This is a genomic window from Cyanobium sp. BA5m-21 (genome assembly GCF_024346235.1).
Taxonomy (GTDB): domain Bacteria; phylum Cyanobacteriota; class Cyanobacteriia; order PCC-6307; family Cyanobiaceae; genus Cyanobium_A; species Cyanobium_A usitatum.
Genome location: NZ_JAGQCO010000019.1, coordinates 1 through 47,537 on the forward strand (window position 1 = coordinate 1; position 47,537 = coordinate 47,537).

Below are 47,537 nucleotides of genomic sequence, written 5' to 3' on the forward strand. Positions count from 1 at the left end.
TGCCATGCAGGTGCTCTACCAGCTGAGCTATGGCCCCTATAGGACGCCATGACAACGGAATGCTGGTCATTCCGCTTGGCTTGTGACCTTGCCTGGCTCTTTGTGAGCTTACAACGCCATCCGTTTAGACCTGGCGCCAGACGGCCACTAGCTTGCCCTGCACCGTTACCTGGTCGGCGGGGAGCACGATTGGGGCATAGGCGGGGTTGGCTGCTTCCAGGGTCACCGTGGCGCCGCTGCGGTGGAAGTGCTTCAAGGTGGTGCCACTGCCTGGCACCAGGGCGCTGACAATCGTGCCTGCTTTGAGCCGGCTCGGGTCGCTGACAGGTTCAAGCAGCACCACGTCCCCGTTGGCGATGTGGGCGTCCACCATTGAATCGCCATTCACGGTGAGGGCAAAAAGGCCGCGGGTATCGAGCACGGGGGCCAGGTCGAGGCGCTCCTGGATGTCGTCGAAGGTTTCAACCAAGCCGCCGGCGGCCACGGCGCCGAGCACCGGGATGCCGCTGGCCATGCCGCCCAGGAGCTGCAGGGTGCGGGCTTGGCCCTCTTGCCAGGTGATCCAGCCCTTCTGCTGCAGGTGGCGCAGGCGGCTCTGGATCGGCGCCGGAGAGCGCAGCCCCATAGCTTCCATCATTTGGCGGATCGAGGGGCTGTGGCGGTTGCTGCCGATGTAGTCGCTAAGCCAGTCGTATAGCTCTTGCTGGGCAGAGGAGAGCTCTTGCTGGACTTGGTTGTTGCTGGGATGGGGCACGGACGCCACGTCGCTGATACAGATGTACCGCCTCGCGGCCTGTTTGTCCAGCTCAGGTGCCGCCGAGTAGGGCTGCCAGTAGGGCTTGTTGGGCGTGGAGGCGGTTTTCGGCCTGGTCAAATACGCGGCTGGAGCTGCCCTCCATGGCGCCGGCGCTGATTTCCAGGCCGCGATAGGCCGGCAGGCAGTGCAGCACGATTGCGCTTGGATCTGCTTCTGCCACCAGCTCTTCGTTGAGACACCAGCCGGCGAAGGCCCTTTGCCGCTCTGCCTTTTCCTCCTCCTGCCCCATTGAGGCCCACACATCTGTGTAGAGGGCGTGGGCGCCGCGCACGGCAGCCACCGGCTCGTGCAGCACCACCACCTCGGATCCGCGAGCCGCCGCTAGGTGGCGTGACTGCTCAAGCACGGCTGCATCGGGTTCAAATCCCACCGGGCAGCCGATGCGCACATTCACCCCGAGCAGGGCGCCGCAGAGCATCAACGAGTGGGCCACGTTGTTGCCGTCGCCCACGTAGCTGAGGGTCAGGCCCTCCACTGCTCCGAAGACCTCCTGCAGCGTCAGGTAGTCGGCGAGGGCCTGGCAGGGGTGCTCCAGGTCGGTGAGGGCATTGATCACCGGGATCGTGGCCCAGTGGGCGTACTCCTCGAGTTCGCCCTGGGCGAAGGTGCGGATCGCCAGGGCATCCACATAGCGGCTCAGCACCCGCGCCGTGTCTGCCACCGGCTCACCGCGGCCTACCTGGCTCACCTGGGGATTGAGATCGATCGTTTGGCCACCAAGCCTGGCCATGGCCACCGAGAAACTCACCCGAGTGCGGGTGGAGGCCTTACTGAAGATCAGTCCGAGGGTTTTGCCCCCTAAATCGATACTGCTGGGGCCGGCCTTTAGGTCGGCCGCCAGCTGCAGCAGGGCCTGGGTTTGCTCGCCGTTGAGGTCGGCCGAGGAGAGCAGGTCTCGCCCGCGCAGCTCTTCTAGGGGTGGATAGGCACTGATGGCGGCCATGGCTCAACTCCTAGGGCATGACGCTGCTGGCCAGCAGCTCCTTGAGATCGTCGCCTTCGATCACCTCCTTCTCGAGGATCTTTTCGGAGATCGATTCAAGCAGCGCCCGGTTGTGGTTAAGGATCGCCAGCGCCTTGTTGTGGGCGTTGTCGACAAGGGAGCGAACCTCCTTATCGATCGCTTGGGCCGTGGCGTCACTCACCACCCGGCGGGGGTTGTTGTTGCCGCCGAGGAAGCGGCTGCCGCCCTGCTTGTCGTAGGCCAGGGGGCCGAGGGTTTCGCTCATGCCGAAGGTGCCCACCATCTGCTCGGCGATGTCGGTGGCGCGTTGCAGGTCGTTGGCGGCGCCGGTGGTGACCTCACCAAACACCACCTCTTCAGCGCTGCGACCGCCCAGCAAGGTGGCAATTTGACCCTCGAGGTCTTCCTTGGAATTGAGGAAGCGCTCTTCGGTAGGCAGCTGCAGGGTGTATCCCAGGGCGCTCATACCGCGGGGCACGATCGAGATCTTGGCCACCTTGCTGCCGCCTGGCATTAGGTGTCCAACGATTGCGTGGCCGACTTCGTGATAAGCCACCACTTTCTTCTCATCGGGTTGCAACACCCGGCTCTTCTTCTCCAGGCCAGCCACCACGCGCTCAATCGCCTCGTTGAGGTCGCCTTGCTCCACCTCGGTGCGATAGGAGCGGGCGGCGAGCAGGGCTGCTTCGTTAACGAGGTTGGCCAGGTCGGCGCCGGCAAAGCCGCTGGTGGCTTGGGCAATCTTGTCGAGATCGACGGTGCTGGAGAGCTTCACCTTCTTGGCGTAGATCTCCAGAATCAGCTTGCGCCCTGACAGGTCGGGGCGATCCACCAGCACCTGGCGGTCAAAACGACCAGGACGCAGCAGGGCGGCATCAAGGGTTTCGGGCTGGTTGGTGGCTGCCAGCACGATCACCGGCTTGTCCTGGCCGGCAAAGCCATCCATCTCCGTGAGCAGCTGGTTGAGGGTCTGCTCGCGTTCGTCGTTGCCGCCGACCACACCCATCGAGCCCGAACGGCTCTTACCAATGGCATCGAGCTCGTCGATAAAGATGATGCAAGGCGCTTTTTTCTTGGCTTCTTCGAATAGATCGCGCACTCGTGCAGCGCCAGCACCAACGAATAGCTCCACGAATTCGGAGCCGGAAATGATGAAGAAGGCCACGCCTGCTTCACCTGCAACGGCCTTGGATAGAAGGGTTTTGCCCGTGCCGGGAGGGCCCACCAGCAGCACACCTTTGGGAATGCGGGCGCCGATAGCGGCGTAGCGCTCGGGTTTTTTGAGGAAGTCAACGATCTCGGCGAGCTCGGCCTTGGCCTCATCCACGCCAGCAACGTCGGCAAAGGTGACCCGTGATTCCTCATCGGGCACATAAACCTTGGCCTTGCTCTTGGTGAAGCTCAAAGCTCCCTGGGCGCCACCGCCCATCTGGCGGCGGGCGAAGAATTGCAGCACCAGGATGAAGATCAGAGGCGGCACCACCCAGCTCAGGGCGGTGGTGAGGAAGCTGGGCTTCTGGGGGGGAGCGGCGGCGAACTCAACCCCGTGCGACTCGAGTCGCTGGGGCAGATCCATGTCGAAGATCGGCGTGGTGGAGAGCACCGTGGGAGCGCCCTCCTCTTCGGGCTCCTTGAGCTCGTAGCGGATCTGGTCTGAGGTGATGTAGGCCCGTTTGACGTTGCTGCTATTCACCTGGTCGATGAACAGGGAGTAGGGCACCCGCGGCACCTGGGCAGCTGGATTGGGCAGGAAGTTGCTGAACAGCAGCAGCACACCAAAACCGATCAACACCAGGTTGATGATTCCGAAGCGGCGGTTAGGGCGGTTGTCGTCCTGGCGGATCGCCATGGTGCGGCAGCCAAAGGTGCACCCAAACTAGGGCTGTGGTCCCCTGGTCGTTTCGGCGGCGGGTTGGGAGAACCGAACGAGGACCCAATTCAGCTATGTGTGGTCGCTACTCCCTCTGCGCCGACTTCGATCGCCTGCAGCCCCGCTTGCAGGGCCCCCTGCCGCCCGGTCTGGCGGCCCACTACGCGCCGCGCTCGCAAGTGCTTCCCGGCGAACCCCTGCTGATCCAGCGCCAGGAAAATGGCCAGCTGCAGGTGGGGCTAGCCCTTTGGGGGCTGCTGCCCGACTGGGTCAAGGATCCCGCCACCGCCCACCGCTGCCTGCATGCCCGCGCTGAGACGGTGGCCTTCAAGCCCAGCTTTCGCGCCGCCTGGCGCCATCGCCGCTGCCTTATTCCTGCTGATGCTTTTTGGGAGCAGGGCCAGTGGCTGCGCCGCCGCGATGGCGATCTGTTTTGGCTTGCCGGCATCTGGGAGCGCTGGATAGGCCCCGATGGCAGCGAGCTCGACAGCTGCTGCGTGCTCACCACCGCCCCCAATGCCCTAGTGGCGCCAATCCACCGGCGCATGCCGGTGGTGATTCCCAACGGCCTGGAGCAGGCCTGGCTCGAGCCCACAGATGGCCATGGCCTGCGGGCCCTCGAATTGCTGCTGCTGCCCTGGGATGGGGGCGACTGGCAGGCCGATGGGGCAGCGATGGCGCTAGACCAACCGCAGTTGGAACTGGACCTGTGAGCCTCGAGCGCCTCGATGCCTTTTTGGCGCATGCCCGCCAATCGCCCCAGCTGGCGACCCAGCTGGCGGAGCCCTTGGAGCTGCAGGACTTCCTGGAGTTGGCCCGCGGCGCTGGCTATGCCCTTGAGGAGGCTGATGTGATCGCCGCGCAGCAGCGGCAGGAGTCCAGCCTCAGCGATGCGGAGCTGCAGGAGCGGGCTGGCGCTGAAGGCCGGCGGTTGCGCAATTTCATTTATTCCTGATGGCAGCCCCTGAGCAGGTAGGCGCCTACCCCCGCCCACCGGCCCTGGTTGAGAGCAGCCAGCTGGTGCGGGTTGAGGCCCTTGGCCAGCTTCTGGCCGAGAGCCGCCGCAGTTTGCGGGTGCTGGAAACCTTTCACCCACCCACCTACTACCTGCCGCCCGAGGCGGTGCGCCAGGAGCTGCTATCGCCCAGCAGCGGAGCCAGTTTTTGCGAGTGGAAGGGGGTGGCCCGCTACTTCGATGTGGTGGTTGATGGGGGTGGCCCGGCCGAGCGCCGGGTGCGGCGGGCGGTGTGGACCTACCCCGAACCCAGCCAGGCCTTTGCTGCTTTGTCCGGTTGGTTTGCGGTGTACCCGGCCTTGATGGACGGGTGCTGGCTGGATGGTGAACCCGTGCAGCCCCAGCCTGGCGGCTTCTACGGTGGCTGGATCACATCCCAGGTGCAGGGGCCGTTCAAGGGTGATCCCTTGCATCCGGAGCTCGTATGAGCAGCCTGGTGGGGAAGGGCATCGATCCACCGGCCTGCTCCACCACCTCGCCGATCAACAGCAGGGCTTGCTGCCGCAGGGCCCAGGCAGCGTGGATGTCGCTGCTGGCGGCGTAGCAGAGCAGGCGCAGCTGGAGGCTGGACTCGCCGTAGCCAACGAAGTGGGCTAGCTGATCCTTGGCCGGGTCTAGGCCGGGCAAGCTTGAGAGGCGCTGCTCCAGGTTTTGGGTGATCGTGGCGACGCGCTCCCGGTCGGCGTAGCTGAGGCCGAATTCGATCCAGATGCGGCGGTTGTCGATCTGGGCCAGGTTCTGGATTGCTTGGCTGGTGAACACCCCATTCGGCACATAAATTCGCTGGCGTTCCGGATCGCGCAGCTCGGTATAAAACCAGCCCACCTGCTCCACCGTGCCAAGCAAATTCAGGCCGGGCAGGTTGATGGTGTCGCCGAGCACGAAAGGGCGGTTGATGTAGAGGCTCAAGCCACTGAGGCCGTTTTCCACAATGGTGCGGGCGCCGAAGCCCAGGGCCGCTGCTCCAAAGCCCCCTGCCGTGATCAGCACTCCCGCCGATACACCCAGCAGATCTAGGGCCATTACCAGCACCACCAGCAGGGCTGCTGTGGTCAGCAGCTTGTCGAGCACATCGAATAGGAACAGCTGATCCTTGCTGGAGAGATGCGGCAGCAACTGGGCGGCGTAGTGCTCGGCGCGCTGTTTGAGTTCGCCGCGCCAGCGCAGCAGGGTCCAAATCACGCCGATGGTGAGCAGCAGATTGCGCACCTCCAGGCCCGCCAGCCACCAGCCAGCACTGCTGAGCAACACCGTGCCCGCCAGGCTGACTCGCCCGCTGAGCAGCAGGGCTTGGCCTAGGGAGCCGGTGCGGCAACGCCTGCCGAGCCGGTCCAGCAGCAGCCAGGTGCCTAGGGCAAGCAACACCCCCGCCAGGGGAAGCTGCAGATTGAAGGGCAGGTTTGTGGCGATCATGGCTCCAGCTCTGCAGGTGAGCTGAGTTGCCAGAGCAGATCGCTGCCCAGGTGCCGGGGCGCTTGAGCCTGCCAGCTCCGCACCTGGGCCATAGCTGTGAAACCCAGCTCACCAAGGGGGGTGCGGGCCGGCTGGCCGCCCATCAGCTTCGGGGCGATCACGGCGACCAGCTCCTGCACGCAGCCTTCGGCTATGGCGGCGGCTGCCAGTTCCGGGCCGCACTCCCAGAACACCTGGTTGCAGCCCCGCAGCGCCAAGGCCTCCAGCAGCAGTCGGGGGCTGCAGCCCTCTAGCTCCAGTCGGGGCACGCCGCGTTTATCCAGGGAGGCTGCGGCCGCGGCTGGAGCCTCTGGCCCATGCACCACCAAGGTGGCGGCGGCGCTTTGATCCCAGAGCTGGGCACTGGCAGGGAGCTCCAGGCGGCGGCTGAGCACCACCCGCAGCGGCTCGGGCTGGCGTTGGCCGCGGCTGGTGAGCAGGGGGTCGTCGGCGCGCACGGTGCCGCCGCCAACGATCACCGCATCGCAGCCGGCCCGCAGCCGGTGCACCCAAGCGCGGGCCTCGGGGCCACTGATCCACTGGCTGGCGCCATTGCTCAGGGCGGTGCGGCCATCGATGCCCATGGCCCACTTGAGGATGCCCAAGGGGCGGCCGCTGCTGATGCGGTGAATGAAGGCCCGGTTGAGCGTGCGGGCCTCGGCCTCGGCTACGCCGGTGATCACCTCGATGCCCGCGGCCCGCAGCTGGGCGAGGCCGCCCCCAGCCACCTGGGGGTTGGGATCGGCCATGGCCACCACCACCCGGGCGATGCCGGCGGCGATCACCGCCTGGCTGCAGGGGGGGGTGCGGCCGTGGTGGCAGCAGGGCTCCAGGGTCACCACCAGGGTGCCGCCGCGGGCTCGCTCGCCCGCCTGGGCCAGGGCGCCCACCTCGGCGTGGGGCTCTCCGGCCCGGGCGTGGTAGCCCTCCCCCACCAGCGAGCCGCCGGCATCGAGCACCACTGCTCCCACCAGGGGGTTGGGGCTGGTGCGTCCGGCGCCCAGCTCAGCTAGCTGCAGGGCCCGTTGCATCCAGGGAAGCCAGGGCGCCGTGGAGGGCATCACTGGCTCATCCAGCAGCGCTGGGCAGGCTGCGCCATTCCGCCACCACAAATGGCGGCACCGGCAGCTCCACAAACACCCCCGGCAGCACCAGGCGCAGGGGCCGGTCTTGGTGCAGGTCGGCCAGCAGGGGGGCCAGATCAAACTCGGCGGCGGCGGCGCGGCCATCACCCGCCAGCTGGGGATTGGCCAGAGTCACATCGGCCAGCTCCCAGCGGAAGTGGCCGCTGCGCACCTGCAGAGATGTGGGGTGGTCTAGCCGCACCTTGCCGGGATAGCCCACGATGCGCAGCCTCAGGGGGCCGCCAGGAGCGCCTTCGCGATAAGCCACCACCTGCCAGCTCTGGTAGTCGAGGTCGCGCAGGCTCTCGAGGCTGCGCACCACCGGGGTGCCATTCTCGTCGTTGTGGGCGTGGACTAGGGCCTGGGCCGGTGTGGCCAGGCTCAGCCAGAGCCCTAGCGCCAGCAAGGGGGCCAGCAGCAGCGAAAGCAGGCTTTTCATGGTTGGCGCTCGGCGCCTGGAATCGCTTGCCAGTTGGTGTGGGTAGCCCACAGGGCCCAGATCGCCATGGCGCGCAGGTAGTGGCAGGCCCGGAAGGTGTTCACGCCAGTGATCGCCTCGGGGGTGCGGAACTGCAGGCCGCCGCTGTACACCTGCTCCACCACGGCGCCGGTGATGGCAAAGGCCGTGCTGGTTTCTCCCATTAGGCGGTAGTAGGCCGCCAGGCCGAAGTTGATGCCGGTCCACACCTCAAGGGGATGGGTGCCGTTGGGATCGAGCGGGGTGCCATCGCGGCGCAGGCCATTGGCCACGCCGAGCCGGCCCCCCTGGAAACCCTCAAAGCACGACTCCTTAATCGCTTTGAGCGCACTGCTGGCGCGCTCATCAGCCACCACGGCGGGCAGTCCCAGCAGGCGGGCGTAGAAGTCGCCGCAGAGCTGGTCTGCCATCACCACCGGCGTGCCGCTCTCGGCATCGATTTTGTAAAACTCACCGTTCCAGAGCAGCAGGTCGAAGTTGGCGCGCGACTGCTCCAGCCAGCCGCCCAGTTGGCGCTGCTCGCCGCTTGTGTCTAGCCCTAGCTCCAGTTGCAGCTGCTGGGCGATCGCTAGCCCCGCCTCCAGGGCGGCGATCCAGAGGGCGCCGCAGTAGGCACTGACGCCCTTGAGCGGCCAGTCGTCGAAGGTTTGGTCGGGGGCGCCGCCGTTGTCGGGCAGGCCGTCGTTGTTGACGTCGAAAGTTTTGAGGTAGGTGAGGGCCTGGATAGCCGCCGGCCAGCACTCGGCCAGGAAGCCGAGGTCTGGGCCGTTGGGAGCGAGCTTGAAGGTGCGCCACACCTGCAGCACATAGTCGCTGGCCAGGTCTTTCCAGAGATTGCAGTCTTGATAGGCGGTGTAATTGGTGGCCTCAAACGGCCGCTCGTTGGGGGCACCCAGATCGTGGGGGGTGGCACCGGCCAGTTTGCGGGCGGCCTCCATCCGGCCCTTGCCCTGGGTGAAATACCAGCCGATCGGCCGCAGTGTGGCGTCGGCAGCGGGGATGGCGCGGGCGAAGCTGCGCAGCACGGCCTTGTCGAGCTCGGGCCAGAGCTGCAGCAGGGCAAAGGAGCCGTAAAGCCGCACGTCCAGGCTTTCGTACCAGGCGTAGTCGAGGCACTCCAGCACGCCAAACTGACCCACCGGATCGCCTGCAGCAGCGGCGGTCCAGAGGCTGCCGCCACTGGCTAGATCGTATAGCTCGTTGAACAGCGCCATCCGCAGTGGTTCGGGCAGATCGCTGCGCTCCAGCACCGGCTTTTGCCAGGCCTCGATCTGGGCGCGCCAGTCGCGCCAGTCGCTAAGAGCCTCGGCGGCGATGGCGGCGGAGCTGGTGCCGCTATCGCCGCCGGCCTCTTCGCCAAAAAAATCGCTGTAGCGGCGCAGGGCGCGGCTGCCGGTGGCGAAGGCCGTGACCGGGAGGTCCCAGCTGATCACCAGGGGAATCTCGATGCTGGCCCCCGGCTCCAGGCAGCACTTCACCGCCAGGGCGGCGCTGGCAGGGTCGCTATCGCCACTGCGGCGGTCGTTGTTGCTATCAGGAATCGAGCCGTCGCGGGCGAAGGGTTCCCACAGCTCAGCGCCACTGCCGCTGGGATCCCAACGGCTGCAGCGCTGCACTTCGAGGTGGTCGGCGGTGGCGATGCACCACTGTCCCTGGCCCTCGGCGAGGGGGGTGGCGCGCTCACCATCAAGCAGCACCCCCTTGAGCCCCGGGTGCTCCACCCAGGTATTGCGGTGGCCCTTGCTGCGGCCGATCGCGGGCACGTAGTTGTGCTCCGGGCTGCCGTCATCTCGAAACGTGACTGCTGCTGTGGGATCTGTGTTGGTGAACCAGCCCGTGGTGTTGCGCCAGCTCAGCAGCAGGGAGAGGTCGAGGGGCCGGTTGGTGGGGTTGGTGAGGGTCCAGACGAACACCGCCACCGGGTAGCTGGTGCGCTGGTAGTCGCCCGGCAGGATCGGACTGAAGGCTTCGCAGCTCACCTCGGCTTGGAACACACCCGTGTACTGGGTGCTGCTGATCGGGTAGCGGGCGGCATAGGTGCCGGTGCGCTGCTTGTCGCTACTGGCGGGATACCAGCTCCAGGCGCTCAGGGGTTCGCCGGCTGCGGGCCTGGAGGCATCGACCTCTGGCTTCACCGCTAGGGCATGGGCGCGACTCTGGTCGCCGTCGCTTTCAAACAGGGCGAACTGGCAGTCGGGCAAGTTGCCAAACCAGTGCTCGCCGCCATCGAGGTGCCAAAGGTTGAAGGAGCCATCGGGGGCGCGGCCGATGCAGCCGGCGCCGAAGCCCCCCAGGGGCATGCCGTGGTTGGGACCGTCGTCGAGGTTGCTGGCGTAACGCACCGTGTAGGGCTGCTCCCAACCCAGGCCAAAGGCCCGGCTCCAGCTACTGCTGCCAGCGGTGGGAGCCCCGTTGCCCTTCAGCAGCGATGTGAGGGCTGAAAGGCCGAAGCGCGCCATGGGGCCAGAAAAGGTGCGTCCAGCTTGTCAGAGGTTGTTGGCGGCTGGGACTGGGCTTCCTGCAGGGGCTCTAACAGAAGTGGTGTGTTCAGAAGATGGCAGGAAGAAGCGATGGCTAGATGAACGTAAAGGCTTCGAATGGGTCAGGCAGGGCGTTCAAGGCGCTGCAGGCGCAGCTCACTCACCGAGGCGATGGCTTCGAAATCGGCATCGAAACTCACCAGCACCGCGTTGTGGTGCAGAGCCACGGCGGCCACCAGGAGGTCGAGGCTGAGAACCGTCTGACCGATCTGGCGGCAGGCCTGGCCCAGGTCGATCGCCCGCTGCCACAGATCTGCAGGGGTGGAGAGCGTGGGCAGGGTGTCGAACTGGGCTTTCAGTTGGCGGGTTTCGTCTGGACGGGCTGAACGCAGCATCTCAAAACGCACCGGTTCCGCCAGGTGGGCCTCAGGGTCGAGGACGAAGGGCGCGATGAACTGTTTGAGGGGGGCCGGGCTCCGGGTACGGGTGAAGTCGATCCACAGGCTGGTGTCGAGCAGCAGGGTCATGCAGCGAACTCCTGGTTCCGTTGGCGCTCGCGCTCCTGGTCGGCCTCGTAGCTCTCCAGCTCGACGCCCCACTCGCCGCTGAGGAATCGCTGAGCGATCTGGGCGCGACGGTGCTGCTGCAGGGCCTCCTCCATCAGGCGGCGGATGGCGGGCCCCTTCTTGCGCTCGCCGGTGAGCTCCAGGATTTCGGTCATCTCAGTATCCGAAAGTTCAACGGTCACTTTCATGGTTTCAGCTACCTCGAGTCCGACCCTGAGAGCAGTTTAAGCGGATTTTGGTGTTGGACTGGTGATCGGGATTGAGCAGAGCCGATCAGTAGGCCTGGTTCGCTGGCGCCTGGAAACCGCCGTTCACCTCCTGATCCACCAGGGCGTCGAGGGTCACGGCCGAGCGCACCAGGGCCTGATAGCGCTGCACCACGCGGCGGTTGCGTTCGATCCAATTGCCGGGATCGCCGCTGGGCAGGCCCGTGCCGTCGCCGGCCAGCAGCTCCAGGTCGTTTTGCTGGGCTAGCAGGGCCAGCACCAGGTCGTGGATGCGCTGGCGGCGGTCGCTCATGGCTGGGTCCGGTGGCACAGGCCGGCCATCATGGCTGCAGTGACCGTGGGGCGCCCTGGCTCAGCAGGCCGTGTTGGAGGTGGTCGGCACCGATGCCGGAGGGCTGGCTGCGCTGCCGGCCCCCAGCCTCGCCTTGGTGCGGGCAGCCCAGCTGCTGCTTGCCCCCCAGCGCTTGCTGGCGGAGCTTGGCCCCTGGTGGCAGGAGGAACAGGGGGCCGGCCGCATCCCGGCGGGGAACCCCTGCCCCCAGCTCCTGGCCAGCGATCGGACCGAGCAGATTTTCGGCCCGCTGGAGCAGGCCCTGGCGACGGGCCGGCCGGCGGTGCTGCTCGCAAGTGGCGACCCGCTTTGGTTTGGCATCGGTCGCCTGCTGCTGCAGCGCTTTCCGGCCGCCCAGCTGCGCTTTCATCCCGCCCCCTGCTCCCTCCAGCTGGCCTTTGCCCGCCTCGGCCGCCCCTGGCAGGACGCCAGCTGGATCAGCCTGCACGGCCGCGACCCCGAAGCCCTGGCCCCCGCCCTGCAGAAGCGACCACCTGCCCTGGCGGTGCTCACCGACCCCAGCCGCGGCGGCGCCGAAGAGGTGCGGCGAATCCTGGCGGCCTCTGGCCTGGAGGCGGCCTATGCCTTCTGGCTGTGCGAGCGGCTGGGCCATCCGGCGGAGCGGATGCAGCGGCTGCTCCCCGGGGCACCCCTGCCGCCCGACTTCGATCCGCTGCATCTGGTGCTGCTGATCGCTGAGCCGCCGGCGCCCCCGGCTGATCCCGCAGCCCTCCCCCTGTTTGGCCTTGAAGACGGCCTGTTCCTCCAGCACGACGACCGCCCCGGCTTGATGACCAAGCGGGAGGTGCGCATTCAGCTGCTGGCTGATCTGGAGCTGCCCGAGTGCGGCGTGCTCTGGGATATCGGCGCCGGCGTGGGTTCGGTGGGGCTCGAGGCGCTGCGGCTGCGGCCTGGCCTGGCGCTCTGGGCCCTGGAGGCCCGCGGCGGCTCTGCAGCTCTGATCGCAGCCAATGCCGAGCGGTTGGGGGTGAGACCGACCGGCGTGCTGGAGGGCCGGGCCCCCGAAGCCCTGGCGGAGCTGCCCGATCCGGATCGGGTGCTGCTCGGCGGCGGTGGCCGCGAGCGCGCGGCGGTGCTGGCGGCGGTGCTGCAGCGCCTGCGGCCCGGCGGGATGGCGGTGATCCCGCTCGCCACCGTGGAAGCCCTGGCGGAGCTGCGGCCGCTGCTTGAACAGGCCGGCTGCCGGGTGGCGGTGTCTCAGCATCAGGCCTGGCGGGGGGCCCCGTTGGCCGATGGCACCCGCCTGGCGCCGCTTAATCCCGTGCTGGTGTTGAAGGGGCGGCTGCCAGCCGCTGCAGGTTGAGCAAGCGCTGCCACAGCGCGGCCCGTGGGGCCTCGATCGCCAGCACCTGACGGCAGCGCTCCAGCCAGCCTTCACGCTGCTGCAGCCGCTCTAGGGCCTTGCCCAGATCGGTGCGGATTGCATCGCCATAAGCCTCTTCCGCCTTGGCCAGCGCCCGCTGCCAGATGGTTTGGGTCAGGGGTATGTGGGCCAGATCGATCAGATCACGGTTGAAGACTCCGTCGTCGTTCCAGCGGTCGGAATTGGCCAGCAGCTTGCTGCAGATGAGGTCGTTCAGCGTGAGGGAGGCAATGCCGCAGATCGCGTCTTCCTCGCTGGGCATCTCCAGGCTGATCCGGCCCTCCAGCACGATTTCCAGCTTGATGGCCACCCCCGCCACCACCACGCCTGCCCGGATGCCGTATTGGTCGGTGAGCGGTTCGCGGCTCTCCTCGAGGGGGGTTTGGGGATCCTTCCAAAGTGCCCTCAGGCTGTTGTCCCGCCGGATCAGCTGCCGCAATTCTCGGTAGCCCTGCCGGTCTGAGACGAGCAGATCCACATCCACCGACTGGCGGAACTCCCCGTAGCGCAGGGCAATGGCCGTGCCGCCGCCGAACAGGCAGTGGTGCTGCTGCAGGAGCTCCGCATTGAGCTGGTCCAGCAGGCTGGCGATCCGGCGGTGGTGCTCAAGCCGGAACATCAGCTTCCGGGATGGTGAGATTCAGCGCGGTGATCAGCTGGCGCTCGTTTGGCTGCAGCGGCTCCAGATCCAGTCGCCTGCGCTGGCGTGCATAGAGAGAGGCCGCTTCCGATGCGTTCAGGCTGCCGCTGCCCTGGACATGCCAGGCCAGTTGCTGCAGCAGGGGATAGGCAGCTAGCTCGATCGTCTCCGCTCTGGTTGCGGTTGGTGCTCCAGCTTCGGCATCCTCCGGACCCTCCAACTGGCCCAGGGACAGATCGAGGGCATCCAGCACATTCATCAGGGCCCCCAGCGTCACCGAGGTTGCGCCCGTCTCGATGCGGTGCAGCGTCACCCTGGAGATCCCGCCCGCTGCCGCGGTGGCCATCGCACTGATACCAAGCGCCTTCCGTCTCCGCCGGATGCGTTCGCCGATGGCCCGCAGGCGCTCTGGGCAACGGCCCTGGGGCTGTGGTGCGGTGGCGGGCATGGGATCCCCGGCTTGAATGTTTCCCATTCTGGTCATCAGGATGGCTACCGGCTGTAGCTCAGGGTGCCGCCTGGCCTCCTAGCGCCTCTATCCGCGCCAGGCTGCCCACCTGGATGCCCTGGGCTGCGGCCTGGCCGGCGGCAAGCTCCAGCACGCCGTCCACCTCCTGATCAGGGCCGTAGCTGCGGCAGGGCAGGTGCAGGCAGGGTTTGGTGTGGGCTTCGATCGCCACCACCCGGCCGCCCTGCACAAACAACATGTCGAGGGGTTCGGGGGTGCGGTGCATCCAGAAGCGCGCCAGAGACGGCGGGTTGTAGGGGAACCACATGCCCCGCAATGGCGCAAGCGCCGGCCGCAGCTGCAGTCCCCTGCCTTGCTTTTCGGGGGTGTCGGCCACCTCCAGGGCGATACAGCGATCAGGCGCCAGGCACCAGCGGGCCGTGATCGGCAGCCATTGGGGCGGCGGCGTGAAGCCGCACAGCAGGGCAGCCACCCCAGGCAGGGCTAGCCCCCAGCCGCATCTGGCGTTCATTCGCGGGCCTCCAGCTGGGGCAGCCGCTCGCTCAGGCAATAGCCCTGACCGCGGATCGTGTGGATCAGCCGTCGTTCGCCGCCCTCCTCCAGCTTCTGGCGCAGGTAGCGCACATACACCTCAATCACGTTGCTGCTGCTGTTGCTGTTGCTGCTGTTGCTGTCCTGCCCGTCGTTCCATACCTGGCGCAGGATCAACTCCCTGCTCACCACAGTGCCCTTGCGCTCCAGCAGCAGCAGCAGCAGCTGGTATTCCCTGGCCGTCAGGCCCACGGGCCGCGCTCCCCGTTTCACTTGGCGGGTGCTGGGATTCAGCACCAGGTCGCCCACCTGCAGTAGCTGGGCCGGCACATTGGCGCGGCTTGTGAGATCTAGATGCAATCGCAGCCGCATCAGCAGGTCGCTGGGGCCGAGGCTCGAAAGCCAGAAGTCGTCTGCTCCTGAGCTGAGGCAGTGGACCCGCGCCTCCACCGTGTCGTCGCCCACATCCAGCAGCACGGGGATGGGGCCCCACTGTTCTCGCAGGGAGGCGATGCGGCCCGAATCGCCGCTGGAAAGCAGCACCGCATCTGGGGTTGCCCCAGCCGGCACAGGCTCCCTGCAGCACGAGTAGCCGGAAGCCTCCAGCCGTGGCGCCAGGGCCTCGGCCTCCGGGCCCAGCAGCAGGATGTGGGAATCGTTCATGGCGCCGTGCCGTTGCCGGGCTTAGCCACGTGGGGCAGGCCCCAACCCAATTTGTTGCGCAGCACCTGGAAAAACTCGTGGTCGGCCAGCCGCACGAAGCGTACGGGCTGCTCGCTGCGGCGCACCAGGATTCGATCCTCCGGCCAGATGTAACAACCAGCGCTGCCATCCACCACCATCATCAGCCTCTCAGGCGTGGCGGGAAACACCGTCACCGGCTCGCGGTCGCTGAACACCAGGGCGCGCGAAGCCAGCGAATGGGGTGCGATCGGCGTGAGTTGCAGCACCGGGCAGTCGGGGGTGATCACTGGTCCGCCGGCGCTGAGGGCGTAGGCGGTGGAGCCGGTGGGGGTGGCAAGGATCACCCCGTCGGCGGCGATATCGACCGGCGCATGGCGACCGATGGCGATTTCGAAGTGGCACATCGAGGTGAGCGGCTCGCGGTGCAAGGCCATTTCGTTGAGGCAGAGCACTTCCCAGCGCCGCTGCTCGCCGCGCATCACGCTGACGATCAGCATCGTGCGCTCCTCCACCGTCCACTCGCCGGAGAGCACCTGCTCCAGGGCCCCCTCCAGCTGGTGCAGGTAGGCCTCCGCCAGAAAGCCCAGATGGCCCGTATTGATGGTGAGGATCGGGACGCCAACCGGAGCCGTTTGACGGGCCGCTGAAAGCACGGTGCCGTCGCCGCCCAGCACCACCGCCAGACTTAGGTCCCGGTCGAAGCCGGCCGGCACGCAGGCCGCATAGCCCCGGGTGCGCAGGTGCTGGTCGGGGTTGGCAAAACCCACCATGCCGCCGGAGCTGCTAACCCGCACCACGCCATAGCCCGCCGCCGTAAAGCGCGCCTCGATGGCATCGGCGGTGGACAGGGCGAGGTCCTTGCCGTCATTCACGATCAGTCCGACGCGGGGCACCGATCGGGAAGCGAGGGGCTGCCCGAGTTTATGGGGCTCCAATCAAACCGCCCAACTAAAACTGCTCCAGGAAGCGCAGGTCGCTGGTGTAGAGGCGGCGAATGTCGTCGATGCCGTGGCGCACCATGCAGAAGCGCTCGACGCCCAGGCCAGCGGCAAAGCCGCTCCAGCGCTCTGGATCGAGGCCCATACCGGTGAGCACGGCGGGGTCGACCATGCCGCAGCCCATCACCTCCAGCCAGCGGCCACGCCACTGCACATCCACCTCGGCGCTGGGTTCGGTGAAGGGGAAGTAGCTGGCCCGAAAGCGCACCGGTAGGTCGCCGAAGAACTGTTGCAGAAAGGCCGTGACGGTGCCGCGCAGGTGGCTGAAGTCCAACCCCTCATCAATCGCCAGCACCTCCACCTGGTGGAACACGGGCGAGTGGGTGGCATCCACGGCGTCGCGGCGATACACCCGCCCTGGGGCGATCACCCGCACTGGCGGTGGGTTGTTCTCCAGGTAGCGGATCTGCACAGGCGAGGTGTGGGTGCGCAGCAGTTGGCTATCGCCCAGATAAAAGGTGTCCTGCATGTCCCGGGCGGGGTGATGCTCGGGAATGTTGAGGGCCGTGAAGTTGTAGTAATCGCTCTCGATCTCAGGCCCCTCCGATACCCGATATCCCAGGCCGGCAAAGATGTCGACGATCTCTTCGATCGTGCTTATTAAGGGGTGGCGGTGGCCCGGCGGCGTGAAGCTGCAGGCCGCAGTGACGTCAATGGTTTCGCCGGCGAGACGCTCGGCCATGGCTGCGCTTTTCACTGCCGAAAGCCGCTCGCCAAGGAGCGCCTGCACCTGCTCTTTGAGCACGTTGGCCCTTTGGCCGATCAGGGGCCGCTCATCGCCAGGCAGCTTGCCCATGGCGCCGAGCACGCCAGAAAGGCGCCCCTTCTTGCCGAGCAGTCCCACTCGAAGTTCTTCCAGTTCAGCAGCGGTGCTGGCGGTGGAGATCTCTGCTGCAGCCTGGCTTTCCAGCGCCTGGAGCTGGTCGGTGAGCTGCTGCAGGGAAACGGTGGCGCTCACGGCAGGGGCGGAGGGATTGCTGACTGTAAGGAGCCGCCCCAGTTACCTTGCGGCTAAATGGCGTTAGGCCCGATGGCACCGCTCAAGATCCTGATCAGCAACGACGACGGGGTCTTCGCTGAAGGCATTCGAACTCTGGCCAATGCGGCCCTGGCCCGCGGCCACCAGGTGAGTGTGGTGTGTCCTGACCAGGAGCGCTCCGCTACGGGCCACGGTCTCACCCTGCAGACCCCAATACGGGCGGAGCGGGCTGATGAGTTGTTCGATGATGGCGTCCAGGCCTGGGCCTGCAGCGGTACCCCCTCGGACTGCGTCAAGCTCGCCCTGTTTTCCTTGCTGGATGAGTGGCCGGATCTGGTGCTCTCCGGCATCAACCACGGCCCCAACCTGGGCACAGATGTGCTGTATTCCGGCACGGTGAGTGCGGCGATGGAGGGCACGATTGAGGGCCTTCCCGCCCTGGCAGTAAGTAGTGCCGACTTTCAATGGCGCCAATTTGCGCCAGCGGCACGCCTCGCCCTCGATGTGGCTGAGCGGATGCTGGCGGAGGGTTGGCCCAGCAACATGTTGCTCAATCTCAATGTGCCGCCCCGGCCGGCTGAGGCGATTGGAGAGCTGCGCTGGTGCAATTCAGCGGTGCGTCGCTACACCGACCAGTTCGAGCAGCGGGTAGACCCCCGCGGCCGCAGCTACTACTGGCTGGCGGGGGAGGTGGTCAACGATCTGGAGGCCCAGGTGTCTGGGCCGGCGGCCTGGCCCACCGATGTGGCCCAGATCAATGCCGGTGGGGTCTCACTGACGCCGCTCCAGCCAGACATCTTCTGGCGCGGTCGCACGGCCGATCTGCCGGTTTGGTGAGCGGCCTTGATCAGGTTGTGCGGTAAACCCGCTGCAGCAGCCAAAGGCTGATCCAGAGCCCGATCAGGTGGGCAAACAGCACCTGGGTGTTGCCCAGCACGGCCAGCATCTCGATCGAGGTGATCGGTAGACCGATCACTCGCCCGGCCACGCCAGGGGTCGACTGGATCTGGGCACCAAAGAAGCCGGGCACCTGCTGGGAGGCCTGCACAAACAGGCTGCCGGCCAGCGACTGATAGCCCAGCACCGCCAGGGTGATGCCGGCCAGGTCGGCCAGCACGCCCCGCTTGATCAGCCTCGAGGTTTCACCCTTGCTGGGCCGCACCGGCGAATTGAGGGCCCGGCCGCAGCGCACCACCAGCCAGCTCTGCCAGATGCACCAGAGCAGCAGCAGGAAGGCGATGGTGGTGAGCGAGATTCCAGGCCCCAGGCCGAGGGCGCGGGCTGAATTGGCCGCCAGGCGGCCGCCGATGTTGTTGAAAAGCAGCACCCCAACCACCACCACCCCCAGCACCACCTGGGACCAGAGCCGAATCCAGCCCAGGCGCCGCAATGCCGCGGCGATTAGCTGCAGGTCGAGGCGGTCAGCCATTCAGCCATCCAGATGGGTGAACCAAAGGTGCCATGGGAGGATCGATTTGGCTCCCGTTGCCTTTGGGTTCCGTAGCGTTGATACCCCTGCGATCCCCCCAGGAGGCCCTGCGCCCCACGGCCATCGCCCTCGGCAGCTTTGATGGCCTGCATCAGGGCCATCGCCGCGTCATCGCGGCGGTTACTGCTGCGGCTGCCAACGAAGCGGCGGCGATTCCCACGGTGGTGAGCTTTTGGCCCCATCCCCGCGAGGTGCTGCACGGCGAGGCGCGCTTACGGCTAGACCTGCCCGCTGAAAAGCTGCATCTGCTGGAGCCCCTGGGCATTGAGCAGCTGGTGCTGGTGCCCTTCAGCCGGGAGCTGGCCGCCCTCAGCCCCGAGGCCTTCGTGGAGCAGGTGCTGGTGGGCCAGCTGGCGGCCCAGCGGGTCGTCGTGGGTGACAACTTCCGCTTCGGGGCCGGCCGAAGTGGCGACACTCAGGCCTTGGCGGTGATTGGTGCCCGTCACGGCATCGAGGTTCAGGTGCTGCCGATGCTCTGGGATGGTGAGGAGCGGGTGAGCAGCAGCCGCATCCGCCGGGCCCTAGGGGCCGGAGATCTGGCGGAGGCCCGCCGCTTGCTGGAGCGTCCCTATCGCTTCAGCGGCCTGGTGGTGAGTGGCCGCGGGCTTGGTAAGCAACTCGGTTGGCCCACCGCCAACCTGCAGGTGGATGGCCGTAAGTTTTTGCCGCTGGAGGGGGTTTATGCAGCGACTGCGTCTGTGGAAGGTGGGGCCATGCTGCCGGCGGTGATGAACCTCGGCCCCCAGCCCACGGTGGATCCCACCGCCCCTTCGGCGGTGGAGGTGCACCTGCTCGATCGACAGCTGGAGCTTGAGGGATTGGAGCTGGTGGTGGAGCCCCTGCAACTGTTGCGCCGCCAGCAAACCTTCGCCAGCTTTGAGCAGCTCGCAGCCCAGATTGCCGCCGATGCCCAACTGGCCCGCGCCTTAAGCGCCGGGATAGGCGTGGGTGAGGCCCCAGCCAATGAAGGTTGCGATCCCGCCGAGCAGCAGAATCCCTGAAATCAGCACCAGCATCGGGCTGTCGGAATTGGCCCGATTTGGATTGCCTGGCTCGCCTGCCATTGGCCCACTGTGTGATGGATCCCACCCTAGACAGCTTCTCCAGCCCAGCTCGCGACCGGCTGCTCGATGCCAACCTCGATCGGGCTCGGGAGGGCTTGCGGGTGCTGGAAGATTGGGCCCGCTTTGGCCTCGATCGGGGCGATTTGGTGGTGCGCACCAAGGACATGCGCCAGCGGCTGGGCAGGTTGCATCGCGATGCCTACAAATTTGCGCGCCACACCGCTACCGATCCGGCCGCGGGCCTCGGCCATCCGGCCCAAGCGGAGCGATCGAGCCCCAGCGCCGTGGTGGGTGCCAACGCCGGCCGGGTGCAGGAGGCTTTGCGGGTGTTGGAGGAATTTGGGCGCAGCAGTGATCCCCTCCTGGCGGAGGAGGCCTCAGCTCTGCGCTATCTGCTCTACGACCTGGAAGTGGATTTGTTGCAGGCCTGTCGGCTGGCCGCTGCGGGCGGGGCGGGCCGCCGAGAGCTGCTGGCTAGCTGCCAGCTCTATTTAGTTACCTCGCCAGTGCCCGACCTGGAGGGGGTGGTGGCCGCCGCCCTGGGGGCCGGGGTACGCCTGGTGCAATACCGCGCCAAGGAGACCGCCGGTCTCGATGACCTGCAAAAACTCAGCCAGGCCCGGGCCCTGCGCCAACTCTGCGCCGCCCATGGCGCCCTGTTTTTGGTGAATGATCGAATTGATATTGCCCTGGCGGTGGAGGCCGATGGGGTGCACTTGGGCCAGGGGGATCTGCCGCCGGCGGTGGCGCGCCAGCTGCTGGGCCCCGATCGGTTAATTGGCCGCAGCACCCATGCCCTGGACCAGCTGCAGCAGGCGGTCAGCGATGGCTGCGACTACCTCGGAGTCGGCCCGGTGGAAGCCACCCCCACCAAGCCCGGCCGGGAGCCGGTGGGGCTCGATTACGTGCGCCAGGCCGCGGCGGTTAGTCCGCTCCCCTTCTTTGCCATCGGCGGGCTCGATGCCAGCAAGGTGGCGGCGGTGCGGGCTGCTGGAGCCCAGCGGATTGCGGTGGTGAGGGCGATCACCGAGGCGGTTGATCCAGCTGCCGCCACCGCCGAGCTGCTGGCAGCACTTGAGGTGCCGGCTTCGTGATCAGGCTGCAGGTAAACGGCGATCAGCGAGCCTGCTCAGCCGGGCTCAACTTGGAGCAGGCCCTGCTGGAACTGGGCTACAAGCCCCGCTTGGTGGTGGTGGAGTTCAACGGCACGATCCTGCCCAGACAGGCCTGGCCCACCCAGCCGGTGGTGGAATCCGATGTGCTGGAAGTGGTCACCATTGTGGGCGGTGGTTCCTAGATTCCGACTAATCGCTTCCAGCGCCTTGGCGCTTTCTACCCGTCTGGTTTTGCGGCGCTGCTTCAGCTTGTTGGCCGTGCCGATGTTGGTCCTGAGCCTGTTGGTGGTGCATCCCAGCCCCAGCTGGGCCGCCAGTGGCGGCCGCATCGGTGGCGGTAGCTTCCGCTCGGCCCCCTCGATGCCGAGGAGCTACGGCGGTGGTGGCTACCGAGGTGGTGGTGGCTATAACAGCGGCTACCGCGGTGGCTACGGGGGAGGGGGGATCGGCTTTCCCTTCCTGATTCCAATGTTTGGTTTCGGTGGTGGCGGCCTGTTCGGTTTCCTTGTGCTGATGGCCGTGGGAGGTCTGTTGCTCAACGCGGTGCGAGGTGGCGGTGGTGGCGGCCAGGGGCCAGCAATATCTGGCAGCCGCGGCGATCTGGTGGGCGGCGGCCGCCCCGATGGCCCGGTCACGATCAGCCAGCTGCAGGTTGGGCTGCTGGCATCGGCCCGCCAGCTTCAAACGGATCTGCGCCGTCTAGCTGGCAGCGCTGACACCAGCCATGCGGCGGGCCTCCAAGCCCTGCTTCAAGAGACCACCTTGGCCCTGCTGCGCCACCCCGACCTCTGGGTCTATGCCAATTCAGAGGTGGGTCAGGTGCCTTTTGCTAGTGCCGAATCCACCTTCAATCGCCTCTCGATGACGGAGCGCAGCAAGTTGCAGCGGGAGGTCACCACCAATGTGGGCGGCAAGCGCTTTAGCGATGACAGCGTGGCTGCGGGAGATAGCGATGCCAGTAGCGATTTCATCGCCGTCACCCTGCTGGTAGCAAGCCGCAGCCGGCTTGCTCTCAAGGGTTCGGGCAGTGCGGACCAGGTGCGTGATTCGCTGCAGCAGCTCGGCGCCGTCGGTGCCGCTGATCTGCTGGCGATCGAGGTGATCTGGCAGCCTGAAGGGGCCGGTGAAGTGCTGAGCACCGAAGAATTGCTGACGGCCTACCCCCAGCTCCAACACCTCTAGGACTGTTGTCCTGGTTCGAGTCCCAAACGGCGAGGGGAGATCGTTGCTTCTCCCCTTGCCCCTGCCTGGCTAGCTACCCACACTGCGTTGAGTGCCGGCTGGTTTCATGCTGCGTCGCTCGCCAACCTGGGTCAATACAGCGGTGCTGCTGCAGGCCATCGAGCGCTACGAGCAGGGACTTTTGCCCCGCTCGATGCAGCTCTGGATCCAAGCGGTGCTCGAGATTGAGCAGCCCGGTTCAACTCCCCTGCGTCCCGGCTGCTGAGCGCCCAAGCCCGCAGCCCAGGATCCGCAGGGCTGCCATGGCGGCGCCATAACCGTTGTCGATGTTCACCACCGTGAGCCCGGGGGCGCAACTAGCCAACATGCCGTGCAGGGCTGCCACGCCTCCGGCACTTACGCCGTAGCCCACAGCCACTGGCACTCCAATCACCGGCTGGGGCAGCAGCCCGGCCAGCACGGTGGGCAGGGCTCCCTCCATACCAGCGCAGGCGATCAGCACATCGGCATGACGCAGGTCTTCGAGGCGCTCCAGCAGCCGGTGCAGCCCCGCCACGCCCACATCCAGCACCAGTTCGGTGGCGATGCCATGGCAGGCCAGGGCCAGCTGGGCCTCGGCCGCCACCGGTAAATCGCTGGTGCCGCCGCTTAGCACCGCTACCCGACCCAGCCTTGATTCTGGGCTTGGTAGGAGCCCGGCGCTGAGACAGCGGGCCTGGGGATGGTGCTGCAGAAGCCAGGCCTCCCCTCTCTCCCCCCCTAGCAGTGCTGCCACGGCTTCTGCCTTCTCAGGGGAGACGCGGGTCACAAGCGCCAGCTCTCCTAAGCCATGCAACTCTTCCAGGATCCGGGCGATCTGCTCGGCACTTTTGTGCTCGCCCCAGATCGCCTCCACCATCCCCAGCCGCTGGCGGCGGCCAAGGTCGAGCCGATGCTCCGGGCTGCCGAGCACGTAGGTGGCCTGGTCTGCGCTGATGCGGCTCATGCCGGCAGCAGCTCACCTTCAAACACCAGCGGGAAGGGGTTGCCTTGCGATTGGCCGCTGGCCGCCTGGGCTAGCTGCTCGAAGCGCTCCTGCACCGCCTGCACCGCTTGCGGCGGAATCGCCTTCCAGTGCTCGCGATCGACCCAGCGGATCAGCAGGGTGCCCTCCTCGGTGAGGGGATCCCAGAGCAGCTGGCGATCGAGAAAGCCCTCCTGCTGGGCCAGCCAGGGTTCCCAGCTGCCCCGTTCCGCCTCAAGCCAGGCCTGGCGGCCCTCGGCCGGCACCTTCAGGCGCAGGTGTTCCACCACCACCACGTCGTAGGAGCCATCGGGCTCGGCAAAGGCCGCGTGCACCGGGCTGGCTTGGCTGGAGAGCAGCACCAGGGTCATCCCTAGAAGCAATATCGATCTCACAAACTTAGAAAAGCTGGACTGCCAGAGGCGGCTCACGGCTTTTGCAGCAGGACCACGGCGTGGCAGGAGATGCCCTCTTCGCGGCCTTCAGGCCCCAGCTGCTCGTTGGTAGTGGCTTTGACACCCACCTGATCGGCTGTCAGCCCCATGCGGGAGGCGATTGCAGAACACATCGCGGCGATGTGGGGCTTGAGCTTGGGCCGCTCGGCCACTAGCACTGAATCCACATTCACCACGCTCCAACCCCGCTCCATCACCAGGGCCACCACCTGCTCCAGCAGCTCCAGGCTGTCGGCCCCCTGCCACTGCGGGTCGTCCGGGGGGAAATAGAGGCCGATGTCACCCAGGGAAAGGGCCCCCAGCAGGGCGTCCATGATTGCGTGCACCAGCACGTCGGCATCGCTGTGGCCATCAAGCCCCAGGCCGGCGGGATGCTCCAGCCGCTGGCCGCCCAGGATCAGCGCCCGACCGGGCACCAGCCGGTGGATGTCGTAGCCATTGCCGATGCGCAGTTGCATGGAGTGGGGGTGCTTGGTCCCAGTCTCCCCTAGGGCTGGATCAACACCAAGACCCAATCTCACCCAGGCCCCAGCACCTGCAGCTGATTGCCCTCGCGGCCCAGCACGGTCACGGCCGCACCCGGGCTGAGAGCTTGGCTGCTGCCCAGGTTGACGGCGCTCCAGCTTTGGCCGTGCCAGCGCACCCGACCCGTTTCGCTGCCGTTGAAGCCACTGAGCACTGTGGCGTTTTCCGCTGGCGGCAGGCTGCGGTGGCGCTGCCGTGCCGACCAGCGCCGCAGACCCAGCACCCCCAGGCAGGTGAGGCCCGCCAGTAGCCCGAGCTGCAGCAGGGGCGGCAGGGGTAACCAGGCCGTCGCCACTGACAACACCAGAGCCACCACCGCCGCCGGCAGCAGGCCATCCACCTCAGCACCCGCCAGGGCAAGCAGCAGCAGGCCGGTGGCCAGCAGTAGCCAGAGGAGCGACACGGGAGCCATGGCGGCGCGGCGGGCGTGGGTGTGGTTCAGCCCGCCCATGCTGACTAGCGTTGGCATCTCCTGCTCGGATTCCCGCCGTGGAAGCTCTGCTCTCCCTGCCCGCCTTGGTGCTGATGGCCCTGCTGGGCGTTAGCAGCGTCAAGGTCACCAGCGGCGGCCAGTCGCGCCTAGTGGAGCGCCTTGGCAAATACGACCGCCAGCTGCAGCCGGGCCTGTCCCTGGTGCTGCCGGTGCTGGAGAAGGTGGTGAGCCATGAATCACTTAAGGAGCGGGTGCTCGACATCCCGCCCCAGCAGTGCATCACCCGCGACAACGTCGGTATCGAGGTGGATGCGGTTGTGTATTGGCAGCTGCTGGAGCACGCCCGCGCCTACTACGCCGTCGACAACCTGCAGGCGGCCATGGTGAATCTGGTGCTGACCCAGATCCGCGCCGAGATGGGCAAGCTCGACCTCGACCAAACCTTCACCACCCGCCAAGAGGTGAATGAGGTGCTGATGAAGGAGCTGGATCAGGCCACCGATCCCTGGGGTGTGAAGGTGACGCGGGTGGAGCTACGCGATATCCAGCCCTCCCGGGGCGTGCAGCAGGCGATGGAGCAGCAGATGACTGCTGAGCGGGAGAAGCGGGCGGCGATTTTGCGTTCGGAAGGGGAGCGCGACTCCCAGGTGAATGCGGCCCGGGGCCGGGCGGAGGCCCTGCTGCTGGATGCCGAAGCCCAGGCCAAGCAGCAGACCCTGCTGGCCCAGGCCAGGGCCGATGCGGCTAGTCGGCTGGCCGAGGCGATGCAGGCCAACCCTCAAGCAGCGGAGGCGATGCGTTTGTTGCTGGCCGGCGACTGGATGGCCATGGGCGAGCAGATGGCCCATGCGCCTGGAGGCAGTGTGCTGATGGTGGACCCCCAGAGCCCGGCAGCCCTACTCGCGGCGTTGCGGGGTCTGCAGCAGGGTCAGGGTTGAGGTGGCAGCGGCGGCGGTGGTAGCCCCCTATCACCAGAAGCCCAATCCCCAGCAGCCTCGAGCCTTACGGCAGTGCCGATGGCGCAAGCCATCAACATTCCACCCGCCTGTCCCAGCACCTCGTAGTCCACCCGCACCCCCACAACGGCATCGGCTCCCAGCAATCGAGCGCGCCTGCCTAGTTCCTGCAGTGCCATCTCCCGGGCCCGCTCCAGAGTGACCTCATAGGACCTAGCCCGCCCGCCGATTAGGTCGCGGATTGAGGCCAGGATGTCGCGGAAGATATTGGCGCCCAAAATGGTTTCGCCGTGCACCAGGCCAGGCCCATGTAGTGCCGTATCGGCTGGCCTTCAAGGCTGGAGGTGGTGCTGAGCAGCATCGGTGTTAAGGCAACCGGAGGCTTAGCCCAGTTTGCTGTTTCTACTGCTGGAGTTGCTGCTGCGCCTGCCAGCGCCCGAATAAATCCGGCCGGCGTTCGGCGGTGCGCTGCTGCTGCTGCTCAAAGCGCCAGCGGGCGATGGCACCATGGTCGCCGCTGCGCAGCACCGTCGGCACCTCCAGCTCCCGGAAGTTGGCGGGACGGGTGTAGTGGGGATGCTCGAGCAGTAGGGCGCTGTGGCTCTCCTCCTCGAGGCAGGCCTGGGTACCCACGGTGCCGGGCAGCAGCCGCACTACACCGTTGATGATCACCGCCGCCGGCAGCTCCCCGCCGGTGAGCACAAAGTCGCCGATCGACACCTCCTCATCGGCTAGGGAGCGGATGCGTTCATCGAATCCTTCGTAGTGGCCGCAGATCAGCACCAGCTGGTCGTAGCCGCTAGCCCAGCGGCGCAGATCGCTCTGCTGCAGGGGCTTGCCCTGGGGGCTCATCAGCAGCACCCGACGCCGCGGCAGCACCGGGATCGCCTCCACCGCCGCAAATACCGGCTCTGGTTTGAGCACCATGCCGGCGCCGCCGCCGTAGGGCTCGTCGTCGACTTTGCGGTATTTGTCGGTGGCGAAATCGCGGGGGTTGTGGGTGTGGAGCCCGGCGATGCCGGCAGCAAAGGCCCGGCCGATCACGCCCAGGCCCAGCAGTGGCGCAAAGGCCTCCGGTGCCAGGCTCACCACATCAAGGCGCATCAGCTCAGCTCGCGGGCACGGTGGGCCGGCTCACCCGGCGGATCTCGGAGCTGAAGCTGGCCCGGCCGGGGCTGCCATCAGCGCTGGTTTCCACCGTGGAGCGCAGTCTCAGATTGGGCTTGGTGAACCAGATTCGCTCGCGCACCTCCCGGCCATCACCTGGGATCACCAGCTCCAGGCTGCCGTCGGGCCAGAGCAGCCAGCGGCCCTGCTGCTCGCCGCTGCGGAAGCCACCTTCGGCGTCGAAGTGCAGCTGCTGCTGGGCCACCGCATCTTTCTGGCCCACTTGCAGGCCGCCCGCCCCACCAGCGGTCTCGGCCTCGAGAAAGGCCACCACCAGCTCGCCGCGGTCGCTTGTGTGCCAACCGTCGTCGTCGTCATCACCGGCATTTACCTCGCCGAGGGCGAACTGGCTGCGCAGGCCCATCCATTCGCCGGCGCAACAGCGCAGAAAGGCTCCGATTTCTTCGGGAGGAAATGGGGTGGTGTCGGGGCTGGGCTCGCTCATGGGAGTGATTCTCTCAGCCGCCTGCCCCGCCGTCGCCCATCCAGATCACCTGGTGGCCCTGCTGCTTCAGTCCGTCATGCAATTGAGCAGCGTCGACGACGAATCCAGGTTTGCCGAGGGAGGTTTTGAGCGCCAGTTTCCAGAGGCTCACCACGCTCTACAGCATGGGCAAGCGGAGGACCATGAGGGTGCCACGCAACGTTGCCGGTAGGCGCTCAGGGGCGATGGCCAGCCTGAGCAGCAGCTCGGCTTTGAGGTCGCAGTCCAGAACCGCAGACCCCTGAAGAAAGCCGAGCTCGCGTCGGCGAGGAGCCTCATCTACCGGCACCAGCCGCACCATGGCTTTGCCGGCACGCGCAATCACCACCTCCTCGCCATCGAGCGCTTGCTCGACATACCGGGAGAGATTGGTTTTGGCGTCGTGGAGGTTGACTTGCATTGCTTCGGCTAAGCCGGTAATGCGGCTAAGCAGGTGTTACTCCCCCCGGTAGCCCAGTTCGCTCAAGCGCGCGGCGCTGCGGCGCCAATTGGGCACCACCTTCACGAACAGCTCCAGATACACCGGCCCGTCGATCAATTTCTGCATCTGCTGGCGGGCGCCGCTGCCGATCTCCTTAAGCATGCGGCCCCCTTTGCCGATCAGGATCCCCTTCTGGCTGCTGCGCTCCACCAACACCGTGGCCAGCACGGCGGTGCGCGGCCCGTCGTCGACGATGCGCTCGATCTGCACCGCCACCGAGTGGGGAATCTCCTCGCGGGTCTGGTGCAACACCTGCTCGCGGATCAACTCCGCCAGCAGCAACTGCTCGGGCTGATCGCTCACCGCATCCGGTGGGTATAGGTGGGGACCCTCCGGTAGGTCGGCGGCGAGAGCTGCCACCAACTCGCTGGTACCCGCGCCGTTCAAGGCGCTCACCGGATGAAGGGGCCAGCCCGGCACCAGCTCGCGGTAGCTCTGGGTTAGCTCCTCGGTCCGGGCCGGATCCACCAGGTCATTTTTGTTGAGGGCTAGGTGCACAGGTGCGCGGCAGTGCTGCAACATCTCCACGATGAAGCCATCGCCCCGGCCAGCCGGCTCGCTGCCATCCACCAGCAGCAGCACCACATCCACTTCCCCGATGGCGCGGCGGGCGCTCTGCACCAGTCGCTCCCCCAGCAGGTGGTGGGGCTTGTGGATACCCGGCGTATCTAGCAGCACCAGCTGGGCTGTTTCGGTGGTGAGGATCGCCCGCAGCCGGTTGCGGGTGGTTTGGGCAACGGGCGAGGTGATCGCCACCTTTTCGCCCACCAGCTGGTTGAGCAGGGTGGATTTACCCACGTTTGGCCGGCCGATCAGCGCCACGAAGCCGGAGCGAAAGCCTTCAGGGCTCGTGGGTAGGGCCGGGATTGTCGTGGGAAACTCCATAACACCAGCCTGGCAGCCGGCAGGGCCACCCTTGCTGCCTCGGCAGAGTCCATAGGCTGGCTTTCTGGTTGTGCCCTATTCACCGCAATGACTGCTGCTGCCGAACCAACTTTTCAGCAGGCCATGGAGATCACGGCCCAGTGGCTGGCGTTGTGGGAGCACGGCGAACTCAGTGATGAAGTACTTGCCGACCGGGTGGCTGAGCTGGTTGCAAGCCGCGATGGTGCCCGGGGCTTTTTTGTTGTGAGCCTGGCCGGCGACTGCCCGCTGATGGACCGCCTGCCCGAAACCCTGCTGCTCCAGCTGCGGCTGGCAGGCGAGGGCGTCGTCGATCTCTCGGCCCGCAACCTGGCCATGAGTACGGCGATGGCCCTGCACCATCAACGTGCTGGCGATTCCAGCCAGCAGGGGGCTTCGGAGCGGGTGCAAGCCCGCTGCACCGAACTGCTGCGGAGCCTTGAGCCTCAGGCCGTTAAGGAGCGGCTGGAAATCCTGCTGGCGGCTACCGCCGGGCAGGGAGAAGACGTCGCCTTCCTAGATCGCTGGGGCTACGACGCCGAGCAGCGGAGCTCGATCGCCGCCGCAATCGAAGCTGTGGCTGAGGCCTGAACCAGGCCAAGATGACTTGATTGCCCCGCCGTCGCTTCTGCCCATGATTCGCCCCTTTCCATCCCGGGCGTTGCGCATCCTGGCCACGGGAATCGGTGCCGCCGCCCTGCTGGCCCCGGCGCCTGCCGGGGCGATTGAAACCATTAATTTGCGCCTGCCCCTGCTCGAGACAGGCTTCAGCATCAGGGTCGCTGAATTGCGCAGTCCGGAAGCATTGATTTCCGGCGACAGCGATCTGGCCGAGCTCGACCGTGCCACCCGAGGCGAGATTGGCCGCAGGCTTAAGGCCGTGGTGAACTCAAACCTGCCCCTCGAGATCAAGGCGGTTATTCGCCAGGCCCAGGGTTCACCGCTGCTTGATCAGGTGCTGCTGTTGGTCGGGGCCCTAGGCGACATCGATGGCTTGCCTGATCCGCTCGATCCGGCTCAGTTTGAGCAAGCCATGGAGCGGTCTGCCGCTAAGGGGGGCATCACCATGCTGGATGTGATCGAGCAGCTACCAGGCCAGAGCGTCACGGTGGAGCTGGGCCGGTTGGGATTTTCAATTCAGCGGTTTCGAGATCAACGCCGCTCGGCTGAAAAGCTGATTGCCTCCATCCCGGCTGTGGGCAGTGCTGGACCACTGCAGGAGGCAGGACGGCAGTCTGTTGCCCGCCAGGAATTAAAAATCGTCGTTGGCCATCGCCCGGAGCCGTTGGCTCTGGTGGTGCTCGAGCCAACCGGATCTGGAGCGGCGCCAAATCGACTGGTGGTGATTTCCCACGGGCTGTGGGATGACCCCAGCAACTTCGAGGGCTGGGCAGCCCACCTGGCTAGCCATGGCTACACCGTGGTGCTGCCCCGCCACCCAGGCAGCGATCAAAGCCAGCAGCGAGCCATGCTGGCCGGCAAGCAGCCGCCTCCTAGTCCTTCTGAGCTGGCCCTGCGGCCAAAAGATGTGTCGGCCGTGATCGATGCCGCCGCCCAGGGGCGGCTCGCCTTGCGCCGATCGGTGAACACCCAGGCGGTGCTGGTGGCAGGCCATTCCTGGGGGGCGACCACTGCGTTGCAGCTGGCTGGGGCCCGGCCCATCACCACCAAACTTCAGCAGCTTTGCGATGAGGTGCGCGACCCCTCCCGCAATCTCAGCTGGATATTGCAGTGCAACTTCGTTGGTTCGGCGGATAGTGCCGCTTTGGTAGACCCCCGGGTGGCTGCTGCCATTGCGGTGAGTCCGCCGATGCGCTTGCTATTTGATGTCGATTCCGCCGGCAGCATGAAGGCGAAGGTGCTGGTGATCAGCGGTAGCCGCGACTGGGTGGTTCCGCCCGGGCCCGAGGCGATCGAGCCGATGGCCAGGGCCACCCGGGGCGGCGCCAGTGGCCATCGCCTGGTTCTGGCTGAGAATGCCGATCACTTCAATTTGCGTTCGCCTAGGGGCGAGTCCGGGGGGGCCTTGCGGGCCCTGCTGCTGGCTTGGTTTAACTCTGCTGCTCGCTTAAGCCCAGGTAACCCGCCTGAATTGCCGCTTGCTGGTTGGGGCAGTGCAACCCATCCGCTGCGGGACGTGACATCGGCGTTGCCCAAGCCACCGTCGAAGCCACCGTCCAAGCCACAGGCTCAGCCATAAAAAAAGCGCCCCTTTGGGGGCGCTGAAGTTGCTGGATTGAAGCTCAGTCGCGACGGCCACCGCCCTGGAGGGCAATGATCAAGCGCAAGATGAAGATAAATAGGTTGATGTAGGTGAGATACATCCCCAAGGCGCCGGCCAAGTATTGGTCGTCGCTGTAGGTGCGAGGCATCGTGTAGAAGTCGACGAAGGCTGCGCCTACGAACAGCACCGTGCCGAAACCTGCAATCAGCAGTTCGAAGGTGCCGCCGCTGAAAACGCCTGGGGCAAAAATGCCACCGATGATCTGCACGACCATGGCGATCAGCAGGCCGAGGATGCCCAGACCCACTACGCCGCTCAGGGCTTGGCCGATGTTGTCGCTCATGCGGCGACCCACCACTGAGGCCACCACAAAAGTGATGCCCGTAGCCAGGGTGGCTGTGCCGATGGCGCCTACACCAGCGGCACTTACGGCGTAGGCAACGATGCCACTGAGGGTGAAGCCGGTGATCAGGCTGTAGGCCGTCAGCAGCGGCAGGGCAGTGTTGTTTTTGCCCTTCAGGGCCACATTCTGGGCCACGAAGAACAGGATGAAGTTGCCGATCAGGGCCACCCAGAACAGGGGCATGAACAGGGCTGGGCTGCTGGCCATCAGGGCCAGGCCTCCCATCACCCCACCGGCGGTGAGCACCATGCCGCCGCCCACATAGGGCAGGGCCTTGTTGACCACATTGGGGCCCACTAGGGCGCTTGATTGGGCCTCACGAATGGCCTGTTGAAAATTGCTGCTGGCCGGCATGGCGCACCAGTGGATTCGAAGTTTCTATATCCTGCCAGCGATCTGTAGGCAACGGGAGGCCCTGCTGGCTGCCGTTGGTGCGGATCTCCCTATCGGGATGGGCTTAGGTTTGGCTCCTGGGCTTCAGGAATCGCCACCGACCTGGTTGTTTGAGCTAGGCCAGAGCCCAGCCGCGAGCACCGCAACGCCGGTGCCGATGAATGATTCAGCCAAGCGCAGCAGGGCATTTAGCCCCGGACTCAGCTTCGGATCCAGGCTGCCGGTGACCATCACAACGATCACGGTGATCGCTGCCAGGCGGCCATGGCTGGGCACATTGATTGCTGCGCAGAGCGCAACCGTGGCGAAGATTGCCACGGCCATGCCCAGTGGGTGAAAGGGAAGCAGCGTCAGGTAGATGGCACTGGTGCCGGCGCCTATGGCTGAACCCAAAATTCGCAGCGAGGCTGAGGAGGTTGTCTCCCTGCGGGTGGCCTGGGTTACCACGATCGCGGAGATCGCCGACCAAAGCCCGCCGATCTTGGGTAGGTAGCCCGGGAACAGATTTGTGAACCAGTAGCCGAGTAAATAAGCCACCAAAGCCGCTATGGCGATCTCCGCGGGGATGCGCAGGCGCTCTGCTTTGTTCATGGTTCAGGCTCACTGCACGGGCTATCGAATCGCCTTTTAACGGCAGGCGCCAGCTTGGTGGCATCGCGATCGGCATAGGCCTCCACCAGTCGCTGCACTAGCGGGTGGCGCACCACGTCAGCCGCGGTGAGCTCGCAGATCGCCACCCCCTCCACCCCCTGCAGCACCTGGGCAGCTTCCTTCAGGCCGCTCTTTACCCCATAGGGCAGGTCCACCTGGGTGGGATCGCCAGTTACCACCATGCGGGAGTGTTCCCCCAGCCGGGTAAGCACCATCCGCATCTGGGCGGTGGTGGTGTTTTGGGCTTCGTCGAGGATCACAAAGGCGTCGGCCAGGGTGCGGCCGCGCATGTAAGCAAGAGGGGCCACTTCAATCACCCCTTTTTCCAGCAGGGCACTGGTGCGCTCGGTGCCAAGCAGGGCGTGCAGGGCGTCGTAGAGGGGGCGCAGGTAGGGATCAACTTTCTGCTGCAGATCGCCCGGTAAAAACCCGAGCCGTTCGCCCGCCTCAACCGCCGGGCGAGTGAGCACCAACCGCTCGACCTTGCGCTCGGTGAGCATGCGCACCGCCTGAACGGCGGCCAGAAAGGTTTTGCCAGTGCCCGCCGGGCCGAGGGCAATGGTGAGGTCGTGGCGCTCCATAGCTTCCACATAGGACTGCTGGCGCAGGGTGCGCGGGCGCAGCAATTTGCCATTCTGGCTACGGGCCAGCACTTGGCGCCCCATTTGCTGATGCTCCGCGCTCCTGCCGGTGTCGAGGGCCTGCAGGGCTACCCGCATATCTACTTGGGTGATGGCTTGGCCTTCCTGCCACAGGGGGCGAAGCAATTCCACCAACGCCGCAGCTCTCTCCATCTGGCTGGGAGGTGCCTGAATGACCAAATCCAGCCCCCGCAGCACTAGCGAAGCTCCGGTGAGGGCTTCGAGTTGGCGCAGGGTGGATGATTCGGCGTCACCTGCCAGGGCTAGAGCCGCGGCAGGATTGGGCAGGGGAATGGCAAAGCTTGTAGGCCCCTTTGGCTCTGCCATGGGGCGAAAGCTCAAGCTTCGGCGGTAGCGGCGGCTTCCGTAGTTGCTTCGTCGGCACTGGCGGCTTCAGCAGCAGCAGCTTCGGCAGCTGCTTTGGCTTCGGCGGCAGCAGCAGCTTCGGCAGCCTTGGCCTCAGCTGCTTCCTTGACAGCCTGTTTGGCTGCAGCTTCGCGGGCATCAGCCTGCTTTTGCTTGCCAACAACCTCGGCGGGGCGCACTGTCTTCTCGATCAGACCACCCTTCTCCAGCAAGGAGCGCACCGTGTCGGTGGGTTGGGCCCCCTGGCCCAGGCGAGTGCGGATCGCCTCGGTGTCCAGACGGGTCTCTTTGGTACGGGGGTTGTAGAAGCCCAGCTCCTCAAGCGGACGTCCGTCGCGGCGAGAGGTGCTGTTAGTGGCAACAAGGCGGAAACTCGCTTCCCGCTTCTTTCCAAACCGCTTCAGGCGGAGCTTGATCATCGTGGCCTTGCGCTAGGTGTCCAAACAAGCAATGTACCCCGTCGGGTGCTCATAGCTGGCCGAATCCCTTGCGTTTCTTGGCGGGCTTGGCAACTCTTTGCCCCGCCCCACCGCCACCGCCACTGCCACCGCCACCCATGGGGCCAGGCATGCCGGGCATCCCTGGCATTCCGGGCATACCCCCCATCCCTGGCATGCCGGGCATGCCGCCGCCGCGGGTCATCTGCTGCATGAAGCCGCGCATCTTCTGGAAATCGGCCAGCACCTTGTCCACCTCGGCCGAGCTGTGGCCGCAGCCAGAGGCGATGCGTCGCCTTCTTGAGGGTTGGGCGGCCAGCAGCTCCGGTTGCTGGCGCTCGATCTCTGTCATTGAGCCAATCATCGCCTCGATCTTCTTGAGCTGAACCTCGCCTTGCTTGAGCATGCCGTCGTCAATTTTGTTCATGCCCGGGATCAGCTTCATCAGCCCGCCCAGGGAGCCCATGCGCCGGATCATGCGCATCTGTTGCAGAAAGTCGGAGAAGTCAAAACTGGCTTCCTGGAGTTTTTGCTGCATGCGGGCCACGTCGGCCAGCTCCACCTCCTTGGTGGCCTTCTCCACCAGGGTGAGCACGTCGCCCATGCCGAGGATGCGGCTTGCCATCCGCTCGGGATGGAAGGGCTGGAGCGCCTCTACCTTCTCGCCGGTGCCGATGAACTTGATCGGCGCACCGCTCACCTTGCGGATCGAGAGGGCGGCACCGCCGCGGGAGTCGCCGTCGAGCTTGGTGAGCACGGCTCCTGTGATCCCAACCTGCTCGTGGAATGCCCGGGTGAGATCGGCGGCCTCCTGGCCGATCATCGAATCCACCACCAGCAGCACCTCGTCGGGCTGCACGGCCTGACGGATCCGCACCATCTCCTCCATCATCAACGTGTCGATTTGGAGTCGGCCAGCGGTGTCTACCAGCACCGTGTCGAAGCCCTCCTCGCGGGCCTTGGCGATGCCGGCGGCGGCTATGTCCTCGGGCTTGGCATCGGTGCCAAGGCTGAATACCTCCACGCCGATTTGGGCGCCCAGGGTTTTTAGCTGCTCAATGGCGGCAGGTCGGTAGACGTCTGCTCCCACCAGGAGGGCCTTGCGCCCCTGTTCCTTGAGGTGCAGGCCGAGCTTGGCGGTGGCGGTGGTTTTGCCGGCGCCCTGCAGGCCGGCCATCAGCACCACCGAGGGTGCACCGGGCTTGCCTCCTGCGGCCAGGGGGGCGTTCTCGCCTCCCATGGTTTCAACCAGCTGCTCGTGCACCAGCTGGATAAATTTCTGATCCGGGCTAACTCCCCGCACCACCTCGGCGCCCACGGCCTTGCGGCGCACCTCCTCGACGAAGTCCTGAACCACCGGCAGGCTCACATCCGCCTCCAGCAGGGCTCGACGCACCTGCTTGAGCGCGCCTTCCACGTTGGTTTCCGTGATCGAGGCCTGCCCTCTCAGGCTCTTAACCGCCTCTTCAAATCGCTGGGAAAGCTCGTCAAACATCGCGGTGCCACTCCGGAGCCAGGGGTTGGGGTCTAGACCCCATATTCAAACGATCGTAAAAACCAGTCCGGCTGGTCAGGGAGCTTTCTGGAAGCTCACCAGGCGCCAGATACCTCCGTTGCGGCCAAACACATAGAGGTTGCGAAGCTCCATCTTGCTGGGCTCGCCTTGAGAATCCCCCTTGGAGTTGAGCCGCTGATCGGTGTAGCTCAGCCCCACCGTGGCGGCGATGCGGTTGGCGTCTCGCTCGTTGATCACCAGATTGGTGATGTCGGTGCTGATGGTCTGGGTTTCGCCGCGGGCCTGGTCGGCATCGCGCTCCGATCCGAGTCGATCCAGCTGGCTTGGCCGGGCCAGTACCTCCAGGGGAATGCGACTGTCTTTGCCTGCCAGGATTGCGGCCTTGGCGTCGAGCCATGCTTCGAGCAGGGCCTGCACCTGGGCTTCACTCGGCGCTTCCTCCCGCAGGGGCAGGCTGGGCTCGGCGGGAGGGGTGGCCTTAACGGGAGGGGAGGGCTTGATGGGAACAGCTGGTGGGGCGACCGGTTGCACCGCGATGGGAGTGCGGCCCGGGCCTGGGGCGGGAGAGCGCAGCCTCACAAACGAGGCGATGGCAAGCAGTGCCACCCCGGCTGCCACGGCTACTCCGGTAGTTGTGCGGCGCGACGGCCACTGCCGCTGCCGCTGCCACTGCCACTGAAACTGCCAGTGGGGCATGCGCTCCATCCAGGAGGCAGGACCATGGCTATCCCAGGCTTCCCGCAGGTTCTCTAGCCAGGCCGTCCCGTCCCAGTCCCACTGCTCGTCTTCGTCTTCCTGTTCCAGGAAGCCGCCGCTGGGGCTGGCTGGGGCTGCGCTAACCGGGGCTGAGCCCGTGTCCCAGGCAAAGGCGTTTTCGGCGGTCGCTGGCAATCGCTCTGAAGGGCTGTCGTGCTGCTCGACATAGGCCTGTACGTCGCGGTCGGCGAAGTAGGCCTCCAGATCCGGATCAGCCTCCAGATCGCGGTAGCCGGGCAACACATCACGCGCCAGCCAGTCGCGGCAGTAGGCGCAAAGTTGGGCAAGGGAATCGCTGCTTTGCTGCTCCGCCCAGCGCTTCAGTTCGGGGGTTGCTCCCTGATCGAAGGCGCTGCGGGCTTTGTCCACCTGCCCAAGCAGCAGATGCAGGCAGGCCAGCAGCGGTTGTAGTCCGTCTTGACCGCTGGCCTCCAGCCGCTCGCGGGCCGCGGCGATGCGCTCGGGCTTGCGTTGGGCAAAGCCGGAGGCGGTGAGGGCGGTGCTCGCCAAAAAATCTGCAGCCGCAGAGGCTTCTGCCCAGCGACCGAACAAATCCACTTGCTCCTGCACTGTCAGGAAGGCACGGATCTGCTTAAAAAAGGCTTGAAATTCCTCCGGGCCCATGCTCGGGTCACCGAAACCCTCCAGTCCGCCCCGGCGGGCCACCAGCTCTTCAAGCAGGGTCAGACCCTCGGCTCTTTCCGTTTGGGCCGTGAGGTTGCGGCTGAGTAGGTCCAGCACTCGGTAGGGCCGCAAACCATCGAGCTCGTCGCTGAGTTGCTGGCGAATGGCTGGTAATTGGCCCATCCGCTGCAGCAGGTGCTGGCCCTGCTGCAGGGTCTGGGCGGCGGCCTCGTAGCGCCGCTGCTGGTGCAGGTCGATGGCGGCCGCCAGGCAGGCGAGGCCAGCTAACAGGGCCAGGTCGGCCTCGCGAGTGCTTCCCAGCGCTGGCGTCTGAGGTGGCTGTAGGGCCCGGCAGGCGAGCTCGAAGCTTTCGAAGGCCTGACCCGCTTCGAGCAACAGCAGCAGGCCGCCCACCTCCTTGCTGGTGGGCACATCAAGGGCGGGCATCAGCGTTGGCCCGCTGCCGGCCAGCGCCGTCAGGTCGGATTCGTAGGCCTGGCGCCGGCTGCTGTCGCTGAGTAGGTCGGCGCTGGCGCGCAGTAGTTCCTCACGGGCTAGCAGGGTTTCCTGGGTAAATCCCTGATCTGGCGCCCGGTCGATGCGTTGCTGCAGGGTGCGCAATAGGGACTGCAAGTCCGTGGTCGGGTTGACTCCGAGCAACCGGAAATGATCGATCGGCAGTTCCAATCCTTGCCTTCCACTGGTGGCTGACTGTAGGCAGGGTCAGCGGTTGTGGCACAAATTGTCAGCTGCTGCGGGAACAGACCTCGTACAGTTGGTTAATGACGCAGGCGGACATGGGCCACGACATTGCGGCGGCACCTGGATCAGCCTCCGGAGCACCGACCTGTTCAGCCGACGTCACCAGTTTGGTGGGGGCTCACGCTGAGCGCCTCGAGAACCTTTACCCATCCGTGCCTGCCACGGTGAATCGCGACGAGGGCTTGATGCTCTATCGCGACATGACCCTTGGCCGGCGTTTTGAGGACAAGTGCGCGGAGATGTATTACCGCGGCAAAATGTTTGGCTTTGTGCACCTCTACAACGGCCAGGAAGCCGTGAGCACGGGCGTGATCAAGGCGATGAAGCTGCAGCACGACTGGTTTTGCAGCACCTACCGCGACCACGTTCATGCCCTGAGCTGCGGCGTGCCGGCCCGCGAGGTGATGAGCGAGCTATTCGGCAAGGAAACCGGCTGCAGCAAGGGCCGTGGCGGCTCCATGCACCTTTTTTCCAAGGAGCATCACCTGCTCGGTGGCTACGCCTTCATCGGAGAGGGTATTCCGGTGGCGCTCGGCGCAGCTTTTACCAGCCGCTATAAGCGCGACGCCCTCGGAGATGCCTCCAGCGACTCCGTCACCGCAGCCTTCTTCGGCGACGGCACCTGCAATATTGGCCAGTTTTACGAGTGTTTGAACATGGCGGCGCTGTGGAAGCTGCCGATCCTGTTTGTGGTGGAGAACAACAAGTGGGCCATTGGTATGGACCACAACCGTGCCACCAGCGATCCGGAGATCTGGCGTAAGGCCGCTGCCTTTGGCATGGCTGGTGAGGAGGTGGATGGCATGGACGTGCTGGCAGTGCGTGCCGCCGCCCAGCGCGCCGTTGAGAGGGCCCGGGCCGGAGAGGGCCCCACCCTGCTGGAGTGCCTCACCTATCGCTTCCGCGGCCATTCCCTGGCTGACCCCGACGAGCTGCGCGAAGAGGCTGAAAAGGAGTTTTGGGCCAAGCGAGATCCGATCAAATCCCTTGCCAGCCGCTTGATCGAGCAGGGCTTGACTACGGCCGAGGAGCTCAAGTCGATCGAGAAGGAGATCGATGCCGAAGTGGCAGATTGCGTCGAATTCGCCCTTGCGGCTCCCGAACCCAAGCCGGAAGAGCTCACTCGCTACATCTGGGCGGAAGACTGATACCCGTGCCCTAAAGCCCCGTGCCCTAAAGCGTCGTGGGGGTGCGGCGGGTGAGATTGCGCAGCTTGCGTAGAGCTTTGAGTTCTACCTGGCGCACTCTCTCCCGGGACACATCGAGCCGCCGGCCGATCTCCGCCAGGGTTTGACGCTCCTCTCCTTCCAGCCCGAAGCGCAGTTGCAGCACCTGGCGCTCCTGGTCGCTCAAATGGCTCAGCCAGCGCCCTAGCTGCTCTTGATGGATGCCGCGCTCCACCCGGTCGAGGGGCTCCTCCTCGGAGGAATCGGCGATCAGATCGCCCAGGAAGCTGCGGCCTTCATCACCGTTTACTGGCGCATCCAGGCTCGAGGTGGTGAGGGACTGGCGCAACAGGCCATCAAGCTCTTCGATCGGCATGGCCATGGCCTCGGCGATCTCCTGGCGGCTGGGCATGGCGCCGAGCTTGTGGGCAAGGTCGAGGCTCACCTTGCGAATGGCGGTGAGGCGCTCGCTGAGATGCACCGGCAGTCGAATCGTGCGCGACTGGCAAGCGATCGCTCGGGTCATGCTCTGGCGAATCCACCAGAAGGCATAGGTCGAAAACTTATAACCACGGGTGGGATCAAATTTCTCAACAGCCCGCTCCAGTCCCAGTGAACCTTCCTGGATCAAGTCGAGCAGCTCCAGACCCTTGCCTTGATATTTTTTGGCAACACTTACGACTAAGCGCAAATTGGCCTTCATCATGCGCTGCTTAGAGCGCTTGCCGATGCGCATCAATTTCTTTTCCAAGTCGCTGAGCTCCCGATCTCCCTCCTCCGTGAGGCGCATCATTGTTTGCACCTGATTGCCGAGTTCGATCTCTTCAGCTGGCGTCAACAGGGGCTCCCGCCCGATCGTGGCCAGGTACCAAGTAATCGGGTCGCTACTTCTACGGCGGCTGCTTTCGCTGACCCTCGTCGGGGATGAGGTCATTGGTACGCCTATCGAAGGAGTCGACTATCGAGGCAAATTCGGCTATATGAGAGTGTTTTCAGCAACCCTTTAGCTTTCACTTGCAAAACAACACAGAAGCAGCCCTGTCCTGGCCTGACATTTACTGATTTCCGTGTTGTGATAAACACAGCTGAGCCAGGTTTTCTGCCACCTGCATTGGTGTGAAACCGCTCTCGGAGTTTCCCCCCGTCGCCCAGTCTGGGCGTGGGCCAGTGCTGCCGCGGCGAGCCAAGCGGCGTCGGCGTTGCCGCTGGCGGCCAGGGCCTTCGCTCCCAGGCCGGCGGCGTAGCCGGCCAGCACGTCTCCGAGTCCTGTTCTGGCACTACCGGGGCTGGCTTCGAGCAATTGCCAGCGGCGACCATCCGGGGCCGCCACGATGCTGCGGGCCCCTTTGAGCAATACGCAGGCCCCACTGCTCATGGCCGCCTGGGCGGCCGCCTCCAGGGCGGTGCTGCCGGCGAGCTCGGGAAAGAGGCGGGCGAATTCGTCGGGGTGGGGGGTAATCCAGGTAGGCCCCTGTCGCTGCTGGAGCCAGCGGCTTGCCTGCAGACCGAGCCCTTGACTCACTGGCCCCGCCAGGCGGTTGAGGCCTTCTGCATCAAGCACCAGCAGCCCTCGCCAGCTCAGCAGCTCACTCCAACTCGGCGGATTGGGCCAGCAGTTGGCCTCGCCCAGGCCGGGCCCGACCAGCAGGGCATCCAGCCGCTGGGGATCGAGTTCGGCCGGGGGATCGAGGCTCACCACTACCTGTGGGTGTTGCTGCCAGATGGTGCCGGCCAGGGCCTCGGGCAGGGCGGCACGAATACTGCCGCAGCCGCTGCTGCTGGCGCCGGCCAGGGCCAGGCTGGCGGCACCCCGATAGGTATCGCTGCCCGCTACCACCAGCAGTCGGCCGCGCTGATATTTCGATGCCGCCGGGTTGAATTTGGGTTTAGGTCTTGCCGCCAGATCCCGCTCCGCCAGAGCCAGGGGCACTTTGAGGGGAAGCTCCTGCAGCAGCGATGGCGGCAGGCCCAGGTCGACCCAGTGCAGCGACCCCACAGCCTCTAGGGCCGCGTCTTGAACCAGGCCGGTCTTGATGAGGCCGATTGCATAGGTGCTGATGGCCTGGGCCGTGTATGAGCCGGTGGCCTGGCCGCTGTCGGCGCAGAGGCCCGTGGGTACATCAATCGCCACTAGCCCATGTGGCCGCTGGCGCTGGCGCTGGTGCAGCAGGGCTTCGATCGCTTCTCCAGGTGCTCGCCGCTGGCCGATGCCCAGCAGGGCATCGATCCAGAGGGCGGCACCGCTGGGATCGGGGCTTGACTCCAGCCGGGGAATGCCAAGCCAAAGGGCGTGGCGTAGGTGGGCGGCGCTGAGCGGCTTGTGGCGCCCAAACGGGCTCCAGATGGCCGTTGAGATGCCAGCCAGGTGCAGTCACCGGGCGATCACCAGCCCATCCCCGCCGTTGTGGCCTGGCCCCACCAGCACCAGAGCCCCATGGCGCCCCAGCCGCTCGCCGTGCTGCTCCAGCAGCAGCCGACTCACCGCCAGGGCGGCCTTCTCCATCAGGGCTTCCACCGGCAGGCCGCTGGCGAAGAGTTGCTCCTCCAGCGCTGCCATCTGGGCGCTGTTGACCAGCAGGTGGCTGCTATTGCGTTCCGGCCAAGGGGCTACTGCGGACGGCTCTCCCAACCCCTTTAAGTCATCTGGGTTTCATGATGGGAGTACTCCCGTCAGCTGTCTGCGCTTTGCCTGCTCCAGTGGCTTCTTCCGCTTTTGTTCCGCCTGCCTCTACGCCCGCTGGCCAGGCCGCTTTAGAGCGGCTGCGGGCCTGGCCCGGGGAGCATCGCGTTGCGGTGGGCCTCTCAGGCGGCGTTGACAGCTCCTTGACGGCAGCCCTGCTGGTGGAGGCGGGCTGGCAGGTGGAGGGCCTCACCTTGTGGCTGATGAGTGGCAAGGGTGCCTGCTGCGCCGAGGGCCTGGTGGATGCCGCCGGCATCTGCGAGCAACTAGGGGTGCCCCACCACGTGGTGGATTTTCGCGAGCACTTCCAGGCCCAGATCGTTGATTTTCTGGTGCAGGGTTATCAGGCCGGCGTTACGCCGCTGCCTTGCTCTCGCTGCAATCGGGAGGTGAAATTTGGGCCGATGCTCCAGTGGGCTGAAAGCGAGCGGAGCATCGGCCGGCTCGCCACGGGCCATTACGCCCGGGTGCGCCATGGCGCCAGCAGCGACAACGGCCGTCACCAGTTGTTGCGCGGCTTAGATGGCCAGAAGGATCAGAGCTACTTCCTCTACGACCTACCCCAGGAGGCCCTGGGCCGGTTGGTGTTTCCCCTCGGCGAGCTCACCAAGGCAGACACGCGGCTGGAGGCGGAGCGCCATGGCCTGCGTACGGCCCAGAAGCCCGAGAGTCAGGATCTATGCCTGGCCGATCACCACGGCTCGATGAAGGCCTTTCTCGATGCCTACCTGCCGCCGCGCCAGGGTCAGATCGTGCTTACCGATGGCACGGTGGTGGGCGAGCACGACGGCATTGAGCATTTCACGATCGGCCAGCGCAAGGGCCTGGGGGTGGCCTGGAGCGAGCCACTGCATGTGGTGCGACTCGATGGGGCGATGAACCAGGTGGTGGTGGCTCCCCGCGCTGGGGCGGCCCGGGGCGAAGCGTTGGTGGGGGCGGTGAATTGGGTGTCGATCGAGCCACCTACGGCGCCCATGGAGCTGGAGGTGCAGGTGCGTTACCGCAGTGCACCCGAGCCGGCCCGACTGATTCCCTTGCCCGCCACCGACGCCGATAGCGCAGCCCTGCGGCCCCACCGGGTGCGGTTGGAGTTTGCCGAGGAGCAGTTTTCGATCACGCCTGGTCAGGCGGCGGTGTTCTACGCCGGTGAGGTGCTGCTCGGTGGAGGCCTGATTCAGTCCTGAGCCCAGGCAGTCCTAAGCCCAGTCAGTCCTGAGCCCAGCCAGTCACCAGTAGGGGTCGCTGGCTAGCTCCACCGTCAGAGAGCCGGAGCGGCTGGCGGGCACCGTGGCAATGCAGGCCCGCACCACCTGGCCGTTGACTTCGATCTCGCAGGCGCCGCAACTGCCGCCCAGGCAGCCCGTGGGGATCAGAAAGCCTGCGGCCTGGGCTGCCACCAGCCAGTCACACCCGGCTTTGCAGCTGCTGGTGTGGCCGTTGGGCCAGTGGATGCTGGTGGAGGAGTCGGCCATTTAGGGGCTCAGCAGGGGGGCGAGGTCTACGTGGGCCTCAAAGGCATCAGCGAGTCGCTCTAGGAGGGCGTCTCGCTGCCGGCTGTGGTGGGGCGGGTTCTCCGGCAGGGCAGCCAGGCCGCGACGCTGGCGAAGTTGGTTGAGCCAACGGCGCCGCCAGGGCCCGCTTTCGAATACCCCATGCAGGTAGGTGCCAGCCACCAGACCACCCGCTTCGCCAAAGCTGTACCAATGGCCCAGGTCGGGATCGGTGGCGAGGGGCTGCAGGGGGCCGGCAGTTTCGATGGGGCTGCTGAGGCCGCGATGCAGTTCGAATCCCTCCAGGCTCAAGCCCTCGCCGGGCCAGCGGGCCGTGCTTTGGCGCTGGCGCAGGGCCTTGCGGCCGCCGAAGCGGGTGCGTAGCGGCAGCAGATCCAGGCCGGCCACCACTTGCCCGGCGGTGCAATCACCGCCCTCAAGGCCCTGCGGATCCAGTAGCTCCCGGCCCAGAAGCTGTAGGCCGCCGCAAATACCAAACACCTGCCCCCCGCCGGCGACGTAGCTGCGCAGCTCCTGCCCCAGCCCAGCTCGCTGCAGGGCCGCCAGATCCCTCAGGGTCTGCTTGCTGCCCGGCACTATTACCGCATCGGGGCGCCCCAATGGTTCCCCCGGCGTGAGCCAGCGCAGCTGCACGCTTGGTTCGGCCTCGAGGGGATCGAGGTCTGAGAAATTGCTCAGTGATGGCAGGCGCAGCACGGCGATCTCCAGCTCGGCGCTGCTTTTGCGGCCGCGGCGCTCCAGCAGATCGAGGGAGTCTTCTGGCGGAAATAGCTCGTCTAGCCAGGGCATCACCCCCAGCACGGGGATGCCGGTGTGGGCCTCCAACCAGCGGCGCCCCTCGTCAAACAGCTCACGCCGGCCGCGGAAGCGGTTGATCAGCAGGCCGCGGATTAGGGGCCGCTCCACCGGCCGCAGCAGCGCCAAGGTACCCACCAATTGGGCAAAAACGCCACCGCGCTCGATGTCGGCCACAAGGATGCAGCGGGCCCGCAGAAATTGGGCTAAGCGCAAATTTGTGAGGTCGCGGGATTGCAGGTTTACCTCCACCGGGCTGCCAGCTCCCTCCAGCACTAGGCGCCCCCCCGGATGGGCCGCCTGCAGCTCGCTCAGGCCGGCGCGAATGGCCGCCCAGCCTGGCCGGAACCAGTCGCGGTAGTAGTGCTCAGCGCGGGCCAGCCCCACCGACTGGCCCAGATGGATCAGCTCGCTGGTGGAGTCGCCCTGGGGCTTGAGCAGCACCGGATTCATGCTGTGGTGGGGCTCCAGTCCGGCGGCCCAGGCCTGCAGCGCCTGGGAGTAGGCCATTTCGCCGCCGTCCTGATCAACCCAGGCGTTGTTGCTCATGTTCTGCCCCTTGAAGGGCAGGGGCGTTTCGCCGCGACGGCGCAGCACCCGGCAGAGGGCAGCGGTCATCAGCGACTTGCCAGCCCCGCTACTGGTGCCAAGCACCATCAGGGGGGTGGGTGCGGCTGGGGCCGGCTGAGCAGCTTTTGCGCTCATAGACGCGGCCGGTGGCGGCGCAACCCGTGCAGCAGGCGATCAAGTCCACTGGCGCCGGGAATCTCGCCAGGCCATTGGGCCAAAACTTCGCGTCCCATGGGCGTGAGCCGCACCCGCTCGGTGAGGCCCTGGCCATCAACTTCCCGCCGCAGCACCCCGAGCTGGATCAGCCAGATCCAGTGGGCTTCAACCCGATCGGCCGTCGGTGCTCCCTGGCAAAGGCTCTGGAGGTCGTTCCGGCGGCAGAGCTCGCCGCCGCTGAGAGCCCGATCGCTCACCTCCACGTAAAACGCCCGCCTAAATGGCAGGCAGCGCATTGCCTGGCTGGCCCTGGACAGGGAGCGTTTGTTTTGAAGCAGGGGGTCGATCGCGGCGGCTTCCCGGTGTTGCATAGAAGGATTCTCCCTGACCCCATGCTCGTGCTCGCCTCCGCCTCCCCAGCTCGCCGGCGCCTGCTGGAGCAGGCCGGCATCGCTCATCAGGTGCAGGTGAGTGGCGTTGATGAGGAGTCGATCAGCGATCCCGATCCCGCCCAGCTCGTGCAGCGGCTGGCCCGGGCCAAAGCCGAAGCCGTGGCACAACAACTGCCCCAGGGCTCCAGGGTGCTTGGCTGCGATTCGCTGCTGGTTTTCAACGGTGAGGTGTATGGCAAGCCCGCTGACGCTGGCGAAGCTCGGCAGCGCTGGTTGCAGATGGCAGGCGGTTGGGGTGAGTTGATCACCGGCCATTGCCTCCTGCCTTGCAATCAAGAAGCAGCTGATGGCGGGCCCCTTTTGGCCGCGGTAGTGACCCGCGTGCAGTTCGCTCTACTCAGCTCGGCGGAGATCGACGCCTATGTAGCCAGTGGCGAACCCCTCCAATGTGCCGGTGGCTTTGCCTTGGAGGGGCGTGGAGGGCTGCTGGTGGAGCGGATTGAAGGTTGCTTCAGCAACGTGATCGGCCTGAGCCTGCCGTTGCTGAGGCGATGGCTCAAGGCCCCATCAAGTTGTTGAGCAGCTGGCCGAAGCTATTGCCGTTAGTGGGGGCAGCAGTGGGTGTCACGGTGAGTACCCGATCAGACCAGGTGAAGATGACACTGCGGCCCTGGTCATTGACATTGACTGGCCAGGAGTTGCCCTTGACATCGCTGAGCTGGTAGCCGCCGCCCCTGGGCTTGCTAACGCTGTAAATGTTGCCGTCTTGAAGACTCACCTCTAGGAGTCGTCCCTTGCCAGTGCGGTTTTCCCGCAGTTCACAGTTGCCGTTGTACAGGGATTTAAACCAGCGGGTCATGCGGCATTGGGCCGCTCGGGTCTGGGTGCTGGCACCGCCAGCGCCAGTCCCATTCGCACTTCCGAATAGTTGGTTGGAGAGAGCAACATTCACCTGCTGACGGTTCCAGCCATCGCTCCAGCAGGTGCGAGCGTTGAGATCACAGGCGCTGCCGTTGCTGAGCCGAAATTGACGTGGCGGTGCTTGGCCGGCGAGGTTGCGCAGGGCGGTTTGCTCGGCAAAGGATCCGAAGTACTCCCGCGTTAGTCCAAGGGATAGGCCGGACTGGTCGTAGCAGACAGGACTGCTGCCGGGGTCGCAGACGATTCCGGCACGGGGGGTTTGCAAACCCTGGAGACCGCCGCCGGATTGATTTGCTGTTGTTGGGAGTGAGCCGAATAGTTGCTGGGTGAGGTTGGGAGCCATTTGGGCCCTCTGCCAGCCATCACTCCAGCAGGTGGCCGCTCGCGAGTCGCAAACAGCTCCGTTGCTCAGTCGGAAGTCATTGGCTTGGGGACGGTTGCCCAGCTCGGAGCTAAGACGGTTGGCAGCGATGCTGCCGAAGTAGGTCTGGGTCAGGCCGATGGAAGGTCCTTGCTTGTCGTAGCAGGTGGGTCCAGCTTGGTCGCAGATCACACCTGCAGCAGGAGAGGTGATAGCTCCTTGGGCCTGGGCTGGCTGGGCCAGTAAAGGAACCATATTCAGACCAGTTGCCACCAGAACAGCCTCCAATAGCCGTGATCTTGAGCTCAGGTTTTGAACTGAATGGCGGGCCATTAACAAAGGTCTTATTTCTCCGAAAGCTAGGCAGATAGGGGCGGGGCGGCAACAAAAAAGCCCCCGCTCGAAAGCGGGGGCCAGCAACGATCACTTTGTGATCAATCCAGATCCGGCATAGCCAAGGTGGGCTCTGCCTTGCGATCAATGCCCTTCTCGAAACCAGCAGCAGCAGCGCGAGCGCGACCTGCATGCCACAGGTGGCCGACCAGGAAGAAGAAGGCGAGGACAAACTGCGTGGACGCCAGCCATTGGCGGATGTTCACGAAGTTCACCGAGTTGGGCTCGGTGATGATGCCGCCAACGGAGTTCAGGGAGGCGTTCGGAGCGTGGGTCATGTATTCAGCCGCGCGGCGCACTTGCCAGGGCTGAATGTCGTTCTGGAGTTTGTCCAGGCTCAGGCCGTTGGGGCCGCGCAGGGGCTCCAGCCAGGGACCGCGGAAGTCCCAGAAGCGCATGGTTTCACCACCGAAGATGATCTCGCCTGTGGGTGAGCGCATCAGGTACTTACCCAGACCGGTGGGGCCCATGGCCGAACCGATGTTGGCGCCGAGGCGCTGGTCACGCACCAGGAAGGTGAAGCTCTGGGCCTGGGAGGATTCGGCGTTTGTGGGGCCGTAAAACTCCGAGGGATAGGCGGTGTTGTTGAACCAGATATAAGCCGAGGCGATGAAGCTCATAAAGCTCAGGGCGCCGAGGCTATAGCTCAAGTAGGCCTCACCATTCCAGATGAAGGCGCGACGCACCCAGCCGAACGGCTTGGTGATTGCGTGCCAGATGCCTCCGAAGATGCAGATCAGGCCGATCCAGATGTGACCGCCGATGATGTCTTCCATCGAGTTGACCCCGATGATCCAGCCCTCGCCACCAAAGGGTGCGCGGGTGAGATAACCGAAGATCACACCGGGGCTGAGGGTTGGGTTGGTGATGATGCGCACATCGCCACCGCCCGGTGCCCAGGTGTCATAAACACCGCCAAAGAACATGGCCTTGAAGACCAGCAGCAGGGCGCCGACGCCGAGAAGAATCAGGTGATAACCAATGATGTTGGTCATCTGATTCTTGTCGCGCCAATCCTGGGAGAAGAAGGTGGAGTAGTTCTCCAGCACTTCTGGACCACGCAGGGCGTGATACAGACCACCAAGGCCGAGCACGGCCGAGCTGATCAGGTGCAACACACCAACGACAAAGAACGGATAGAGATCGGTGACCTCACCGCCAGGACCAACGCCGTAACCCAGGGTGGCTACGTGGGGGAACAGGATTAGCCCCTGCTCGTACATGGGCTTATCGAAGGTGAAGTGACTCACCTCGAAAAGCATCATGGCCCCAGCCCAGAAGACCATCAGGCCAGCGTGGGCGACGTGGGCGCCGAGTAGGCGACCGGAGAGGTTGATCAGGCGGGCATTGCCCGCCCACCAGGCATAGCCGGTGGAGTCGAGGTCTTTGCCCCCGACCACCAGATTGGAATTAAAGGGCGTTTCCACGGGGCAGAACCTCTTCAGGGAAGACGAAGTTTTCATGCGGCTGGTCAGCCGGTGCCATCCAGGCACGCAGACCTTCATTCAGCAAGATGTTCTTGGTGTAGAAGGTTTCAAATTCGGGGTCCTCAG

General features: G+C 65.6%; 55 protein-coding genes and 3 pseudogenes. 16 read left to right on the forward strand and 42 right to left on the reverse strand.

Going from position 1 to position 47,537, the window contains the following annotated elements:
* Positions 1 to 124: 124 nt before the first annotated feature.
* The 3 genes from lexA to ftsH are packed head-to-tail and all read right to left on the reverse strand — an operon-like array spanning position 125 to position 3,630.
* Complete coding sequence (lexA, locus tag KBY72_RS07470) at positions 125 to 763, reverse strand: transcriptional repressor LexA (protein WP_409995483.1); 639 nt, start codon at positions 761 to 763, stop codon at positions 125 to 127.
* A gap of 43 nt (positions 764 to 806) precedes the next feature.
* A complete protein-coding gene (gene argF, locus KBY72_RS07475) occupies positions 807 to 1,760 on the reverse strand; it encodes an ornithine carbamoyltransferase (protein WP_254993340.1) in 954 nt (317 codons plus the stop codon).
* A 10-nt stretch (positions 1,761 to 1,770) separates the two neighbouring features.
* The gene (gene ftsH / locus KBY72_RS07480; protein WP_254959741.1) at positions 1,771 to 3,630 is read right to left on the reverse strand and encodes an ATP-dependent zinc metalloprotease FtsH; all 1,860 of its coding nucleotides are present in this window, start codon (positions 3,628 to 3,630) and stop codon (positions 1,771 to 1,773) included.
* A 95-nt stretch (positions 3,631 to 3,725) separates the two neighbouring features.
* Between ftsH and KBY72_RS07485 the strand changes: the two genes are divergently transcribed.
* Genes KBY72_RS07485 through KBY72_RS07495 form a run of 3 tightly spaced genes read left to right on the forward strand, consistent with a single transcriptional unit; the run spans position 3,726 to position 5,094 of the window.
* Positions 3,726 to 4,364 carry an SOS response-associated peptidase gene (locus tag KBY72_RS07485; protein WP_254959740.1) on the forward strand — a complete coding sequence of 213 codons (639 nt, stop codon included), beginning with the start codon at positions 3,726 to 3,728 and terminating at the stop codon, positions 4,362 to 4,364.
* Positions 4,361 to 4,606 carry a Nif11-like leader peptide family RiPP precursor gene (locus tag KBY72_RS07490; protein ID WP_106502241.1) on the forward strand — a complete coding sequence of 82 codons (246 nt, stop codon included), beginning with the start codon at positions 4,361 to 4,363 and terminating at the stop codon, positions 4,604 to 4,606. Before KBY72_RS07485 ends, KBY72_RS07490 begins: the two co-directional genes overlap by 4 nt.
* Positions 4,606 to 5,094: a DUF427 domain-containing protein gene (locus KBY72_RS07495; protein WP_254959738.1), complete on the forward strand. Its 489-nt coding sequence runs from the start codon at positions 4,606 to 4,608 to the stop codon at positions 5,092 to 5,094. Before KBY72_RS07490 ends, KBY72_RS07495 begins: the two co-directional genes overlap by 1 nt.
* Here KBY72_RS07495 and KBY72_RS07500 read toward each other — a convergent pair.
* From KBY72_RS07500 to KBY72_RS07530, 7 genes are all read right to left on the reverse strand, one after another.
* A complete protein-coding gene (locus KBY72_RS07500; protein ID WP_254959737.1) occupies positions 5,060 to 6,079 on the reverse strand; it encodes a mechanosensitive ion channel family protein in 1,020 nt (339 codons plus the stop codon). The two genes, KBY72_RS07495 and KBY72_RS07500, sit on opposite strands and share 35 nt — an antisense overlap.
* A complete protein-coding gene (gene ribD, locus KBY72_RS07505; protein WP_254959735.1) occupies positions 6,076 to 7,179 on the reverse strand; it encodes a bifunctional diaminohydroxyphosphoribosylaminopyrimidine deaminase/5-amino-6-(5-phosphoribosylamino)uracil reductase RibD in 1,104 nt (367 codons plus the stop codon). The genes KBY72_RS07500 and ribD overlap by 4 nt, the downstream gene beginning before the upstream one ends.
* A gap of 7 nt (positions 7,180 to 7,186) precedes the next feature.
* Complete coding sequence (locus KBY72_RS07510; protein ID WP_254959734.1) at positions 7,187 to 7,681, reverse strand: DUF3122 domain-containing protein; 495 nt, start codon at positions 7,679 to 7,681, stop codon at positions 7,187 to 7,189.
* Positions 7,678 to 10,179: a GH116 family glycosyl hydrolase gene (locus tag KBY72_RS07515; protein WP_254993341.1), complete on the reverse strand. Its 2,502-nt coding sequence runs from the start codon at positions 10,177 to 10,179 to the stop codon at positions 7,678 to 7,680. Before KBY72_RS07515 ends, KBY72_RS07510 begins: the two co-directional genes overlap by 4 nt.
* Positions 10,180 to 10,322: 143 nt before the next feature.
* The gene (locus KBY72_RS07520) at positions 10,323 to 10,727 is read right to left on the reverse strand and encodes a PIN domain nuclease (RefSeq protein ID WP_254959732.1); all 405 of its coding nucleotides are present in this window, start codon (positions 10,725 to 10,727) and stop codon (positions 10,323 to 10,325) included.
* Complete coding sequence (locus tag KBY72_RS07525; protein ID WP_254959731.1) at positions 10,724 to 10,954, reverse strand: hypothetical protein; 231 nt, start codon at positions 10,952 to 10,954, stop codon at positions 10,724 to 10,726. Before KBY72_RS07525 ends, KBY72_RS07520 begins: the two co-directional genes overlap by 4 nt.
* Before the next feature lie 85 nt (positions 10,955 to 11,039).
* The gene (locus KBY72_RS07530) at positions 11,040 to 11,285 is read right to left on the reverse strand and encodes a hypothetical protein (protein ID WP_254959730.1); all 246 of its coding nucleotides are present in this window, start codon (positions 11,283 to 11,285) and stop codon (positions 11,040 to 11,042) included.
* Positions 11,286 to 11,355: 70 nt separating this feature from the next.
* Here KBY72_RS07530 and cbiE point away from each other — a divergent pair, with 70 nt between their 5' ends.
* A complete protein-coding gene (gene cbiE, locus KBY72_RS07535; protein ID WP_254959729.1) occupies positions 11,356 to 12,648 on the forward strand; it encodes a precorrin-6y C5,15-methyltransferase (decarboxylating) subunit CbiE in 1,293 nt (430 codons plus the stop codon).
* Here the strand turns inward: cbiE and KBY72_RS07540 are convergent.
* The 6 genes from KBY72_RS07540 to pheS are packed head-to-tail and all read right to left on the reverse strand — an operon-like array spanning position 12,599 to position 16,988.
* Positions 12,599 to 13,327, reverse strand: coding sequence for a nucleotidyl transferase AbiEii/AbiGii toxin family protein (locus KBY72_RS07540; RefSeq protein ID WP_254959727.1), 729 nt, complete (start codon positions 13,325 to 13,327; stop codon positions 12,599 to 12,601). The two genes, cbiE and KBY72_RS07540, sit on opposite strands and share 50 nt — an antisense overlap.
* The gene (locus KBY72_RS07545; protein ID WP_254993342.1) at positions 13,314 to 13,796 is read right to left on the reverse strand and encodes a helix-turn-helix domain-containing protein; all 483 of its coding nucleotides are present in this window, start codon (positions 13,794 to 13,796) and stop codon (positions 13,314 to 13,316) included. The genes KBY72_RS07540 and KBY72_RS07545 overlap by 14 nt, the downstream gene beginning before the upstream one ends.
* A 58-nt stretch (positions 13,797 to 13,854) precedes the next feature.
* Positions 13,855 to 14,328 carry a DUF192 domain-containing protein gene (locus KBY72_RS07550; protein WP_254959723.1) on the reverse strand — a complete coding sequence of 158 codons (474 nt, stop codon included), beginning with the start codon at positions 14,326 to 14,328 and terminating at the stop codon, positions 13,855 to 13,857.
* Complete coding sequence (locus KBY72_RS07555) at positions 14,325 to 15,011, reverse strand: winged-helix domain-containing protein (RefSeq protein WP_254993343.1); 687 nt, start codon at positions 15,009 to 15,011, stop codon at positions 14,325 to 14,327. Before KBY72_RS07555 ends, KBY72_RS07550 begins: the two co-directional genes overlap by 4 nt.
* A complete protein-coding gene (locus tag KBY72_RS07560; protein ID WP_254959720.1) occupies positions 15,008 to 15,925 on the reverse strand; it encodes an NAD(+) kinase in 918 nt (305 codons plus the stop codon). Before KBY72_RS07560 ends, KBY72_RS07555 begins: the two co-directional genes overlap by 4 nt.
* Before the next feature lie 55 nt (positions 15,926 to 15,980).
* Complete coding sequence (gene pheS, locus KBY72_RS07565; protein ID WP_254959719.1) at positions 15,981 to 16,988, reverse strand: phenylalanine--tRNA ligase subunit alpha; 1,008 nt, start codon at positions 16,986 to 16,988, stop codon at positions 15,981 to 15,983.
* Between the two features lie 72 nt (positions 16,989 to 17,060).
* Between pheS and surE the strand changes: the two genes are divergently transcribed.
* Entirely contained in the window at positions 17,061 to 17,846 is a 786-nt protein-coding gene (gene surE / locus KBY72_RS07570; RefSeq protein WP_106502229.1) for a 5'/3'-nucleotidase SurE, read from the forward strand.
* A gap of 10 nt (positions 17,847 to 17,856) precedes the next feature.
* On the opposite strand, the gene KBY72_RS07575 is transcribed toward surE, so the two are convergent.
* Positions 17,857 to 18,438: a DUF3611 family protein gene (locus KBY72_RS07575; protein WP_254959717.1), complete on the reverse strand. Its 582-nt coding sequence runs from the start codon at positions 18,436 to 18,438 to the stop codon at positions 17,857 to 17,859.
* A 77-nt stretch (positions 18,439 to 18,515) separates the two neighbouring features.
* On the opposite strand from KBY72_RS07575, the gene KBY72_RS07580 reads away from it, so the two are divergent.
* The 5 genes from KBY72_RS07580 to KBY72_RS07600 all read left to right on the forward strand — a co-directional run bounded on the left by KBY72_RS07580 (position 18,516) and on the right by KBY72_RS07600 (position 22,124).
* Positions 18,516 to 19,499, forward strand: a complete 984-nt coding sequence (locus KBY72_RS07580) for a bifunctional riboflavin kinase/FAD synthetase (protein WP_396121793.1) — start codon at positions 18,516 to 18,518, stop codon at positions 19,497 to 19,499.
* Positions 19,500 to 19,576: 77 nt separating this feature from the next.
* On the forward strand, positions 19,577 to 20,656 hold the full coding sequence (locus KBY72_RS07585; protein ID WP_254959715.1) for a thiamine phosphate synthase: 1,080 nt from the start codon (positions 19,577 to 19,579) through the stop codon (positions 20,654 to 20,656).
* Positions 20,656 to 20,859, forward strand: coding sequence for a sulfur carrier protein ThiS (gene thiS / locus KBY72_RS07590; protein WP_254937815.1), 204 nt, complete (start codon positions 20,656 to 20,658; stop codon positions 20,857 to 20,859). Before KBY72_RS07585 ends, thiS begins: the two co-directional genes overlap by 1 nt.
* Positions 20,860 to 20,869: 10 nt before the next feature.
* A complete protein-coding gene (locus KBY72_RS07595; protein WP_396121792.1) occupies positions 20,870 to 21,859 on the forward strand; it encodes a DUF1517 domain-containing protein in 990 nt (329 codons plus the stop codon).
* A 106-nt stretch (positions 21,860 to 21,965) separates the two neighbouring features.
* The gene (locus tag KBY72_RS07600; protein ID WP_254937779.1) at positions 21,966 to 22,124 is read left to right on the forward strand and encodes a hypothetical protein; all 159 of its coding nucleotides are present in this window, start codon (positions 21,966 to 21,968) and stop codon (positions 22,122 to 22,124) included.
* Here KBY72_RS07600 and larB read toward each other — a convergent pair.
* Genes larB through KBY72_RS07620 form a run of 4 tightly spaced genes read right to left on the reverse strand, consistent with a single transcriptional unit; the run spans position 22,098 to position 24,311 of the window.
* On the reverse strand, positions 22,098 to 22,844 hold the full coding sequence (gene larB / locus KBY72_RS07605) for a nickel pincer cofactor biosynthesis protein LarB (protein WP_254959714.1): 747 nt from the start codon (positions 22,842 to 22,844) through the stop codon (positions 22,098 to 22,100). The genes KBY72_RS07600 and larB overlap by 27 nt on opposite strands.
* A complete protein-coding gene (locus KBY72_RS07610; protein WP_254959713.1) occupies positions 22,841 to 23,233 on the reverse strand; it encodes a TIGR03792 family protein in 393 nt (130 codons plus the stop codon). The genes larB and KBY72_RS07610 overlap by 4 nt, the downstream gene beginning before the upstream one ends.
* 56 nt (positions 23,234 to 23,289) lie before the next feature.
* Positions 23,290 to 23,775: a 2-C-methyl-D-erythritol 2,4-cyclodiphosphate synthase gene (gene ispF / locus KBY72_RS07615; protein ID WP_106502222.1), complete on the reverse strand. Its 486-nt coding sequence runs from the start codon at positions 23,773 to 23,775 to the stop codon at positions 23,290 to 23,292.
* A 59-nt stretch (positions 23,776 to 23,834) separates the two neighbouring features.
* Positions 23,835 to 24,311 carry an NfeD family protein gene (locus KBY72_RS07620; protein ID WP_254959712.1) on the reverse strand — a complete coding sequence of 159 codons (477 nt, stop codon included), beginning with the start codon at positions 24,309 to 24,311 and terminating at the stop codon, positions 23,835 to 23,837.
* Positions 24,312 to 24,331: 20 nt separating this feature from the next.
* On the opposite strand from KBY72_RS07620, the gene KBY72_RS07625 reads away from it, so the two are divergent.
* Positions 24,332 to 25,213 carry an SPFH domain-containing protein gene (locus KBY72_RS07625; RefSeq protein WP_254959711.1) on the forward strand — a complete coding sequence of 294 codons (882 nt, stop codon included), beginning with the start codon at positions 24,332 to 24,334 and terminating at the stop codon, positions 25,211 to 25,213.
* On the opposite strand, the pseudogene KBY72_RS07630 reads toward KBY72_RS07625, so the two are convergent.
* From KBY72_RS07630 to era, 6 genes and pseudogenes are all read right to left on the reverse strand, one after another.
* Positions 25,204 to 25,592, reverse strand: a pseudogene (locus KBY72_RS07630) (heavy metal-binding domain-containing protein). The gene KBY72_RS07625 and the pseudogene KBY72_RS07630 sit on opposite strands and share 10 nt — an antisense overlap.
* A gap of 41 nt (positions 25,593 to 25,633) precedes the next feature.
* The gene (gene trmD / locus KBY72_RS07635) at positions 25,634 to 26,335 is read right to left on the reverse strand and encodes a tRNA (guanosine(37)-N1)-methyltransferase TrmD (protein WP_254959710.1); all 702 of its coding nucleotides are present in this window, start codon (positions 26,333 to 26,335) and stop codon (positions 25,634 to 25,636) included.
* Between the two features lie 4 nt (positions 26,336 to 26,339).
* Positions 26,340 to 26,843, reverse strand: a complete 504-nt coding sequence (locus KBY72_RS07640) for a phycobiliprotein lyase (RefSeq protein WP_254959708.1) — start codon at positions 26,841 to 26,843, stop codon at positions 26,340 to 26,342.
* 13 nt (positions 26,844 to 26,856) lie between these two features.
* Positions 26,857 to 26,994 (reverse strand): hypothetical protein, encoded by a 138-nt coding sequence (locus tag KBY72_RS07645; protein ID WP_254959707.1) that lies wholly within the window; start codon positions 26,992 to 26,994, stop codon positions 26,857 to 26,859.
* A gap of 6 nt (positions 26,995 to 27,000) precedes the next feature.
* Positions 27,001 to 27,282 carry a type II toxin-antitoxin system Phd/YefM family antitoxin gene (locus KBY72_RS07650; RefSeq protein ID WP_254959706.1) on the reverse strand — a complete coding sequence of 94 codons (282 nt, stop codon included), beginning with the start codon at positions 27,280 to 27,282 and terminating at the stop codon, positions 27,001 to 27,003.
* A 36-nt stretch (positions 27,283 to 27,318) separates the two neighbouring features.
* Entirely contained in the window at positions 27,319 to 28,248 is a 930-nt protein-coding gene (gene era, locus KBY72_RS07655) for a GTPase Era (RefSeq protein WP_254959704.1), read from the reverse strand.
* A gap of 87 nt (positions 28,249 to 28,335) precedes the next feature.
* Between era and KBY72_RS07660 the strand changes: the two genes are divergently transcribed.
* Together KBY72_RS07660 and KBY72_RS07665 are read left to right on the forward strand one after the other, a co-directional pair.
* On the forward strand, positions 28,336 to 28,857 hold the full coding sequence (locus tag KBY72_RS07660; protein WP_254959702.1) for a hypothetical protein: 522 nt from the start codon (positions 28,336 to 28,338) through the stop codon (positions 28,855 to 28,857).
* Between the two features lie 43 nt (positions 28,858 to 28,900).
* Positions 28,901 to 30,466, forward strand: a complete 1,566-nt coding sequence (locus tag KBY72_RS07665; protein ID WP_254993344.1) for an alpha/beta hydrolase family protein — start codon at positions 28,901 to 28,903, stop codon at positions 30,464 to 30,466.
* Between the two features lie 43 nt (positions 30,467 to 30,509).
* Here the strand turns inward: KBY72_RS07665 and KBY72_RS07670 are convergent, their stop codons facing one another.
* From KBY72_RS07670 to KBY72_RS07695, 6 genes are all read right to left on the reverse strand, one after another.
* A complete protein-coding gene (locus tag KBY72_RS07670; protein ID WP_254959698.1) occupies positions 30,510 to 31,247 on the reverse strand; it encodes a Bax inhibitor-1 family protein in 738 nt (245 codons plus the stop codon).
* A gap of 123 nt (positions 31,248 to 31,370) precedes the next feature.
* Entirely contained in the window at positions 31,371 to 31,877 is a 507-nt protein-coding gene (locus KBY72_RS07675) for an FUSC family protein (protein ID WP_254959697.1), read from the reverse strand.
* The gene (locus tag KBY72_RS07680) at positions 31,874 to 32,905 is read right to left on the reverse strand and encodes a PhoH family protein (protein ID WP_254959695.1); all 1,032 of its coding nucleotides are present in this window, start codon (positions 32,903 to 32,905) and stop codon (positions 31,874 to 31,876) included. Before KBY72_RS07680 ends, KBY72_RS07675 begins: the two co-directional genes overlap by 4 nt.
* 11 nt (positions 32,906 to 32,916) lie before the next feature.
* Positions 32,917 to 33,363, reverse strand: a complete 447-nt coding sequence (gene rpsP, locus KBY72_RS07685) for a 30S ribosomal protein S16 (protein WP_254942146.1) — start codon at positions 33,361 to 33,363, stop codon at positions 32,917 to 32,919.
* A 49-nt stretch (positions 33,364 to 33,412) separates the two neighbouring features.
* On the reverse strand, positions 33,413 to 34,876 hold the full coding sequence (gene ffh, locus KBY72_RS07690) for a signal recognition particle protein (RefSeq protein WP_254959694.1): 1,464 nt from the start codon (positions 34,874 to 34,876) through the stop codon (positions 33,413 to 33,415).
* A 75-nt stretch (positions 34,877 to 34,951) separates the two neighbouring features.
* Positions 34,952 to 36,910, reverse strand: a complete 1,959-nt coding sequence (locus tag KBY72_RS07695; protein WP_254959693.1) for an IMS domain-containing protein — start codon at positions 36,908 to 36,910, stop codon at positions 34,952 to 34,954.
* A 149-nt stretch (positions 36,911 to 37,059) separates the two neighbouring features.
* Between KBY72_RS07695 and pdhA the strand changes: the two genes are divergently transcribed.
* Positions 37,060 to 38,187: a pyruvate dehydrogenase (acetyl-transferring) E1 component subunit alpha gene (pdhA, locus tag KBY72_RS07700; RefSeq protein WP_106502205.1), complete on the forward strand. Its 1,128-nt coding sequence runs from the start codon at positions 37,060 to 37,062 to the stop codon at positions 38,185 to 38,187.
* Between the two features lie 25 nt (positions 38,188 to 38,212).
* Here pdhA and KBY72_RS07705 read toward each other — a convergent pair whose 3' ends face one another.
* The 3 genes and pseudogenes from KBY72_RS07705 to KBY72_RS07715 form a co-directional block, all read right to left on the reverse strand.
* Positions 38,213 to 39,139, reverse strand: a complete 927-nt coding sequence (locus KBY72_RS07705) for a sigma-70 family RNA polymerase sigma factor (RefSeq protein WP_254993345.1) — start codon at positions 39,137 to 39,139, stop codon at positions 38,213 to 38,215.
* A gap of 69 nt (positions 39,140 to 39,208) precedes the next feature.
* Positions 39,209 to 40,201 carry an NAD(P)H-hydrate dehydratase gene (locus KBY72_RS07710; RefSeq protein ID WP_315859530.1) on the reverse strand — a complete coding sequence of 331 codons (993 nt, stop codon included), beginning with the start codon at positions 40,199 to 40,201 and terminating at the stop codon, positions 39,209 to 39,211.
* 87 nt (positions 40,202 to 40,288) lie between these two features.
* Positions 40,289 to 40,762 (reverse strand): annotated as a pseudogene (locus KBY72_RS07715) (NAD(P)H-hydrate epimerase); the annotation flags it as partial.
* A gap of 203 nt (positions 40,763 to 40,965) precedes the next feature.
* Between KBY72_RS07715 and mnmA the strand changes: the two are divergent.
* Complete coding sequence (gene mnmA, locus KBY72_RS07720; protein WP_396121791.1) at positions 40,966 to 42,069, forward strand: tRNA 2-thiouridine(34) synthase MnmA; 1,104 nt, start codon at positions 40,966 to 40,968, stop codon at positions 42,067 to 42,069.
* A gap of 42 nt (positions 42,070 to 42,111) precedes the next feature.
* On the opposite strand, the gene KBY72_RS07725 is transcribed toward mnmA, so the two are convergent.
* Genes KBY72_RS07725 through KBY72_RS07735 form a run of 3 tightly spaced genes read right to left on the reverse strand, consistent with a single transcriptional unit; the run spans position 42,112 to position 44,288 of the window.
* A complete protein-coding gene (locus tag KBY72_RS07725; protein ID WP_254959689.1) occupies positions 42,112 to 42,357 on the reverse strand; it encodes a 2Fe-2S iron-sulfur cluster-binding protein in 246 nt (81 codons plus the stop codon).
* Positions 42,358 to 43,848: a cobyric acid synthase gene (locus KBY72_RS07730; protein WP_254959757.1), complete on the reverse strand. Its 1,491-nt coding sequence runs from the start codon at positions 43,846 to 43,848 to the stop codon at positions 42,358 to 42,360. It lies immediately after the preceding gene.
* Between the two features lie 44 nt (positions 43,849 to 43,892).
* A complete protein-coding gene (locus tag KBY72_RS07735) occupies positions 43,893 to 44,288 on the reverse strand; it encodes an Npun_F0494 family protein (RefSeq protein ID WP_254959688.1) in 396 nt (131 codons plus the stop codon).
* 21 nt (positions 44,289 to 44,309) lie between these two features.
* On the opposite strand from KBY72_RS07735, the gene KBY72_RS07740 reads away from it, so the two are divergent.
* Positions 44,310 to 44,888 carry a Maf family protein gene (locus KBY72_RS07740; RefSeq protein ID WP_254959687.1) on the forward strand — a complete coding sequence of 193 codons (579 nt, stop codon included), beginning with the start codon at positions 44,310 to 44,312 and terminating at the stop codon, positions 44,886 to 44,888.
* On the opposite strand, the gene KBY72_RS07745 is transcribed toward KBY72_RS07740, so the two are convergent.
* The 3 genes and pseudogenes from KBY72_RS07745 to KBY72_RS07755 form a co-directional block, all read right to left on the reverse strand.
* Positions 44,866 to 45,864, reverse strand: a complete 999-nt coding sequence (locus tag KBY72_RS07745; protein WP_254959686.1) for a YcgJ family protein — start codon at positions 45,862 to 45,864, stop codon at positions 44,866 to 44,868. The genes KBY72_RS07740 and KBY72_RS07745 overlap by 23 nt on opposite strands.
* A 161-nt stretch (positions 45,865 to 46,025) precedes the next feature.
* Positions 46,026 to 47,411, reverse strand: a complete 1,386-nt coding sequence (gene psbC, locus KBY72_RS07750) for a photosystem II reaction center protein CP43 (RefSeq protein WP_106502199.1) — start codon at positions 47,409 to 47,411, stop codon at positions 46,026 to 46,028.
* A pseudogene (locus KBY72_RS07755) lies at positions 47,395 to 47,537 on the reverse strand (photosystem II D2 protein (photosystem q(a) protein)); the annotation flags it as partial. The pseudogene KBY72_RS07755 and the gene psbC, both read right to left, overlap by 17 nt.

Bases quoted from the DNA above. Each gene is read 5' to 3' on its own strand.
- argF (WP_254993340.1), bottom strand. From the start codon at position 1,760: ATGGCCGCCATCAGTGCCTATCCACCCCTAGAAGAGCTGCGCGGGCGA.
- ftsH (WP_254959741.1), bottom strand. From the start codon at position 3,630: ATGGCGATCCGCCAGGACGACAACCGCCCTAACCGCCGCTTCGGAATC.
- KBY72_RS07485 (WP_254959740.1), top strand. From the start codon at position 3,726: ATGTGTGGTCGCTACTCCCTCTGCGCCGACTTCGATCGCCTGCAGCCC.
- KBY72_RS07495 (WP_254959738.1), top strand. From the start codon at position 4,606: ATGGCAGCCCCTGAGCAGGTAGGCGCCTACCCCCGCCCACCGGCCCTG.
- KBY72_RS07500 (WP_254959737.1), bottom strand. From the start codon at position 6,079: ATGATCGCCACAAACCTGCCCTTCAATCTGCAGCTTCCCCTGGCGGGG.
- ribD (WP_254959735.1), bottom strand. From the start codon at position 7,179: ATGCCCTCCACGGCGCCCTGGCTTCCCTGGATGCAACGGGCCCTGCAG.
- KBY72_RS07510 (WP_254959734.1), bottom strand. From the start codon at position 7,681: ATGAAAAGCCTGCTTTCGCTGCTGCTGGCCCCCTTGCTGGCGCTAGGG.
- KBY72_RS07515 (WP_254993341.1), bottom strand. From the start codon at position 10,179: ATGGCGCGCTTCGGCCTTTCAGCCCTCACATCGCTGCTGAAGGGCAAC.
- KBY72_RS07520 (WP_254959732.1), bottom strand. From the start codon at position 10,727: ATGACCCTGCTGCTCGACACCAGCCTGTGGATCGACTTCACCCGTACC.
- KBY72_RS07525 (WP_254959731.1), bottom strand. From the start codon at position 10,954: ATGAAAGTGACCGTTGAACTTTCGGATACTGAGATGACCGAAATCCTG.
- KBY72_RS07530 (WP_254959730.1), bottom strand. From the start codon at position 11,285: ATGAGCGACCGCCGCCAGCGCATCCACGACCTGGTGCTGGCCCTGCTA.
- KBY72_RS07540 (WP_254959727.1), bottom strand. From the start codon at position 13,327: ATGTTCCGGCTTGAGCACCACCGCCGGATCGCCAGCCTGCTGGACCAG.
- KBY72_RS07545 (WP_254993342.1), bottom strand. From the start codon at position 13,796: ATGCCCGCCACCGCACCACAGCCCCAGGGCCGTTGCCCAGAGCGCCTG.
- KBY72_RS07550 (WP_254959723.1), bottom strand. From the start codon at position 14,328: ATGAACGCCAGATGCGGCTGGGGGCTAGCCCTGCCTGGGGTGGCTGCC.
- KBY72_RS07555 (WP_254993343.1), bottom strand. From the start codon at position 15,011: ATGAACGATTCCCACATCCTGCTGCTGGGCCCGGAGGCCGAGGCCCTG.
- surE (WP_106502229.1), top strand. From the start codon at position 17,061: ATGGCACCGCTCAAGATCCTGATCAGCAACGACGACGGGGTCTTCGCT.
- KBY72_RS07575 (WP_254959717.1), bottom strand. From the start codon at position 18,438: ATGGCTGACCGCCTCGACCTGCAGCTAATCGCCGCGGCATTGCGGCGC.
- KBY72_RS07585 (WP_254959715.1), top strand. From the start codon at position 19,577: ATGGATCCCACCCTAGACAGCTTCTCCAGCCCAGCTCGCGACCGGCTG.
- KBY72_RS07600 (WP_254937779.1), top strand. From the start codon at position 21,966: ATGCTGCGTCGCTCGCCAACCTGGGTCAATACAGCGGTGCTGCTGCAG.
- larB (WP_254959714.1), bottom strand. From the start codon at position 22,844: ATGAGCCGCATCAGCGCAGACCAGGCCACCTACGTGCTCGGCAGCCCG.
- KBY72_RS07610 (WP_254959713.1), bottom strand. From the start codon at position 23,233: ATGACCCTGGTGCTGCTCTCCAGCCAAGCCAGCCCGGTGCACGCGGCC.
- ispF (WP_106502222.1), bottom strand. From the start codon at position 23,775: ATGCAACTGCGCATCGGCAATGGCTACGACATCCACCGGCTGGTGCCC.
- KBY72_RS07620 (WP_254959712.1), bottom strand. From the start codon at position 24,311: ATGCCAACGCTAGTCAGCATGGGCGGGCTGAACCACACCCACGCCCGC.
- trmD (WP_254959710.1), bottom strand. From the start codon at position 26,335: ATGCGCCTTGATGTGGTGAGCCTGGCACCGGAGGCCTTTGCGCCACTG.
- KBY72_RS07640 (WP_254959708.1), bottom strand. From the start codon at position 26,843: ATGAGCGAGCCCAGCCCCGACACCACCCCATTTCCTCCCGAAGAAATC.
- KBY72_RS07650 (WP_254959706.1), bottom strand. From the start codon at position 27,282: ATGCAAGTCAACCTCCACGACGCCAAAACCAATCTCTCCCGGTATGTC.
- era (WP_254959704.1), bottom strand. From the start codon at position 28,248: ATGGAGTTTCCCACGACAATCCCGGCCCTACCCACGAGCCCTGAAGGC.
- KBY72_RS07660 (WP_254959702.1), top strand. From the start codon at position 28,336: ATGACTGCTGCTGCCGAACCAACTTTTCAGCAGGCCATGGAGATCACG.
- KBY72_RS07665 (WP_254993344.1), top strand. From the start codon at position 28,901: ATGATTCGCCCCTTTCCATCCCGGGCGTTGCGCATCCTGGCCACGGGA.
- KBY72_RS07670 (WP_254959698.1), bottom strand. From the start codon at position 31,247: ATGCCGGCCAGCAGCAATTTTCAACAGGCCATTCGTGAGGCCCAATCA.
- KBY72_RS07675 (WP_254959697.1), bottom strand. From the start codon at position 31,877: ATGAACAAAGCAGAGCGCCTGCGCATCCCCGCGGAGATCGCCATAGCG.
- KBY72_RS07680 (WP_254959695.1), bottom strand. From the start codon at position 32,905: ATGGCAGAGCCAAAGGGGCCTACAAGCTTTGCCATTCCCCTGCCCAAT.
- rpsP (WP_254942146.1), bottom strand. From the start codon at position 33,363: ATGATCAAGCTCCGCCTGAAGCGGTTTGGAAAGAAGCGGGAAGCGAGT.
- ffh (WP_254959694.1), bottom strand. From the start codon at position 34,876: ATGTTTGACGAGCTTTCCCAGCGATTTGAAGAGGCGGTTAAGAGCCTG.
- pdhA (WP_106502205.1), top strand. From the start codon at position 37,060: ATGACGCAGGCGGACATGGGCCACGACATTGCGGCGGCACCTGGATCA.
- KBY72_RS07705 (WP_254993345.1), bottom strand. From the start codon at position 39,139: ATGACCTCATCCCCGACGAGGGTCAGCGAAAGCAGCCGCCGTAGAAGT.
- KBY72_RS07725 (WP_254959689.1), bottom strand. From the start codon at position 42,357: ATGGCCGACTCCTCCACCAGCATCCACTGGCCCAACGGCCACACCAGC.
- KBY72_RS07730 (WP_254959757.1), bottom strand. From the start codon at position 43,848: ATGGTGCTTGGCACCAGTAGCGGGGCTGGCAAGTCGCTGATGACCGCT.
- KBY72_RS07735 (WP_254959688.1), bottom strand. From the start codon at position 44,288: ATGCAACACCGGGAAGCCGCCGCGATCGACCCCCTGCTTCAAAACAAA.
- KBY72_RS07740 (WP_254959687.1), top strand. From the start codon at position 44,310: ATGCTCGTGCTCGCCTCCGCCTCCCCAGCTCGCCGGCGCCTGCTGGAG.